General features: G+C 43.1%; 54 protein-coding genes, 1 tRNA gene and 1 riboswitch (1 of these 56 only partly in view). Of the genes, 12 read left to right on the forward strand and 43 right to left on the reverse strand.

Annotated features, from left to right (window positions below; translation table 11 throughout):
* From argS to speE, 4 genes are all read right to left on the reverse strand, one after another.
* Positions 1-1,638: the 5' portion of an arginine--tRNA ligase gene (gene argS, locus ACIQXU_RS15120; protein WP_402870249.1), read on the reverse strand. It extends 33 nt beyond the left edge of the window; 1,638 of the gene's 1,671 nt are visible here — the first part of the coding sequence; its start codon is at positions 1,636-1,638; its stop codon lies beyond the left edge, outside the window.
* A 3-nt stretch (positions 1,639-1,641) separates the two neighbouring features.
* A complete protein-coding gene (locus ACIQXU_RS15125; RefSeq protein ID WP_402954930.1) occupies positions 1,642-2,082 on the reverse strand; it encodes a YwiB family protein in 441 nt (146 codons plus the stop codon).
* 232 nt (positions 2,083-2,314) lie between these two features.
* Positions 2,315-3,193, reverse strand: coding sequence for an agmatinase (speB, locus tag ACIQXU_RS15130; protein WP_402990515.1), 879 nt, complete (start codon positions 3,191-3,193; stop codon positions 2,315-2,317).
* Between the two features lie 12 nt (positions 3,194-3,205).
* Positions 3,206-4,033: a spermidine synthase gene (gene speE, locus ACIQXU_RS15135; protein ID WP_402870241.1), complete on the reverse strand. Its 828-nt coding sequence runs from the start codon at positions 4,031-4,033 to the stop codon at positions 3,206-3,208.
* 202 nt (positions 4,034-4,235) lie between these two features.
* On the opposite strand from speE, the gene ACIQXU_RS15140 reads away from it, so the two are divergent.
* Complete coding sequence (locus ACIQXU_RS15140) at positions 4,236-6,302, forward strand: transglycosylase domain-containing protein (protein ID WP_402954934.1); 2,067 nt, start codon at positions 4,236-4,238, stop codon at positions 6,300-6,302.
* A 148-nt stretch (positions 6,303-6,450) separates the two neighbouring features.
* Here the strand turns inward: ACIQXU_RS15140 and ACIQXU_RS15145 are convergent, their stop codons facing one another.
* On the reverse strand, positions 6,451-6,960 hold the full coding sequence (locus tag ACIQXU_RS15145) for a YwhD family protein (protein WP_402990518.1): 510 nt from the start codon (positions 6,958-6,960) through the stop codon (positions 6,451-6,453).
* Positions 6,961-6,995: 35 nt separating this feature from the next.
* On the reverse strand, positions 6,996-7,664 hold the full coding sequence (locus ACIQXU_RS15150; RefSeq protein WP_402870235.1) for a site-2 protease family protein: 669 nt from the start codon (positions 7,662-7,664) through the stop codon (positions 6,996-6,998).
* Positions 7,665-7,802: 138 nt separating this feature from the next.
* Here ACIQXU_RS15150 and ACIQXU_RS15155 point away from each other — a divergent pair, with 138 nt between their 5' ends.
* Positions 7,803-7,988, forward strand: coding sequence for a 2-hydroxymuconate tautomerase (locus ACIQXU_RS15155; RefSeq protein WP_402870233.1), 186 nt, complete (start codon positions 7,803-7,805; stop codon positions 7,986-7,988).
* 29 nt (positions 7,989-8,017) lie between these two features.
* On the opposite strand, the gene ACIQXU_RS15160 is transcribed toward ACIQXU_RS15155, so the two are convergent.
* The 3 genes from ACIQXU_RS15160 to ACIQXU_RS15170 form a co-directional block, all read right to left on the reverse strand.
* Positions 8,018-8,527: a YwgA family protein gene (locus tag ACIQXU_RS15160; protein ID WP_402870231.1), complete on the reverse strand. Its 510-nt coding sequence runs from the start codon at positions 8,525-8,527 to the stop codon at positions 8,018-8,020.
* A 32-nt stretch (positions 8,528-8,559) separates the two neighbouring features.
* Entirely contained in the window at positions 8,560-9,867 is a 1,308-nt protein-coding gene (locus ACIQXU_RS15165) for an HD domain-containing protein (RefSeq protein WP_402990521.1), read from the reverse strand.
* 228 nt (positions 9,868-10,095) lie between these two features.
* Entirely contained in the window at positions 10,096-10,317 is a 222-nt protein-coding gene (locus ACIQXU_RS15170) for a YuzB family protein (RefSeq protein ID WP_402870227.1), read from the reverse strand.
* 328 nt (positions 10,318-10,645) lie between these two features.
* Between ACIQXU_RS15170 and ACIQXU_RS15175 the strand changes: the two genes are divergently transcribed.
* Positions 10,646-11,404 (forward strand): RsfA family transcriptional regulator, encoded by a 759-nt coding sequence (locus ACIQXU_RS15175; RefSeq protein WP_402990524.1) that lies wholly within the window; start codon positions 10,646-10,648, stop codon positions 11,402-11,404.
* 211 nt (positions 11,405-11,615) lie between these two features.
* On the opposite strand, the gene lipL is transcribed toward ACIQXU_RS15175, so the two are convergent.
* Both lipL and pta read right to left on the reverse strand, forming a co-directional pair.
* On the reverse strand, positions 11,616-12,467 hold the full coding sequence (gene lipL, locus ACIQXU_RS15180) for an octanoyl-[GcvH]:protein N-octanoyltransferase (protein WP_402990527.1): 852 nt from the start codon (positions 12,465-12,467) through the stop codon (positions 11,616-11,618).
* 33 nt (positions 12,468-12,500) lie between these two features.
* A complete protein-coding gene (gene pta, locus ACIQXU_RS15185) occupies positions 12,501-13,487 on the reverse strand; it encodes a phosphate acetyltransferase (RefSeq protein WP_402870221.1) in 987 nt (328 codons plus the stop codon).
* Positions 13,488-13,742: 255 nt separating this feature from the next.
* On the opposite strand from pta, the gene hemQ reads away from it, so the two are divergent.
* Together hemQ and gerQ are read left to right on the forward strand one after the other, a co-directional pair.
* Positions 13,743-14,492, forward strand: coding sequence for a hydrogen peroxide-dependent heme synthase (gene hemQ, locus ACIQXU_RS15190; protein ID WP_402990530.1), 750 nt, complete (start codon positions 13,743-13,745; stop codon positions 14,490-14,492).
* A 337-nt stretch (positions 14,493-14,829) separates the two neighbouring features.
* On the forward strand, positions 14,830-15,336 hold the full coding sequence (gene gerQ / locus ACIQXU_RS15195) for a spore coat protein GerQ (RefSeq protein ID WP_402870216.1): 507 nt from the start codon (positions 14,830-14,832) through the stop codon (positions 15,334-15,336).
* A gap of 104 nt (positions 15,337-15,440) precedes the next feature.
* Here gerQ and ACIQXU_RS15200 read toward each other — a convergent pair whose 3' ends face one another.
* From ACIQXU_RS15200 to ACIQXU_RS15210, 3 genes are all read right to left on the reverse strand, one after another.
* Complete coding sequence (locus tag ACIQXU_RS15200) at positions 15,441-15,809, reverse strand: DUF423 domain-containing protein (RefSeq protein WP_402870213.1); 369 nt, start codon at positions 15,807-15,809, stop codon at positions 15,441-15,443.
* Between the two features lie 27 nt (positions 15,810-15,836).
* On the reverse strand, positions 15,837-16,118 hold the full coding sequence (locus ACIQXU_RS15205) for a YwdI family protein (protein ID WP_402870211.1): 282 nt from the start codon (positions 16,116-16,118) through the stop codon (positions 15,837-15,839).
* A 219-nt stretch (positions 16,119-16,337) separates the two neighbouring features.
* Positions 16,338-17,036, reverse strand: coding sequence for a uracil-DNA glycosylase (locus ACIQXU_RS15210; RefSeq protein ID WP_402990533.1), 699 nt, complete (start codon positions 17,034-17,036; stop codon positions 16,338-16,340).
* A 129-nt stretch (positions 17,037-17,165) separates the two neighbouring features.
* On the opposite strand from ACIQXU_RS15210, the gene ACIQXU_RS15215 reads away from it, so the two are divergent.
* Both ACIQXU_RS15215 and ACIQXU_RS15220 read left to right on the forward strand, forming a co-directional pair.
* A complete protein-coding gene (locus tag ACIQXU_RS15215) occupies positions 17,166-18,599 on the forward strand; it encodes a phospholipase D family protein (RefSeq protein ID WP_402990536.1) in 1,434 nt (477 codons plus the stop codon).
* Positions 18,600-18,734: 135 nt separating this feature from the next.
* Positions 18,735-19,082 (forward strand): YflT domain-containing protein, encoded by a 348-nt coding sequence (locus tag ACIQXU_RS15220; RefSeq protein ID WP_402870203.1) that lies wholly within the window; start codon positions 18,735-18,737, stop codon positions 19,080-19,082.
* Between the two features lie 81 nt (positions 19,083-19,163).
* Here ACIQXU_RS15220 and ACIQXU_RS15225 read toward each other — a convergent pair whose 3' ends face one another.
* From ACIQXU_RS15225 to mobA, 4 genes are read right to left on the reverse strand one after another with little or no spacing between them, the layout of a single operon-like run.
* Entirely contained in the window at positions 19,164-20,183 is a 1,020-nt protein-coding gene (locus tag ACIQXU_RS15225) for a MoeB/ThiF family adenylyltransferase (protein WP_402870201.1), read from the reverse strand.
* Positions 20,184-20,203: 20 nt separating this feature from the next.
* Positions 20,204-20,437, reverse strand: coding sequence for a molybdopterin converting factor subunit 1 (gene moaD, locus ACIQXU_RS15230; protein ID WP_402870199.1), 234 nt, complete (start codon positions 20,435-20,437; stop codon positions 20,204-20,206).
* Positions 20,430-20,894, reverse strand: a complete 465-nt coding sequence (locus ACIQXU_RS15235) for a molybdenum cofactor biosynthesis protein MoaE (protein ID WP_402870194.1) — start codon at positions 20,892-20,894, stop codon at positions 20,430-20,432. The genes moaD and ACIQXU_RS15235 overlap by 8 nt, the downstream gene beginning before the upstream one ends.
* On the reverse strand, positions 20,891-21,520 hold the full coding sequence (gene mobA / locus ACIQXU_RS15240) for a molybdenum cofactor guanylyltransferase (RefSeq protein ID WP_402990539.1): 630 nt from the start codon (positions 21,518-21,520) through the stop codon (positions 20,891-20,893). The genes ACIQXU_RS15235 and mobA overlap by 4 nt, the downstream gene beginning before the upstream one ends.
* 436 nt (positions 21,521-21,956) lie before the next feature.
* Between mobA and pdxK the strand changes: the two genes are divergently transcribed.
* The 3 genes from pdxK to bshB2 all read left to right on the forward strand — a co-directional run bounded on the left by pdxK (position 21,957) and on the right by bshB2 (position 24,017).
* A complete protein-coding gene (gene pdxK / locus ACIQXU_RS15245; RefSeq protein ID WP_402870188.1) occupies positions 21,957-22,775 on the forward strand; it encodes a pyridoxine/pyridoxal/pyridoxamine kinase in 819 nt (272 codons plus the stop codon).
* A 126-nt stretch (positions 22,776-22,901) separates the two neighbouring features.
* Positions 22,902-23,249, forward strand: a complete 348-nt coding sequence (locus ACIQXU_RS15250) for a YojF family protein (RefSeq protein ID WP_402870186.1) — start codon at positions 22,902-22,904, stop codon at positions 23,247-23,249.
* Between the two features lie 102 nt (positions 23,250-23,351).
* Positions 23,352-24,017: a bacillithiol biosynthesis deacetylase BshB2 gene (bshB2, locus tag ACIQXU_RS15255; RefSeq protein WP_402870183.1), complete on the forward strand. Its 666-nt coding sequence runs from the start codon at positions 23,352-23,354 to the stop codon at positions 24,015-24,017.
* Between the two features lie 144 nt (positions 24,018-24,161).
* Here bshB2 and ACIQXU_RS15260 read toward each other — a convergent pair whose 3' ends face one another.
* The 24 genes from ACIQXU_RS15260 to ACIQXU_RS15375 form a co-directional block, all read right to left on the reverse strand.
* Entirely contained in the window at positions 24,162-25,370 is a 1,209-nt protein-coding gene (locus ACIQXU_RS15260) for an MFS transporter (protein ID WP_402870180.1), read from the reverse strand.
* A 15-nt stretch (positions 25,371-25,385) separates the two neighbouring features.
* A complete protein-coding gene (locus ACIQXU_RS15265; RefSeq protein WP_402870177.1) occupies positions 25,386-25,811 on the reverse strand; it encodes a MarR family winged helix-turn-helix transcriptional regulator in 426 nt (141 codons plus the stop codon).
* A 161-nt stretch (positions 25,812-25,972) separates the two neighbouring features.
* Positions 25,973-27,049: a PQQ-dependent sugar dehydrogenase gene (locus ACIQXU_RS15270; RefSeq protein ID WP_402990542.1), complete on the reverse strand. Its 1,077-nt coding sequence runs from the start codon at positions 27,047-27,049 to the stop codon at positions 25,973-25,975.
* Between the two features lie 27 nt (positions 27,050-27,076).
* Positions 27,077-27,946 (reverse strand): Cof-type HAD-IIB family hydrolase, encoded by an 870-nt coding sequence (locus tag ACIQXU_RS15275; protein ID WP_402990545.1) that lies wholly within the window; start codon positions 27,944-27,946, stop codon positions 27,077-27,079.
* A 138-nt stretch (positions 27,947-28,084) separates the two neighbouring features.
* On the reverse strand, positions 28,085-29,203 hold the full coding sequence (locus ACIQXU_RS15280; protein WP_402990548.1) for a PRK06851 family protein: 1,119 nt from the start codon (positions 29,201-29,203) through the stop codon (positions 28,085-28,087).
* Positions 29,204-29,322: 119 nt separating this feature from the next.
* Positions 29,323-29,799 (reverse strand): Cys-tRNA(Pro) deacylase, encoded by a 477-nt coding sequence (gene ybaK, locus ACIQXU_RS15285; RefSeq protein ID WP_402990551.1) that lies wholly within the window; start codon positions 29,797-29,799, stop codon positions 29,323-29,325.
* A 95-nt stretch (positions 29,800-29,894) separates the two neighbouring features.
* Complete coding sequence (gntK, locus tag ACIQXU_RS15290; RefSeq protein ID WP_402990554.1) at positions 29,895-31,439, reverse strand: gluconokinase; 1,545 nt, start codon at positions 31,437-31,439, stop codon at positions 29,895-29,897.
* 487 nt (positions 31,440-31,926) lie between these two features.
* Positions 31,927-32,619, reverse strand: coding sequence for an AIR synthase related protein (locus tag ACIQXU_RS15295; protein ID WP_402954962.1), 693 nt, complete (start codon positions 32,617-32,619; stop codon positions 31,927-31,929).
* On the reverse strand, positions 32,616-33,110 hold the full coding sequence (locus ACIQXU_RS15300; protein WP_402954969.1) for an ECF transporter S component: 495 nt from the start codon (positions 33,108-33,110) through the stop codon (positions 32,616-32,618). The genes ACIQXU_RS15295 and ACIQXU_RS15300 overlap by 4 nt, the downstream gene beginning before the upstream one ends.
* A gap of 2 nt (positions 33,111-33,112) precedes the next feature.
* Positions 33,113-33,697 (reverse strand): cob(I)yrinic acid a,c-diamide adenosyltransferase, encoded by a 585-nt coding sequence (locus ACIQXU_RS15305; protein WP_402954972.1) that lies wholly within the window; start codon positions 33,695-33,697, stop codon positions 33,113-33,115.
* A 13-nt stretch (positions 33,698-33,710) separates the two neighbouring features.
* Positions 33,711-34,139, reverse strand: a complete 429-nt coding sequence (locus ACIQXU_RS15310) for a bifunctional adenosylcobinamide kinase/adenosylcobinamide-phosphate guanylyltransferase (protein ID WP_402954975.1) — start codon at positions 34,137-34,139, stop codon at positions 33,711-33,713.
* Complete coding sequence (locus ACIQXU_RS15315; RefSeq protein WP_402954978.1) at positions 34,073-34,711, reverse strand: histidine phosphatase family protein; 639 nt, start codon at positions 34,709-34,711, stop codon at positions 34,073-34,075. Before ACIQXU_RS15315 ends, ACIQXU_RS15310 begins: the two co-directional genes overlap by 67 nt.
* Positions 34,669-35,460: an adenosylcobinamide-GDP ribazoletransferase gene (gene cobS, locus ACIQXU_RS15320; RefSeq protein WP_402870151.1), complete on the reverse strand. Its 792-nt coding sequence runs from the start codon at positions 35,458-35,460 to the stop codon at positions 34,669-34,671. Before cobS ends, ACIQXU_RS15315 begins: the two co-directional genes overlap by 43 nt.
* Complete coding sequence (locus tag ACIQXU_RS15325; RefSeq protein WP_402954981.1) at positions 35,457-36,032, reverse strand: bifunctional adenosylcobinamide kinase/adenosylcobinamide-phosphate guanylyltransferase; 576 nt, start codon at positions 36,030-36,032, stop codon at positions 35,457-35,459. Before ACIQXU_RS15325 ends, cobS begins: the two co-directional genes overlap by 4 nt.
* Positions 36,005-37,078 carry a threonine-phosphate decarboxylase CobD gene (gene cobD, locus ACIQXU_RS15330; protein ID WP_402990557.1) on the reverse strand — a complete coding sequence of 358 codons (1,074 nt, stop codon included), beginning with the start codon at positions 37,076-37,078 and terminating at the stop codon, positions 36,005-36,007. Before cobD ends, ACIQXU_RS15325 begins: the two co-directional genes overlap by 28 nt.
* Complete coding sequence (gene cbiB / locus ACIQXU_RS15335) at positions 37,053-38,018, reverse strand: adenosylcobinamide-phosphate synthase CbiB (RefSeq protein ID WP_402990560.1); 966 nt, start codon at positions 38,016-38,018, stop codon at positions 37,053-37,055. The genes cobD and cbiB overlap by 26 nt, the downstream gene beginning before the upstream one ends.
* On the reverse strand, positions 38,015-39,487 hold the full coding sequence (locus tag ACIQXU_RS15340; protein ID WP_402990563.1) for a heme ABC transporter ATP-binding protein: 1,473 nt from the start codon (positions 39,485-39,487) through the stop codon (positions 38,015-38,017). Before ACIQXU_RS15340 ends, cbiB begins: the two co-directional genes overlap by 4 nt.
* 6 nt (positions 39,488-39,493) lie before the next feature.
* A complete protein-coding gene (locus ACIQXU_RS15345; protein ID WP_402990566.1) occupies positions 39,494-40,549 on the reverse strand; it encodes a FecCD family ABC transporter permease in 1,056 nt (351 codons plus the stop codon).
* Positions 40,512-41,477, reverse strand: a complete 966-nt coding sequence (locus ACIQXU_RS15350) for a helical backbone metal receptor (protein ID WP_402990569.1) — start codon at positions 41,475-41,477, stop codon at positions 40,512-40,514. Before ACIQXU_RS15350 ends, ACIQXU_RS15345 begins: the two co-directional genes overlap by 38 nt.
* A 166-nt stretch (positions 41,478-41,643) precedes the next feature.
* Positions 41,644-41,821: riboswitch (cobalamin riboswitch) on the reverse strand.
* Between the two features lie 121 nt (positions 41,822-41,942).
* Complete coding sequence (locus tag ACIQXU_RS15355; RefSeq protein ID WP_402955000.1) at positions 41,943-42,791, reverse strand: ABC transporter ATP-binding protein; 849 nt, start codon at positions 42,789-42,791, stop codon at positions 41,943-41,945.
* On the reverse strand, positions 42,788-43,786 hold the full coding sequence (locus tag ACIQXU_RS15360) for a FecCD family ABC transporter permease (RefSeq protein ID WP_402990572.1): 999 nt from the start codon (positions 43,784-43,786) through the stop codon (positions 42,788-42,790). The genes ACIQXU_RS15355 and ACIQXU_RS15360 overlap by 4 nt, the downstream gene beginning before the upstream one ends.
* 14 nt (positions 43,787-43,800) lie before the next feature.
* Positions 43,801-44,931, reverse strand: coding sequence for an ABC transporter substrate-binding protein (locus ACIQXU_RS15365; RefSeq protein ID WP_402990575.1), 1,131 nt, complete (start codon positions 44,929-44,931; stop codon positions 43,801-43,803).
* Between the two features lie 12 nt (positions 44,932-44,943).
* Complete coding sequence (locus ACIQXU_RS15370) at positions 44,944-45,540, reverse strand: hypothetical protein (RefSeq protein WP_402990578.1); 597 nt, start codon at positions 45,538-45,540, stop codon at positions 44,944-44,946.
* On the reverse strand, positions 45,537-46,157 hold the full coding sequence (locus ACIQXU_RS15375) for a hypothetical protein (protein ID WP_402990581.1): 621 nt from the start codon (positions 46,155-46,157) through the stop codon (positions 45,537-45,539). The genes ACIQXU_RS15370 and ACIQXU_RS15375 overlap by 4 nt, the downstream gene beginning before the upstream one ends.
* A gap of 408 nt (positions 46,158-46,565) precedes the next feature.
* On the opposite strand from ACIQXU_RS15375, the gene ACIQXU_RS15380 reads away from it, so the two are divergent.
* Positions 46,566-46,639: transfer RNA gene (locus ACIQXU_RS15380), tRNA-Arg, on the forward strand.
* 143 nt (positions 46,640-46,782) lie between these two features.
* Here the strand turns inward: ACIQXU_RS15380 and ACIQXU_RS15385 are convergent.
* Positions 46,783-47,472, reverse strand: a complete 690-nt coding sequence (locus ACIQXU_RS15385; RefSeq protein ID WP_402990590.1) for a DUF421 domain-containing protein — start codon at positions 47,470-47,472, stop codon at positions 46,783-46,785.
* A 496-nt stretch (positions 47,473-47,968) separates the two neighbouring features.
* Between ACIQXU_RS15385 and ACIQXU_RS15390 the strand changes: the two genes are divergently transcribed.
* A complete protein-coding gene (locus ACIQXU_RS15390) occupies positions 47,969-48,130 on the forward strand; it encodes a hypothetical protein (RefSeq protein WP_402870111.1) in 162 nt (53 codons plus the stop codon).
* Positions 48,131-48,295 lie beyond the last annotated feature (165 nt).

Genomic DNA, 48,295 nt, shown 5'->3' on the forward strand with positions numbered 1-48,295 from the left:
TGCCAGTGCGTTTCTCAACGTAATTTGAACCGATTTCACTAGAGCAAGACGAGCTTTACTTCTATCCATTTTCTCACTATCCAATACTTTATCCGCATTGTAGAAGCTGTGGAATGTAGAAGCAAGGTCGAAAATATAATTCGTCATGCGGTGCGGCATCCGTTTTTCGGCTGCTTCCGCGATTGCCTGTGGGAATTCCCCTAATTTCTTCAATAGCTCGAATTCCTTCTCCGTAGAAAGAGCAGTAAAATCAGTGATGCCTTCATAGCTAATCCCTTGTTCCACACCTTGACGCAAGATGCTTGAAATACGGGCATGAGCATATTGTGAATAATAGACCGGGTTATCATTGGATTGTGATACAGCTAGATCAAGGTCAAAGTCCATATGTGTGTCCGCACTTCTCATGGCAAAGAAATACCGTGTGGCATCCAGGCCGACCATTTCAATCAAGTCACGCATCGTTACCGCTTTACCGGTACGCTTGCTCATTTTCATTTTCTCGCCATCTTTGAATAGATGAACAAGCTGAATGATCTCCACTTCAAGCTGCTCACGATTATAGCCTAACGCTTCGATTGCCGCTTTCATACGTGGAATATAACCATGGTGATCCGCTCCCCAAATATTGATGAGGGTGTCGAATCCACGCTCCAATTTATTGCGGTGGTACGCAATATCCGGTGTCAGGTATGTGTAGGAGCCATCCTTTTTGATAAGAACGCGGTCCTTATCATCGCCAAGTTCTGTTGAACGGAACCAAGTTGCCCCGTCTTCTTCATAAACATGGCCTCTCTCCTTCAGAACGCTTAGTGCTTCGTCGATTTTCCCATTTTGATAAAGGGACGTTTCCGAGAACCACACATCAAAACCGACACGGAAATTTTCCAAGTCCGTTTTCAGCTTAGCCATTTCACATTTCAATCCGTACTCACGGAAAAAGTCATAACGTTCTTTTTCATCGACGTTAACATACTTATCTCCATATTCCTTCGCAAGCGTTTTACCAATCCCGATAATATCTTCGCCGCGGTAACCGTCTTCAGGCATTTCTTTATCAAGGCCAAGTGCTTGGAAGTACCGTGCTTCGATTGAAATTGCCAAGTTATTGATTTGGTTACCTGCATCATTGATATAGTATTCGCGCGAAACGTCATATCCCGCTTTTGATAGAACATTACATAACGTGTCACCAACAGCAGCACCACGCGCATGACCAAGGTGAAGGTCACCAGTCGGGTTTGCGGATACGAACTCCACCTGGATTTTTTCGCCTTTACCATAATCGCTTTCGCCATAGGCTTCATCTGCTTTCAGAATCACTGGAACCAACTCTGTCAGATAAGCATTATCCATGTAAAAGTTTATGAATCCCGGGCCTGCGATTTCAATTTTTTCAATGGATGCCTTGGACTGGTCAAAGTTTTCGATGATCGCTTCAGCAATCATTTTCGGTGCTTTTTTTGCGATTTTCGTTAATTGCATTGCCATATTCGTGGAGTAATCTCCGTGTGTCTTATCTTTTGGAAGTTCCAACACTACTTGGGGAACCTGTTCTTCCGTTGCCAGACCAGCTTTAATAACCGCATTTTTAATTTCCTGTTTCAGTTTTGCCTGTACCTCATTTACTATATTCATGTTCTAAGCTTCCTCCTTGTAGGAAATCGTCATTTCATATTGCCCGGGTTCGCTTCCCTGCATATGTAGTGCATAGCGAAGGATCAGTTTCCCTTCCTTTTTCTTTTCATCCCATTGATGCTGAATTTTCTTTGTGGTCGTCGATAGCCCCAACCTGCCATATATACTTTCATAATGTCCATTTGTCGCTTCCTGCAAGCGAAAAAGCTGTCTCATTTTAACGGCACCGTTCCTAAGCAGAATCGTTTCGTTCGTTTTATGCTTGATGGTTGTCTGCGTTTTGCCGGCTTCATTTTCCTCTGCATATTGCAAATACAAATCGGATCCTTTATACATCCTTGTACCAAAAGTGACGAGCTCATACGTTTCCGTTTCAGAGCCATGCCTGATTTTTGTCTGCAATGTCACTTTAACATTCTGCTTATCTATATCATGAAGAGTCAAAGCTACACTTCCTTCATCATCTCGTTCTTAACTTTATAAGTATAAATATTCTTCAATGAAGTTTCAACTTGGAGCGGAAAATAAAGTTTCATATCTTGTCTTAGTATGCAATTCATTTGAATGTAACGCAAGACAAGCTCTTAATTACGAAGGGAAAGCGATGATATTTCCCGAATACATACAAAAAAAGGCCATTCCCGCTAAAATGCAGGAACAGCCTCCCCTATCATATTTAACCCTTTTGAACCCAACCAAGAATCATTTCACGAATCAGCTTGCTTGCCGTATTCGCCGTTTGTTCAGATGGATCATAAATCGGGGCCAATTCTACTAAATCACAGCCAACCACATTCACTTCTGAACGGGCTATCTCGTGGATCGAAGCTAAAAGCTCTTTGGACGTAATGCCACCGCAGTCGACGGTCCCTGTACCCGGCGCATGCGCAGGGTCAAGCACGTCGATGTCTATCGTCACATAAACCGGACGACCCGCTAATTGCGGCAATACTTCCTTCAGGGGCTCAAGCACTTCAAACTTAGAGATGTGCATGCCATTTTCCCTTGCCCATTGAAATTCTTCCTTTAGCCCGGAACGGATTCCAAATGAATAAACATTACTTGGCCCGATAAGCTCTGCTGATTTTCGGATGATGGAAGCATGGGAAAGTGGCTCTCCTTCATAATCCTCCCGCAAATCTGTATGGGCGTCCATATGGATGATGGCCATATCGGGGTACTTTTTAAACATGGCTTTTATGACAGGCCATGTAACAAGGTGTTCTCCCCCCATGCCCAATGGGAATTTACCGGCATCAAGCACACCGTCTACAAATTCTTCAATCATATCGATACTGCGTTGCGGATTACCGAAAGGCAATGGGATATCCCCAGCATCATAGAATTTCACTTCTTCCAATTCACGGTCTAAGTATGGGCTGTATTCTTCCAAGCCGATTGAAACTTCTCGAATCCTTGTTGGGCCAAAACGGGAACCCGGACGGAAGCTGACTGTCCAGTCCATCGGCATACCATAAAGCACCGCTTCGGATTCCTCGAAGTCCGGATGGCTTTTAATGAATACATTGCCTGAGTACGCTTCATCGAATCGCATGTTCATGCCCCCTTATTTCACTAAATCTTGAACGAATTTAGGCAGGACGAAAGCTGCTTTATGAAGTTCTTTTGTATAGTATTTTGTTTCTATATCGTGGAAACGCTCGTCTGGAACGTCAAGCGGATTATATTTTTTAGAACCGATCGTGAATGCCCACAGCCCACTTGGATACGTCGGGATATTGGCTAAATAAAGGCTTGTGATCGGGAATATTTCTTTCACATCGCGCTGTACATCGCGGATTAAGTCCGATTTAAACCAAGGGTTATCCGATTGGGCAACGAAGATTCCGTCTTCTTTCAAAGCCTTGGAGATGCCGGCATAAAAGCCTTTGGTAAATAGATTTACAGCAGGACCCACTGGTTCGGTGGAGTCCACAAGAATCACATCGAATTCATTTTCACTCTTCGCGATGTGCATAAAGCCATCCCCTACTTGCACATCGACACGTGGATCTTCTAGCATGCCTGCAATTTCAGGTAAATACTTCTTGGAGTATTCGATGACCTTTCCATCAATATCAACCAGTGTAGCTTTTTTTACGCTTGGATGCTTAAGAACTTCACGGATAACTCCGCCGTCTCCTCCTCCTACGACCAAAACATTTTCTGGATTAGGATGTGTAAATAAAGGAACATGGGCTACCATCTCGTGGTAAACGAACTCATCGCGTTGGGATGTCATCACCATGTCATCCAACAAAAGCATATTTCCCCATTCTTCAGTTTCAATCATATCCAACTTTTGAAACTCCGTTTGTTCCGTATGTAAAGTACGATTCACTTTCATCGTAATACCAAAATTCTCTGTTTGTTTCTCAGTAAACCAAATGCTCATTTATTAACGCTTCCTTTCCAAAATCTTATAGTCTTTCAACTAATTGGCCGATATTCGGTATACCCATTAGCTAGAAAAAGTATAGACGAATCTACCAGAAATGCAAGATAAATATTACAATTCCACTTCTTATGTTTAAAAATATCTTTTTTTTCCATAATAGTAATAGATTATTTTTTTAAAAATAAGAGAGGTGAAAGCAATGGAGCTCATTCCAAGCGAACGTTTTAAAAGGACAACTAAATATGTGCGGGCTTTCATCATTTTTGCCACAATAGGTCTCATCATTCTCTTTGTCTTGCTTCTCTCTTTACTGATGTATGCAAAAATACTAGGCCCGCCGCCTTTGGCTGTACCTCAATCGACGCTGTATTATAGCCATGACGGAAATGTGATCGGAGAATCCGATAATGGTCAAAAGCGCTACTGGGTCGGGCTGGAATCGATTTCACCCGAACTAGTCAAGGCAACAGTCGCAGTAGAAGATCGCCAATTTTACACCCATAAGGGCTTTGATATAAAACGGATCGGTGGTGCCATCCTTGCTGATGTCCGTGCCATGTCCAAGGTTCAAGGGGCAAGTACGATCACCCAGCAATATGCCCGGAATCTCTTCCTTGACCATGATAAGACGTGGTCGCGTAAGCTAAATGAAGCGTTCTATACAATACGCCTGGAAATGAATTACTCAAAAAAAGACATTCTAGAAGGCTATTTAAATACGATTTACTATGGCCATGGCGCCTATGGAGCACAAGCTGCAAGCCAATATTACTTCGGTAAGGATGCCAAGGATTTGACGCTCCCGGAGGCAAGCATGCTAGCCGGAATCCCAAAGGGGCCATCCAACTATTCGCCTTTGGACAACCTGGATAAGGCCAAATCAAGGCAAAAGGTCGTCCTGCATGCCATGCAAACCAAAGACTATATTTCAAAAGCTGATACGGATGAAGCCCTCCAGGCATCCCTTTCTTTAAATGGCGAACATGGTACTGTAACCAAGAAAATGGCTCCTTACTTCCAGGATGCCGTCAAACAGGCCCTAAAAACGCAACTTCATTTAGATGACCGGACAATCGAGCTCGGGGGCTTAAAGGTTTATACCACATTGGATGAAAATCAACAGCGCATCGCAGAGGAGTCCCTCTCCACTGTCATACCCGAACAGGCTAGCATCCAAGCATCACTGGTGGCCATGGATCCCAGGACCGGGGAAGTCCGCGCACTCGTCGGGGGCACTGACTACACAGCTTCACCATTCAACCGTGTCACACAGGCCCTACGCCAGCCAGGATCGACAATAAAGCCGCTTCTATACTATTCAGCACTAGAAAACGGGTTTACACCGTCAACCACTTTAAAAAGTGAGGCCACAACCTTTACCTTTGATGATGGCCATACTTCATATAAGCCGCATAACTATAATTATCAGTATGCGAATGATGAAATAACGATGGCACAGGCCATTGCTTTATCCGACAACATTTATGCCGTGAAGACCCATCTATTTCTCGGCGAACAGGCATTGGTTGATGCGGCACGTCGTTTTGGCATCACTTCCAAAATGGATGCGGTTCCTTCCCTTGCACTTGGCACATCCAATGTGAGGCCCATTGAAATGGTCAATGCGTACGGAATCCTGGCTAATGGCGGCAAAAAAGTAGAGCCTACATTCATCACCAAGGTGGAAGACCGAAGAGGTGAAGTCATCTTCGAACGGTCCCAGAAAGGTGAACAGATTCTGGATAAGGATAAGGCATTTGTCATGACCGAAATGCTTACCGGTGTTTTTGACGAAACGCTAAACGGCTACACGAAGGTGACAGGGAGCACGATCAGTTCCCAACTGACGCACCGCGTCGCAGGGAAGTCGGGTTCCACTTCCACCGACAGCTGGATGGTCGGTTATACGCCTCAACTGGTTGCAGGTGTATGGACTGGCTACGATCAAGGGAAAAAGATAGAAATCCCCGCCGAAAAAAGTTATGCGAAAAAAATATGGGCATCCTATATGGAGAAGGGTTTGAAAGGGCAACCTTCGAAACCCTTTAAGGAAACGGGTAATGTAATCGGTGTACATGTCAATCCAGCAAGCGGCAAACTTGCAACAGATGCCTGCCCCGTCTCCAGATTAACTTACTATGTAAAAGGAACCGAACCCGTGGAATACTGTGAAGAGCACTTCAAGCAAAAGAACACCAAAAGTGCTCCGAAGGACGGGAAACATAAAAACCCCTGGTATAAAAAAATCTTAAAACCTTGGGGATAACGAAAAACCCCGAAGCCGGTAGCGGCTTCGGGGTTTTTCTGTCCTAGTTCCACAGTGTCTAAACTGCTGTCTCTAAGTTTACTGATTTTATTCGCTTCGTACAAGTGATTTTTTTACTAAACTTCACATTTCATACAATAATACACATTTAAACCGTCAAAGACTGTTTAAGCTCATCGGATGAACGCTCCCACATTCCTGCATCGTGGTTTTTCAGGAACTCGGCAAGGATGCTTTTTGATTTATCGTCCATATCCTCGACGATGATATGGCGTTTCAAGGATTTATCCATCCGGTTAACATGTTCCGGCAAGGATTTGTACCCACGTCTGATTGAGCGGTCCACCGTCATCTCACAAGCGGTCACCCCGGCATAGTACGGACCATTTTGCAGGGCTTCAATCGTTACCCAAACAAGCCAGTAGGGTTTCCCATTTGGCACTTCCTCTTTTGTCTTTAGAAACTTGATTCCTTTTTCCACAGCACTTCTTGCATGCATCGCGCCGATGTCGACTTCCGCTTCACCAGCATCCACATCAATGATGACCGGTGAAATATTGTCGAGAGTTAAAACACCAGCGCCATATCCGCCATGGCCTTTCATCGGATCATTTTTAATAATATTGAAGCCTATCTTTTTCTTTGGTTGTTCTTCCATGTTAATAACCCCCTTCAGTTTCGTCATTTACTATATTAAAAAAACAAAAGACTTAAAGTGTGTCCGAGATTGTCACGAACGAATGGTACAAGTTCATTCATAATCGGACTGATTGTATATTTACCCAACGGTGTGATGACTAAAATCAGGAAAATCAAGGATCCGTATTGCTCATACTGAGTCATTTTCGCACGCATTTCCACCGAAACCAAATCTTCTACGATCCGATACCCATCAAGAGGTGGCAGTGGTATCAAATTGAATACGAACAGTACGATATTTAAGTGAATCAACATCGTAAAGAAAGGTTCCACGAAGAATGGCATGTCGTAAGGTCCCAACCCTGAAGCGAGTAACCCGTACCAGATTAAATAGCCTATCGTCGCCACAAGAAGATTGCTGAGCGGACCTGCAAAGGAAACCAGTATGCCAGCCAGTCTTGGATTCTTAAAATGAAACCGATTGACAGGGACAGGCCTTGCCCAACCAAATCCTACAATCAAAATCAGGAGCGTACCGATTGGATCCAAATGCTGTATGGGATTCAAGGTGACCCTTCCTTGATTCTTAGCTGTCGGATCCCCAAATTTATAGGCCACATAGGCATGGGAAAATTCATGAACCGTAAACGCGATCAAAAGAACGACAATCACGTAAGGAAGCCTATCCAAACTATAAGCCAAAAACTGTCCTAATTGATCCAATAGCTTCTCCCCCAATGTTTATTACCGTTAGTATACATGAAAATTTCAAGATGTGAAAAAACTCTGATTTCAGTATCTTGCAAATATTTCCCTAATGTGAAACACTACATCTATTAAAAAGAATGGGGGAATATGAAAATGCCATATGTAACAGTCAAGATGCTTGAAGGCCGTACCGAGGAGCAAAAAAAAGCATTGGTAGAAAAAGTAACAGCAGCTGTTTCAGAAACAACCGGTGCACCAGCCGAAGCTGTAACGATTTTCATCGAAGAAATGGCTAAAAACCACTTAGCCGTTGCCGGCGTTCGTAAAAGCGACCAATAAAAGGGTTCATAATCGTAAAAGCTAAGCCATCAATTCGGCTTAGCTTTTCCTTGTAGCTTCTCTATATATTCATATGCATCATCTATTTCTTCAAGCGTATATTTTTGCTTGCTTTTCAGCGTGAAGATTTTTTCAATGACCTCTTCCTTTTCCAACGTATCAAAGTAAAGGACCGTTGAAACAAGTTCCAAAAACCGGGCATTTTGTTCATTCATATCCAATAAGCATGTATCAAGAGAAGGCATATCAACTTCCTGTATCGACAAGAAGTCTTTTCCCGCCTCCGTAATGGAATAGCAGTATTGATAATAGCCCGCCTTTTTCTCCTTCACTTCATTCAGGTACCCCATTGCGCAAAGTTCCTCTATTCGTAAAGTCAATTCCTCCGAGTACGGTCCGTAAAAGTGAAATTGAAATTTTTCATGAAAAGGAAAGGATAACTTCTTCGCTATATAAACAATTTTTTGCAGCTTTTTTCGACCTGAAATTTCACCTGCAGTTGAAATGGCATTGATAATGTTTGCATGATCCTTAAACAAGGCTCGTCACTCCTCACCCAAAATGTACCGCTTTAAATCGACAGCTCCAATAGCTGACGGATTTGTTTTTTTATATCTTTATTCGTTGATTCATCGCGCAGTAAATCTGCCGGGAAGTACAACTTATGATCCGTTCGTCTTTTTCCTGAAATGGCATCCACTATTTCGGATTCACGCGACAATTCCCGAAGTTCGCCATTCGTTTGCAGCAAATGGATTGGCAACCGCTCTTCTTCTTCGCCTGGACGATAAAAATCATAGGGCAGGTCCGAGGAGGAATCGACGACTAAATAATAATCAGGATCGATTCCCGCCTCAATGAATAGCGCCCTTAATTCCATTAGTTTATTCATTTGGCTATTCGAAGGATGAAACTCAACATATTTAAAGAGTTTTCGATTCACGAAACGGATACATAAATCCCTTAAGATTGGATCCTCTTCTTCTTCCCAAGCCTCGAAATAGTAGAGCATCACGGATTCATCCATTTTCAAGTAATCTTCTAACGTGACATTGCCCTTGAACATTGAATAAAAGTGACGGGGTTCTTGGGCAAATTGGTAGTTGGTTTCGAATAAATACTTTGCCCTATGCAAAATTTTCGTTAGGATGACCTCGGCACTCCGTGTAACCGGGTGGAAGTAGACCTGCCAATACATTTGGTATCGACTCATAATATAGTCTTCCACCGCGTGCATCCCACTTTGCTTAATGACAGCATGCTCCTCACGCGGCCGCATCACCCGTAATAGCCGCTCCATATCAAAATGGCCGTAGCTTACTCCAGTGAAATAAGCGTCCCGTTGCAGATAATCCATCCTATCGGCATCAATTTGACTAGAAATCAAGCTGACTACTAATTTGCCTTTATACGTTTTGGCAATGACCTCCGCTACTTTTTTAGGAAAATCGGGTCCAACTTTGAGAAGGATTTCATTCACTTCCGTATGACCGATAATGATCTGTTGAGTGAACTGTTCATGGTCCAAATCAAAAACCTTTTCAAAAGAGTGAGAGAATGGGCCATGTCCTAAATCATGTAGCAAGGCCGCACACAGCGAAAGCAGCCTTTCCTCCGGTTTCCATTCCGGTCTCCCTTCAAAGACATCATCGACAATTCTTCGGACAATCTCATATACCCCAAGCGAATGGCTAAACCTACTATGTTCTGCACCATGAAAGGTAAGATAGGTCGTTCCTAGTTGCTTGATTCTGCGAAGACGCTGGAATTCTTTCGTGCCGATCAAATCCCAAATAACCCGGTCCCGAACGTGTATATACCGGTGTACTGGGTCTTTAAATACTTTTTCTTCTTGTAATTTTTCGCCAGAATATTCCATGGACTACCCTCATTTTCATAATCTCATTGCTTTTATTATAGCTTGTCTTTATAGAATATCCTAACTCGACCCATGATAGAAAGCCTGTTGATTTTATATGAAATCAGGAGTTTTTATGGATTTTGATAGAGAAAATAACGGAATTAAAAAATCACCACAGTTTATTGAATCTGGGTGACGAGTCGCATGTTTCACGTTTCAAAACTGCTGAATTATTTATACATAAAGCTACTTTAGCTTCTTATCTATTTTCTCTAGTAACTCGTCTTCTGTCGGGGCCGCAACTGGGCGGTTATTGACAAAAGCGAAGGATTTTTTCCTGCCCGGACCACAATAGGATTGGCAGCCAATTTCAATTTTCGCGTCAGGATCAAGCTTTTCCAGCCGTGGAATTAATGTTTTGACGTTTACTGCCAGGCAGTCATCACACACTCTGAATTCATTGGACATCCTCGGTAAGCATCCTTTCTATAACAAATGATTTTCGTTCTATTTACGTGACTAAAAGGTATTTTACCGTTTCTATCTATGAATATCAAGAGACGGAATGGAAGGAGAAAAGATGCTTTGTCATAAGTGGATGCCCCAAATAGGGGAAGTACCAAGTCAATTCAACTTATTCTTCCTTCCCTCACAAAAAACTAGTATCCTTTTAACCTTTTTGTATAAAAAATCCATATCTTGTCCAAAATACTAGTAGAACACCTAATCAATCATTGTTACAAGATATTCATATAATGATCATTTTAAAAAGTTACCAGAAAGGGAGTATGTAGAAATGAAGGTTCGTCAAGATGCCTGGACAGAAGAGGATGATTTACTGTTAGCAGAAACGGTATTACGGCATGTACGTGAAGGCAGCACGCAACTGAACGCATTCGAAGAGGTCGGTGACAAATTGAACCGCACATCCGCAGCTTGTGGATTTCGCTGGAATGCAGTTGTCCGCCATAATTATGATAAGGCGCTGTCTCTAGCAAAAAAACAAAGAAAACAGAGACAACGGATTCTCGGAAAAGATCAGGGAGGAAAAAAACGTCTGCTCTATACACCGCCATCCCCAATGATTTCTGATATCATGGCTCCTCTCCTGCAAGAAGAGGACGTGGAATCAGAGACTGATACGGCAGTAATAGAATCTACTAATTATGAAACCGCAGAGGAATTTTCTGATGAAGCGTTCGTTCCGACACAACAAAGGAACACAAACATGCCTACCAGCACGCCGGCAATGGGCCTGGATATGGTTATCGCTTATTTGGAGTCCATGAATGGGCGATTGCTACAAGCCGAAACATTACAAACTGAAAATGAACGCTTGAAGTTAGAAATAAAAGAGTTAAAAGGACGGAATGAAGAACTTCAAAATAAAGTATCCCACCTTGAACAAAATAGCGGCTTGATGCAGGAAGATTACGAAACATTGATGAATATCATGAATCGTGCCAGGAAGCTAGTCCTATTAGAGGAGGAAGAGCGCCCGGCCACAAAATTCAAGATGGACCGAAATGGAAATCTGGAGAAAATGGCTGAATAAAGATAATGCGGGGGCCTTTTATCAGGTCAACCACATGACAAATAGCCATTCCCTATACATTTTCCGAAAAATGAGTCTGGAAAGGGCTCTTTTTTCATATATTAGCCTGGTATCTTCTTACTAAAAGTTTCTTTTTCAGTTTCAGTGAATACTATACTCGGAAGCAACACCGAAAAAGCTGTCCCTTCCTTCAGGAACAGCTTTTTACCATTTATTTATCTTCCAATGCATCGAAGACTTTGTTATTACGTTCTACCACTCTTGTTAAGTACCCTTCATATAAAGGCCACTCTTGTGCCGAAAGGGAATCGGAAAATATCTTCCCACTATGCTCCTTCAATACGTTCAGGAATCTGAGCATAACATCTTGGACAGTTAACTTAACCCCCAATAACTCAGTAAGCGAGGCCATTACGGAAGGAGTGATATCCGGATAAGTGAATTTCGTTTCGACCTGCTTTTTGGCGGTCTGATAGAAACCTTTCACAAGTTCGGCCCTTTGTGCACCACTTCCATTGACGCATATGTATATTTGTACAGCCACACCATTGCGGATCCGGCGTTGCGATATACCGGCAAATTTCCTGCCATCGATACTTAAGTCATAGCTCCCTGGACAATAGGAGCCCACGATTTCTTTTGCTTCGATGCTAACCGGGAAATCGCTGAACATACGTCTAATCAGTTCCCACATGGCATCATATCCACGGTTTATTTCGATTTTCCGTTCGCTTTCAGGGAAAACGAGTGATACATTCAGGACTCCTTCATCTAACACGACGGCCAACCCTCCTGAGTTCCGTACAATCGCCTTGAAATCGTGCTTATCCAAATAATTAATTCCCTCTTTAAGAAAAGGAAGTTTCGTATCCTGAATACCAAGTACGATGGTTTGATGATGCACCCAAGCCCTGGCTACGGCCGTCGAGCGGCCGGAACCTACGGAGGCACATAATGTATCATCCATCGCGAAGGATTCTAGGGCTGGAAACTGGGGACCAACCGATGACTGGTCAATTATCCGCCATTCTTGCTGCCTTAATAATGAATCTGTTTCACTCATAGAAATCTCCCTCTATCAATATCATTCACGTCATTACTGGTATTGCGCAACGAATCCTTGTGCGGCTGTGATGAGTGCCAATTTATATACATCCTCTTCGCTGCAGCCACGGGAAAGATCATTCACTGGACGGTTAAGTCCTTGTAGGATTGGACCCACCGCTTCGAAACCACCCAGACGCTGAACCATCTTATAACTAATATTACCGGCTTCAAGACTCGGAAATATAAAGACATTGGCATCTCCTTGAATGAGAGAATCCGGTGCCTTTTGCCTAGCAACCGAAGGAACGAACGCCGCATCGAATTGAAATTCTCCATCCAGGAGAAGGTGTGGATCCATTTCTTTTGCCAAGGCGACGGCTTGAACGACCTTTTCCGTTTCTGGTGAATGGGCCGATCCCTTCGTAGAAAAACTCAGCATCGCGACTCTTGGTTCGATATCGAATGTCAGGGCCGTCTTGGCACTTTCCAATGCGATTTCAGCCAAATCACGGGAATCCGGGTTAATATTGATGGCACAATCCGCGAATACGTACTTTTCCTCTTCACGGACCATGATAAAGACTCCCGAGGTTTTTTGAACACCTGGCTTTGTTTTAATGATTTGTAATGCCGGTCGGACTGTATCAGCCGTTGAATGGGCTGCCCCACTCACCATTCCATGCGCCTGTTTCATATGAACGAGCATCGTTCCAAAGTAATTCTCATCCAAGAGGATTTCACGGGCTTGCTCAACGGAGGCTTTTCCGTTCCTAACCTCAACAAAAGCTTCAACCATCTCATCCATCATGATGTAGTTTTTCGGATCGTAAATTTCAATGGCATCCAGAGAAATTTTGAGGTCTTTGGCTTTCTCTTGAATTTTGCCGATATCGCCAATTAATACAGGTGTTAATAATTTCGCTTTAGCAAGCCTTCCCGCTGCTCCCAAAACGCGTCCATCCAGCCCTTCTGGAAAAACGATTTTTAGATTATTCCCTGTTATCTTCGATTCTAAAATTTCAAATAAATCGCTCACAAGCTCATCCTCCTTGAATGTATGTACCTTCTATTCATTCCTATATTACCCACTTCGTAAACTTCATGCTCTTCTTCTAAGAATACTCTAGCCGCTATTTAAATTCCAGAATCATTGGTCTTCTTCGTAAAATCGTACATATGAACATTCCTTGAACAAAGAAGAATGACTGCAGACATTTGCGGCCTGATATAAATTTCCTTATACTGAAACTATGTTATATTAAAGTTATATTAAGACATAGGAGTGATCGTAATGAGTGAAGCAGCACAAACTCTTGATGGATGGTATTGTCTACATGATTTCCGCCTGATTGATTGGGCCTCTTGGAAAACGTTGTCAAGTGACGAACGTCAATTAGCCATCTCGGAATTCCAAGGTTTATTGGATAAATGGAATACGACCCAAAGTAACAATGAAGGCAGTCATGCCCTTTATTCCATCGTAGGACAAAAAGCCGACTTCATGCTTATGTTTGCCCGTCCGACAATGGAAGAATTGAATGCCATTGAAAATGAATTCAATAAAACGAAACTTGCCGAATATACGATTCCAGCTTATTCTTACGTTTCTGTAGTGGAATTAAGCAATTATCTAGCAGGTGGAGACGGTGAGGACCCATATCAAAATCCTCATGTACGTTCAAGACTTTATCCAATCCTTCCTCAGGCGAAGCATGTATGTTTCTATCCGATGGACAAGCGCCGTGAAGGAGAAGACAACTGGTATATGCTTTCCATGGAAGAACGTAAAAACTTGATGCGTTCGCATGGCTTGATCGGCCGCAGCTATGCCGGTAAAGTGAAACAAATCATTTCCGGTTCTGTCGGTTTTGACGATTACGAATGGGGCGTTACCCTATTTGCGGATGATGTTCTTCAATTCAAAAAGTTGATTTATGAAATGCGTTTCGATGAAGTCAGCGCCCGTTATGCTGCATTTGGTTCATTCTTCGTCGGCAACATACTTCCAGAAGATAACATACCAACTTTCTTATATGTATAAGACAAAGGCTTCCGGCATCCCGGGAGCTTTTCTTTTTCATCCCCTTTTTATTTCCACTACCATGACATAAAATCCAGAATCGTCCCATACATTTTCTTTAGTGATGCTAATTTTTTTCACAGTCTCATTCAGCTTCAGACTGCCATACATGCAGTAGTTCAATGGCATGTGTAACATTCATTGTGGTTTTTTGGGCCGTGTCCGGGTCTGCCCTAGATTATCCATGTAAACCGTCCCACTCCGGCTGCTATAAATCGCACTGTTTCTTCCAGCCAAGACACTCGGATGTTCAGCTGTTCAAGAACCGAAATAACCTAGAATTTCAGGAGGGAATGCAATGTCACAAAATAATCCTTATGGCAATTATCCTTATGGAGGAAACTCTTATAACCCATATGAAAGTGACCCATCCCAAAGACAGCAGCAGGGTCAATACCAGCAGCAACAAGGCTACCAGCAGCAGCCTGCTTATCAACCACAGATGCCCACTACAGGCGGTACCCAGCAGCAAATCCCTACGCCGATGAACGCTCCCACCACCGGTCCACAAGTACCGGGCATGCTTCCAGTCGAACAATCTTATATAGAGAACATATTACGCTTGAATAAAGGGAAACTGGCCACCGTTTATACCACATTTGAAAACAATAAAGAATGGAATGCAAAAATCTTCAAGGGGATCATCGAAGCGGCCGGACGCGATCATCTAATCATCAGTGACCCACAGACCGGAAAACGTTATTTGATACCAATGGTATTCTTAGATTACATTACCTTTGATGAAGAAATTGAGTATGACTATCCATTCGGAGGAGCTGGACTTACCACATACTCTCCTAGATAGAAAGTGACTATGTGAAAACGAACAGCCTCAGAAATCCTGAGGCTGTTCGTTTTCATCATGCAAAAAACAAGAGCTGACCCCTGAATGCGGCCAGCTGGATTTTTTCATAAATACTTATAGGCAGCAATGATCATCAAGATCCAAGCTGCTAAAAATGAAACGCCACCGATTGGTGTGATGGCACCCAACACTTTGATTTGAGTGACACTCAGAACGAAAAGGCTACCGGAAAATATGATAATGCCGATGAACATCATCCAACCCGACCAATTGATGAGTGGGCTCGTAATTTTCCCCGCCAACAAACCGATAACCAACAAGCCTGCCGCATGGAACATTTGATAATCTACAGCCGTATTCCAGGTTGCTAAATATTTATCAGGTATTTTCCCTTCTAGTCCATGTGCGCCAAATGCTCCTAGTGCCACGGCTATGAATGCATTCAACGCTCCTAAGATGATAAATAATTTCACGATTGCTCCGCCTCTCTTACTTTTTATTTAAAAATCAAATAAGGAATCCCCATTGGCTTCATCCATTTTAACCGGTTCTGCATTCGGTATGTTCGACATAACAGGTTGTGTGAATGTAATGGGCTTCATTATTTTGTTATTTTCCGATTTTTCATCCACCATCACTTCACAAAGTGCCTGAATGGCAACTACATACCCTTGCAACTTAGTCTCTGAATTCGCCAGTTTAGCTTTTGTCACAAGCTCTTCCATTTTATCCAGCATCTGTTTGGATGAGATATCCACATTTACCACCTCGTCTGCATACATTTCCTAACTTCCCTACCTAGCATAGCAAACATTAAGGGGGAAGAAAACTTACTTTTCAATTGGCTTTGGATTCAAACTTCAAACAAGGCTCACCCGAGGAGCGATACACATCAAGGGATGGCAGATTGGATGTTTTAAATTGAAAGGCGCGGCAACCTTTGGGGAATTTAGGATCCCACGTCACATAAAAATGCTTGCAGGCCATGCAATTTACTCGTTTCAATTTATCATGCCCCCTTTGCGGTTCGATATTTGCCAGTTGATAGGAGCCAATCCCATTTCCATAAGAAGTTCATTGGTTTTGGAGAATGGCTTACTGCCAAAGAAACCACGGCTAGCAGACAGCGGACTCGGGTGGACGGAAGTAATGATTGGGTGGCGCTTTTCATCTATCCAACGCAGTTTTGTTTGAGCTGGCTTTCCCCAAAGGATGAAAATCACCGGTGTCTCCCTCTCATTCAACAGCTGGATGATCTGATTCGTGAAGGTCTCCCACCCTTTGCCCCTGTGGGAATGTGCCTCCCCTTCACGTACTGTTAGAACGGTATTGAGGAGAAGCACACCTTGTTCCGCCCATTCGCCTAGGTAACCATTGTCAGGAACCTCACAGCCCATATCACTTTTCAGTTCTTTAAAGATATTTCGTAAAGAAGGCGGGATGCGGACGTCAGGCTTTACCGAGAAGCTAAGACCATGGGCCTGACCCTGTCCATGATAAGGGTCCTGGCCAAGAATGACGACCTTTACCTTTTCATACGGTGTACAGTGAAGCGCATTAAAAATATCTTCCGGACTCGGATGTATGGCATGCTGATTGTATTCTCGTGTGATGAATTCTTTTAAATCCTGATAATATGGCTTTTTAAATTCCTCTTTCAATAGAGGCCACCAGTCATTCGTTAAAATCGGCTTTGTCATCTTTACTAGCCCCTTTCTCGCTTTTCCAATTATTATATCAAACTCATTTTCTGATTCATGTTTCTATATACCCCTAAAAAGGGGAAATAGATAGTTAGCAAGCAATTTAAGTAAGATGGAGGATTTTCTATGAAAAAATGGTATAAACGCAAACGATTTTATTTGCTTGTTAGTATGCTCCTTGTTGTCATCGCGGTCATTGTCTATAACAGCTATAAACCCCTGCCCAAAGGAATATCCTACGAGGGGGAGATACATCATGTCGAGGATATCGATTTCATTTATGATCTCTCTTATCATGATGAACAAGGAAAGGTACAGCATGAACAGCGAATCTTCCAGACCATCTATCATGCAATTGAAGAGGCCGATTCTTTTATCGTAATTGATATGTTCTTGTTTAATAGTTTCTATGATGAGAAAGTAGACTTCCCTAAATTAAGCAAGACTTTAACAGATAAACTGATAGCCCAAAAGAAGAAGAAACCTGAACTTGAGGTTATGTTCATTACCGATGAAGTGAACACCTCCTATAATGCATACGAATTAGACGAGTTAGAAAAGCTGAAACAAAATGACATCGAAGTGGTCGTAACCAACTTGGACCGACTCCGGGATCCCAATCCACTCTATTCCGGACTATATCGAACATTTTTCCAATGGTTTGGGGAAAGCGGGAAAGGCTGGATTGTCAATCCCATGGCTAATAATGCCCCAAAGGTCACGGCACGGTCTTATCTTCGATTAATGAATATCAAAGCCAATCACAGAAAAGTGGTAGCTACTGAAAAGACAGCCATCATCTCATCCGCAAATCCTCACGATGCAAGTGGGTTCCATTCCAATATTGCTTTCCAGATGGATGGCAACATCATCAGTGATTTCGTCAAAGCGGAAGAAGCCGCATCGAGGTTCTCTGACGGTCCGAAGGCATTTCCTGAAGTTAAAGGAACAGCGGAAGAAAATGGCCCCATTTCCGTTCAATTATTGACGGAAGGAAAAATCAACAAACATGTCCTAAAAGCCATTAGGGAAACAAAGAAAGGCGATCGAATCCAGCTCGCCATGTTCTATATCGCTGACCGACACGTCGTCGAGGCATTGACCGATGCGGCCAGGAGAGGTGTCCGGATCCACATGATATTGGACCCGAATCAAAATGCATTTGGCAGTCAAAAAATGGGGCTTCCCAATCTGCCGGTTGCAGCCGAATTCGAAAAGCTAGATGAAGGGAATATCAACATACGTTGGTACAAAACCGATAAAGAACAGTTCCATACGAAACTGATGACGATTCAAAAAGAAGAGGAAACCGTCATAATTGGAGGATCAGCCAATTACACAGCCCGAAACCTAGACGATTATAATCTAGAAGCCAATGTTGAAATCCATGCCCCTAAAGACACCGAAGTCGCACAGGAAGTGGATGACTATTTCCAGCGGCTTTGGAAAAATGAAAAGGGCGAATATACTTCAGACTATATCGAATACCAGGATAAATTACCGTTCTTAAAATATGTTACCTATCGATTGCAAAAGCTGTTCCGTTTCACCACCTATTAATAATTAATAAGGTAAATGTTTAGCAATGGCTAAATAAGGTTATATACTACTATAGCTAATAACAAGCTGAGATATGCAAGATTCCATTTACCCAATTTAAGAAAGTCTTACACTAAAATTGAAGGAGGAGTTTATATGTATCAAGTACATGTTGTAGAAAACGGTTTACAAGCTAAGGAAAAAATCGATGAGTTAGTTACAACCGGCTATACGAAGGATGATGTATATTTATTTGCTCACGATAAGGATCGCTCTAAGCACCTTACCGAAAATACAAATACTGAAGATGTCGGCATGAAGGAACAAGGTTTCCTCGATACAGTTGGAAACCTCTTCAAATCACGTGGGGACGAACTACGTAACCGAATGAGCAATCTTGGACTTACCAAAACAGAAGCGGAACGTTATGAAGAAGTGTTAGATGAAGGAAAAGTCGTCATCATTGCATCCAAACAAGACAACAAAGACGGAGTTACTCATTAATTCCCGTTAACCCATTACCCATTTACCCTATATCACATCCTATATAAAATGAGGCCCCATTCGGGAGCCTCATTTTTTGTGTTATCCAAGAATTCTTTGATACAACGCCTTTGCATGGACCATATCCTTCGTGCCATGAATTAACGCTCGGCCATCCTGAAAAATGACCATACGCTCCCCGTCTTTTTCACAAGAAAGAAGGAAAGGATTAACCTTGACTAAATAGTCACTTCCCTTTAAATCTTTGGCCAGCTTCTCTAGTTGGAGTTTCAATGGCTTTGATGGCCTGACCTGTACCGTATCCCTTCCACAAAGGACAGCGGTTTTGGTCATATTATCCGCATTTAAAAACGGATACGTCCGTTGCTCCCCACATGAAAGACAGTCCGTTCTCTTTGCTTTCGTTAATTTAATCGTTTGATATTGGTTTCGCCATAAATCGAATGTAACAAGCGTTGGTCGAACTGCTTCCCAATCTTCGACTAAAATCTTCAAGGCTTCAGCCGTTTGATGAGCCACTACCATGGTTACGGCTGGAGAGATGATTCCACCGGTATCACAGGTCATCCCTTGTACCGGAATGGTTTTCATCAGGCAGTTCATACACGGTGTTTTATCTGGAAGAATCGTCATGGTCATGCCAACACTGCCTACGCATGCCCCATATATCCAAGGTATTTGAAGCTTTTGTGATAAATCATTGATTATCATCCGAGTCTCGAAGTTATCTGTAGCATCTATTATCAAATCCACATGACCCAATAATGGTTCAAGCGTGCGTGCAGTGGCATCCATGATGACCGCCGCTACATCTACTTCGTGATTAATAGCATGCAAGTGCCGCTTTGCCGCTTCGGCCTTTGGCAGTTTATCCTCGACATCCTGTTCCGTATATAACTGTTGACGTTGTAAATTACTGGACTCGACGTAATCCCGGTCCACAATGGTCAACTTTCCCACACCTGCACGAGTCAAGGCTTCTGCATTAGCGGAACCAAGCGCTCCAGCTCCCAGAAGCAAGACATGCTTTTGACGAATGTGGGCCTGTCCTCCTTCACCGATCGGAGAAAACAAGGTTTGTCTTGAATATCGCTCATTCACTATGATTCCCCCCTATCTAATTAGCCTCCGCTGACAGGTGGTATGAAGGCGATGGTATCTCCATCAGCCACTATCACTTCGTCTCCGGCAAACTCTTCATTGACCGCTGTCATTACCGTATCCAGACCTTCCAAATGGAACTCGGCCCTAATCTTTTCCTTTAGCTGAGCCACGCTCAACCCATTTCCTTCTATAGAAATAGTCTCTTTTCCCATTTCATCTTTTAGTTGAGCAAACAAAAGTACTTTAATCATCGAGATCCCCCTCTTCTGGCTTTCCATTAGGATAAGGTACGGTTTCTAGTTGATTGCCAACCCATGTCTCCCCATCTTCCCAATGTTCCTTTTTCCAAATCGGAACGATTTCCTTTATTCTTTCTATGGCATATCGATTAGCTTCATACGCGTCGTTACGATGTGGTGTACTTACAGCGATGACCACCGCAATATCCGTAATTTCCAATTGACCGACCCGGTGAGTGATCGCCGTTTCTGCGTCAGGCCAGCGCTCCTTAATCTCCATCCCGATTTGTTCTAACTTCTTGACCGCCATCGGTTCATAAGCCTCATATATTAAGAATAGAGTCTTCTTCCCCTTCGTCATTTCCCTAACTGTACCAATGAAGGTCGTGACTGCACCTGCATCCCGCTTAACTACTTTATCTACCACTTCTTGAATGACGATCGGTTCCTTCGAAATTTCAAAATTCATGGGGTACCTTCCTTTCTGACAATTTCAGTTTGGTATATATGTTTTGCTTCTTCATAATCTTCCATTGTATTCATATTAAAAAAGAGAAGACGGAAACGCTCAGGGTCTTCATGATATAACGAAAAGTCGGTTTCCTTGATGACTTTCACCCTGATCTTTTCTAGAAAAAGCTTCATTTTCAATTCCTTCTTCTCCAGACATTCCGTTAACAAGGGTAGGCACCTTTTGTGATAGACCGCAAAGAGCGGCTGAAGTGTTCCATTGATTTCCGGAATGATGGCATCAAAATCCGATTCATAAAATGAAAGCATTTCATTGACCGCCTGATCATTTACAAAAGGCATATCACAGGCACTAAGGACCTGCAGCTCTGTTTCGGAAGAGGACATTCCAGCATGGAGTCCTCCAAGCGGACCTTGACCTATATATATATCAGGAATGAAAGGTAATTCAAGAAAGTGATATTCTTCAGGTGAATTCGTAACAACCAGGATGTTTTCCGTAACCTTTTTAAAGACGTTCGCCACTCTTTGGATGTTCACCGCCTCGCCTATTTTCAGCAAGGCTTTATTCATACCCATTCGGCTTGATTGGCCACCGGCTAAAAGCAAGATCGTACAATTCAACTGAAACACCTCCTATTATTTGATTGAACCCTTTACCATTTGGAAACGTTATAATGAATAAGTCCTTTTTAAACGAATTCGGTCGTACCTCAATAGTTTAAATCAACTTTTAAAATATTAACACTTTCACACCCTTATCAAAAGATTGAATATAGCATATTTCTCCGGTGTTTTACATTTTCAAATGGATTTTACGCATTATATCCCTTTTTCATTGAATAATTCACCATTTCAATACAAAATTTGGCTGTACTCCCATAAAAATTACCAGATGAGATTTGTTCATTCTATGTCATGTCCCGCCCCATTTTAAAGCCTGTATTTCCAGATATCTTCTTAGTTTTACATAATATAAATTTTGGTATATTCTAAAAATAAGATATTACGGTACACTGATAATATCCATATCATTCAATACTCCTGAGGAGGTCACATAATGACCATGAATAGAGCTATGACTGTTGCTGGTTCAGATTCCAGCGGCGGTGCAGGTCTTCAAGCTGATTTAAAGACATTTCAAGAATTCGGGATTTACGGAATGTCCGCTTTAACGACAATTGTCACCATGGATCCTAAAAACGGTTGGTCTCACAATGTTTTCCCTACACCGGTCGAAATTTTAGAAGCCCAATTAGAAACGATTCTTTCTATCGGGATAGATGCCATGAAAACAGGCATGCTTGGTTCTGTTGAAATCATTGAGCTTGTTGCTCGTAAAATAGACGAATTGAAACTGGATAAGGTCGTAATCGACCCGGTTATGGTATGTAAAGGGGAAGATGAAGTTTTACATCCGGAAACTGCTGTCGCACTTCGTGAGTTGCTTGTTCCACGTGCAACAGTCGTTACTCCAAACCTTTTCGAGGCTGCACAATTGGCTGGGACTGCCCCGATCAAAACGATTGATGATATGAAAAAGGCTGCCGAGAAAATCCATGCCCTTGGTGCCAAATATGTTCTGATCAAAGGTGGTAATAAGCTGGATCATGACAAAGCCATCGACCTTTTATACGATGGAAAAGAGTTTGAAATCCTGGAATCCGAAAAAATCGAAACGACCAATACACACGGGGCCGGCTGCTCATCTTCAGCTGCAATTACGGCACAGTTAGCTGAAGGAAAGAGCCCTCGTGAAGCCATTTATGTCGCAAAAGACTTCATTACCGAAGCCGTCCGTCATTCTTGGAAAATGAATGATTATGTAGGTCCGGTCAATCATGGTGCATACCATAAATATGGGACGCCTAAAAAATAAAAAATACTATTAATTAAGAGGGTTGCTCAAATACTCGAGCGGCCCTCTTCGCTTTTTCCGCTTAACTTTAGTAAAATAGAAAGATGGAAAATGCTTATAGTTACCCAGTAAAGGAGGAATTGTCGAATGAAACCTATAGACCGTTCAGAGGTGCAGAAAGCCATCGATTCATTTGCAGGAAAAGATGTATACCTTCACCTTGAAACGACTAACGGTGCCTATGCCACCCATGTGGATGAAGCTTTTTTTTCTGCAGGCGCTTATATTCGTAATGCACAAATTCAATATGAACACGGTAAGATTATTGGGGACGGACCTTTTCGCGTCGGCTTAAAACTCATGATTGGCTGGGTATATGCTGAAGGCGTAAACCACTTCGAGATCGATGATCAAGGAAGATTATTGTTGGCAGGACTTGATTTCACGGGAAAACTTGCCGTTTCCCTTCAGATCAGTTCTACTCCCTTTGAATAACCAAAAGATATTTACACCATTTCTATTCATCCCGCACGTACGTTTCTCTTCGGCGGAACTCTTTTATAATTATTGTAAGTAGAACGAAAGGAGACGAGTATTATGGAAAAAGAACAGCATATTTTAGTGATTTTCCCGCACCCCGATGATGAAGCCTTTTCTGTTTCAGGGATGCTTGCCTTACATAGTGAAGCCGGCACACCGATTACCTACCTCTGCTTGACTCTAGGGGAAATGGGTAGAAATTTAGGAAATCCTCCTTTCGCAACTAGAGAGTCCCTTCCTAAAATTCGCAAAAGAGAATTAATCGATGCAGCGAATGCCATTGGTATCCAAGACTTGCGCATGCTTGGTTTACGAGATAAAACGATTGAGTTTGAAGATGATGAAAAATTGACCTCCCTGTTCACAGAGGCCATCAATGAACTTAATCCTTCATTGGTCATAACGTTTTATCCAGGATACAGTGTCCACCCCGACCATGAAGCGACAGCACGTGCCGTCGTTCGCGCTGTAGAAAGAATCGAAGAAAAAGACCGTCCAAAGCTCCATTGTGTCGCCTTTTCCAATAATTGCATCGATGAATTGGGACAACCCGATATCATCCATGACATCACCGCAGCTGAAGATAAAAAGGTAGCGGCCATAACCGCGCACCGATCGCAAACACAAGCAATGGTGGTTGATTGGAAGGAAAAATTCGAAAACCAAGATGCTGATTTCCTCGACTGGATTCGAAAAGAGCGATTATGGACCTACAAATTTTAAAAACCGCCATTTGGCGGTTTTTTTATTTATTTCCATAAAAAAACGCCTGTTTGTAACAGACGTAGAAAAAGGGGGATTACTTAGAAAAGTAAATCATACAATAAGTATCCCCATTTTCCATATTTTTAAACAAATAAGGGATAATCAAGAAATCATTTGATCGCCCGTATTCTGCCTGGATGCCCTTGCTGATGCCTTTTTACCATGAACAAAATAGTAAATGACTATCAACAAGACTGACAGAACAGCCATGCAGATAAACAACCCTTTAAAACCAGTATAAGGAACGAGGAACCCTAGCATAAACGGTCCTAAACCAATTCCAAAGTCATAAAAGGTAAAGAATGTGGAGGTTGCCAATCCCATACGATTTGATGGAGATTCCTTGATGGATATAGCCTGTGCGCTTGACTGAAACGTACCATATCCTACACCGATGAAAGCACCTGCGATTAAGAGCGTCAAGGCATGTTGCGATTGACTTAGTACGACCATCCCAATTACAAATAAGACAAGGGAAGGGTAAATTACAGCATTTTCACCTTTCACATCGAACATACGCCCTGTAAATGGACGGGTAACTAAAAGGAATATAGCAAACACGACAAAGAAAAAGCTCGCGGCATCCAGTAGGTTTATTTCCTTTGCAAAAGAAGTTAAATAGGACAAGATGCTCGAATAGGCTAAACCTGCAAACATCACAAGTATGGATATCGGTAAAGCACGTTTTTCAAAGTAGTCTTTGATGTTGAAGCCCCGTGGTCGAGGCGCTTGATCTTTTGTTGCCTCAGGTACAAATAAAAATAAAGAAGCCGCTAAAGAGAATGCAGCGAATAGTGATGCGGCATAGAAAATAAAGGAGTAGCTAAAATGCTGGGTAATGAACAATCCGATAAATGGACCAAATGCCATGGCCAGGTTTGTACTCATGGCAAAGTATCCCGTACCTTCACCACGTCTTTCATTCGGTATGATATCAGCAACAATTGTTCCAGTGGCCGTTGTAGCGAGACCAAATGAGATACCATGAACCAACCGATCAATAAATAAAAGCGGCAAACTATCCACTTGCAGATAGAAAACGGAGGCTATAAAAAATAATACCAACGAACCAATAAGCATTTTCTTCCGACCTAATTGATCAATCTTTTTTCCGGCGATTGGTCGTACAAGTACAGCTCCCAAGACAAAAATACTCGACGCCAGTCCGGCTTGAGCTTGAGAAGAATGGAAATTATCCATTGTATAAAGGGTCAAAGTGACCATCAAGACATAAAACGTTAAAAAGAGAAAAAAGTTTGCGGACGAAACAATAATAAAGTCTTTCGTCCACAATTTTGTTTTTTGATTCATTTCAATCCTTCTTCCTTACGATTGTTGTAACTTTTCCTTTAAGAATTTTAAGGTCCGCAATGTTGCTTCCCAGTCCTCTTCAGACAAACCATCTATTAATTGAAGTTCGAATTCATCTACTGCCTTTCTAGCTTTTAGGTATGTTTTTTCACCTAAATCAGTTAACTGAATTCTCCGTTCCCGTTTATCTTTTCCCGGTATTTGTTCGATTAATTTTCGTTCTTCCAATCGATTCACCGTCCGGGTTACTGTCGGTTTCTCGACATCTAAGTAATTGCTGATTTCAACCAACGTGGTACTACCATATTCCTTCAGATAATAGATAATCATCCATTGAGAATGAAAAAGATCGACCTTTGCCAGCTGCTCATTTAACTTCTTGGTGAACGTTCTTGAGAATTGCAGGTTATGGTGAAAAAATAAACCATCACGTAAAAACAAAGGTATTCCCCCTGAAAATTAGTTACCTAGGTAACTATACTACGATTCATCTGAATTGTCCAGCCAATCCCTATTGATTTATCCAGATACTACTCACACATTATCAGTATTCCCACTCCTCCTTGGAAGCATAAAAAAAAATGCCCTTTACAGGACATCTCTTAATGGGACTTAGCTAAGGGCAAACGATAAAGTTTATCATCATTACGATCGGCCTTTCCACGCCCATCTGTATTATTGCTAATAAAATATAGGAATCCCCCGTCTACTAACACATCTCGTATCCGGCCAGAATCGGTAACTAAATCCGTCATTTCCCCACTTTTTATATCATACCTCTTAAGTGCTTCTCCCCTTAAGGCAGCAACAAAAAGCTTGCCATCTGAATAGGCAATCCCAGAAGGTGCCCATGTATCATTTCCGGAATGAATCATAGGAGCTTCCATATTTGATTGTGCCTCACTTCCCTCTATTTCCGGCCAGCCATAATTCTTTCCAGGGAGAATCGCGTTTAATTCATCATGTGCAGATTCACCATGTTCACTTTCGAACAGTTGTCCCGTTTCATCCCAAGCGAGGCCTTGCGGATTGCGATGTCCGTAAGAAAAAATATAGGAATTCTCGAAAGGATTATCGTCGGGGATGGTTCCGTCAAGATTCAAACGCAAAAGCTTGCCACCTAAAGAATCAAGATCCTGGGCAATCATTGATTCCCTTGCATCTCCTGTTGTGGCAAATAGTTTTCCATCGGGGCCAATCTTTAAGCGTCCTCCATGATGATAGTCACCACTTGGAATCTTGTCGATTAGAATTTCCTTCTCTCTCCATGTATCATCCACCTGTTGGAGCGTGATGATCCGATTGGATGGTTTTCCGTTTTCCTCGTAGGTGTAATAGGCAAAAGCTTGATGGTTCTTCGAAAAGTCAGGGTCGAGCACAAATCCAAGCAATCCAGCTTCTGCCTTTGAGGACAACGTCTTTTCAAGCTGAACCTTCTGTCTCTCCATATGCTCATTCTTCCATTGCACGATTGTGCCTGACCGTTCTGAAACATAGAAAGTCTCTCCATCTTTCTGAATCGACCATGGAGAAGCCAGGTTCGTTACCAGTACCTCAGGGCCATCTATCGCCGTTTCTGTAGAGTCTTCCTCAGGCTGTGCTCCGTTATTTCCCTCTCCCCCTGAACAACCCGTCAAGGCCAACGTAATCATGAGGATCAATGAACACCATCTCTTCAAATAAATTCCCTCCCTCGGTTTGCCGAATTATTCGATTGTCTTCTTAAGAACCTTTAAAATGGCCTTCGCTACTCCATGTTCTTCATTTGACCCTGTCACTTCATCACAAAGGTTTTGAATGTCGGTCGGGGCGTTACCCATTGCGACGGATAAACCCACTCTTTCAAACATGGATATATCATTATAATTATCTCCAATGGCCATCGTCTCCTGCATGGAGCCTTCTTTTTCGTTCACATACTTTTCAAGTACGATTCCTTTTTGGGCATGTTTGCTCGTGATTTCCACATTCTCACGACCCGAAGAGGTGACAGCAGTCCCTTCATCCATTTTGAACCGCGAGGCAGCTTGGTCCAATACCTGCAAATCCGTGGAGAAACCAAGGATTTTATATAGTTCCAACTCAGCTTGGTCGAAAAGCTCAGCATAATCCGCAATGGATGTAACATGTCCCAATTGTAGACGAGCCTCTGCATACTTTCTAATTTGGGACGGGTCAATATCCTGATTTGCCGTGACCATTACATCCACAAGGGCATCGATTGCGGTCTCGTAGTTTTTAGAGAAAATTCCTTTGCTCGTATAAATTTCGAAATAGATTCCCCGTTCTTCAAGCCACTCCGTTGCATTCTTTACGGAAGCTATCGGCATTGGATGGGAAGCCGCTACCTTCCCTTCTTGCGTGAAGAGGGCAGCTCCATTCACGCAGATGATCGGACATTCAAGGCCCACTTTATCTAAAGCATATCTGGCTTCCTCAAACGATCTTCCAGTAGCAATGATGACTTCGATCCCTTCTTCTTGAGCCTTATGAATCGCTGATTTATTTTCTTCACTCACCGTTTGCATTTTATTCAGTAATGTTCCGTCCATATCAATCGCAATCGTTTTAATCATTTAACCACTCCCTTTTCTTTTTACCCTTATTTTACCCGAATAAGAAATGATTAACATCCTTGTGCATATAAGATGATCTAAATGATTGTCCCTTCTATGTAAAACTGCACCTCATTTTAAAAAAGGTGCAGTCTCTTTTCAATGTAATATTGTTGGGTTATCCATTGCCTTTACCCGCTCACCAATCTGTTCCTGAATATCTTTCATCATGTCATCGACAGCCGTAAAATCCATGGCCTTCACATAGATTGCTTCAAGTTCGTCATGCTGCTCTTTAGCCTTCGCCAGAGACGCTGTCGCTTCATTCATTTTCTCCCGGTACCTCAAAGAGACAGCCTTGATTTGATCGGCATATATCTCATCGGTTCCCGGAAGGATGGCCGTCTTATAGATATCGATGATTTCATCCCCTTCAAGGCTTGGGAAGTATTCATGAGGGGCGGTGCTATCAAAAATGGCGATGCCCACTTCACGCACGATCACCATATCCAAGCTATCAGGGTCAAATCCACAATGATACATTTCCACATCAAAGCCACGTTGCTCTGCAGATTTGGCAATTTTCTTCAGCATCGTCGATTTACCTGAACCCGGACGTCCTTTCAAAAAGTACCGTTTATGCACACCTTTTGTAATGTTCGGAACATAGTCAACAGCACCTTTTGGAGTGGCTGCACCTAAGAACCTGTGGCGAACATCCGCTTTTTTGTTCAAGAATATATCTCTATAAAAACTCTGAATCAATTTATTCGTCAATCCATTTAATTTGGCGAAATCGATGTTTGCTTTATAGATTTCTTCCCATTCGTCATGTATCTCCAACGCTTTGGCAAAGTGGCCATAAGCCGCCTCATAGCTCTTGCTTCTGGCATTCGTCAATCGAATGATGTTTACCCTTTCAGCCGCCAGCTGCTGGGAATACCAGGCAGCTCCAAGATTAACGTATTCCTCTATAGCTCCTGGCGCTTTCGGTTCAATTACATGCGGTGCCGTCCCATCCACAAGACCTACTTTCAATGCAGGGATGATCACCCCATCAATGGAATCATTATCGGAGGAACAGTGCAAAAACTCTATGTCGTAGCCTTTATCCAGCCATTCCTGGCCAATCTTTTTCATAATCGTTGATTTCCCTGACCCAGGTCCTCCCTTTAGGATGAATAATTTCTCCAATCCCGTAAGGTTTGAATCATATAAGCTATAAAAACCTTTGGCCGTATTACCTCCGGCAAAATAATGCATCGCATTTCCTGACACTTCCACACTCTCCTTTACCAAACAGATGTATCTTCAAGACAGCGTATGCCATGAAGCACAGGTAGGTGAATGCCTAAAAGTTCAAAGTGACTAAAACCTTATATGGGAGCTTTTTAGCTTCACTTTAAAAGGGCCACAGCTTCAGCCTCTGCCCCCATCAAGAATCCCGATGGTTCCAGGACAATTTGTGTACCGATCTTCCCACCGCTCACGATGATTTCGGACAGGTCTAATGCGCTTTCATCAATAAAGGTCGGATAATGCTTTTTCATTCCTATAGGTGAACAGCCTCCGCGGATATACCCGGTGTACTTTTGCAGATCTTTAACGGCAAGCATTTCGATTTTTTTCACACCTGCTGCTTTGGCCGCTTTTTTCAAATCCAGCTCAGCAGCCACAGGGATGACAAACACATAAAGCTGTTGAGGACCATTATGGGTAACAAGCGTTTTAAAGACCGTTTCCGGTGCTTTACCGATTTTATTAGCCACTGTAATCCCGTCAATTTTCCCATCATTCGCATCGTAACTCATCATCTCATACTTTATTTTCATTTTATCGAGAATACGCATGGCATTTGTTTTACTGGCTCCCATCTCTTAAATCCCCTTACCTTTTTCCTCTATCTTACCATTTTTGAAAATAAGCCAAAAGAAAAGCACAAGCTTTTAACAGCTGTGCTTTTGTCGCATCACTCTAAATGTCGACGTTGGAAGTCGGCAATTCGCTTGTAATCTCCTTCTAATTTTCGGCAAACGGACAGGTAAATCGACATGAGTTCTTGGTATATTTCCACATTTGCCTCAATGGGCTCGAGCTCATGGGTGTTACCGACCATATCCTCCACCGCATCCAAACTTTCGATTTCCCCTAAAGCGTAGAGACCAAGAATGGCAGCCCCTAGACTCGAACTTTCAAAGCTTTCAGGAATCTTCACATGCTGGTTAAATATATCAGCCATAATTTGACGCCAAAGCTTGGAACGGACAAAGCCGCCACTCGCATGGATTTTTTTTGGGGCCCCGGTCAATTCCCCTACAGTGAGCAGCACACTATATAAGTTATACATCACGCCTTCAAGTACAGATCGAACCATATGATCACGGGTATGATGAAGAGCCAATCCAAAGAAGGAGCCTCTCGCATCAGCGCTCCATAACGGTGCCCTTTCCCCAGCCATATATGGATGGAAAATCAACCCGTCAGAACCAGGGGCGATATGCGTTGCCATTTCGGTCAGGATTTCGTAAGGGTCCTGGCCCAATACTTTCGCTCTCGCAATTTCCTCCCGACCAAGTTGGTCCTTGGCCCATCGGAAGGTAATCCCGCCATTATTGACCGGTCCGCCAATGACCCAATGCCTTTCAGTAAGGGCGTAACAAAACGTTCTCCCTTTTGGATCCGTAAGCGGATGGTCACTGACGGTACGGACCGCTCCACTTGTGCCAATCGTTACCGCAAATATACCCGGTTTGATGGCATTTTGCCCCAAGTTAGCTAGTACCCCGTCACTGGCACCAATGACCATTGGTGTATCAGGGGAAATATTCATGTTCGCAGCCAATCCCTCACTCAAGTTGGAAAGGATATGGGTCGTCGGCACAAGCCTTGGTAGTTTGTCCGAACCGATTCCGGCAATCACCAATGCTTCCTCATCCCACTCCATCGTTTTCAAGTTGAACAGGCCTGTTGCTGAAGCCATAGAATAGTCCATCACATATTCATTGAAAAATTTATAAATGATATATTCTTTAATTCCTAGAAATTTATCCGTTTTGTTAAAAATTACTGGGTGTTCATTTCTAAGCCACATGATTTTCGTGATGGGTGACATCGGATGAATCGGTGTCCCCGTCCTATGGTATAATGCCTCTCCCTGACTTGATGCCTTCAGTTCCTCGGCATAGGCAGCACTTCGATTATCAGCCCATGTAATGCTGTTGGTTAGTGGGTTTCCGCCTGTATCCATGGCAATCAAACTATGCATGGCCGAGCTAAACGAAATAAACCCCAATTCTTCTTTTTCAATCCCACTTGCAATCATGACCTCACCGACTGTCAGCAAGACCGCCTTATAGATTTCTTCAGGGTCCTGTTCTGCAACGGACGGTGTGGGACTGTTCAATGGATATCCCTTAGAACATGTTTGCACTACCTTACCGTCTTTCGTAAAAAGAACCACTTTTGTACTTGTTGTCCCAATATCGATTCCCATCATATAATTAGAATGTTTCATGCTATTACATCGTGCTCCTTTCTCTTAAACAATTGTATCCAATAGTAAGATTAGGATAAGCGAAACGACTGAAATGCCGTCCCCATTTTCGATTCATACATGTATCATCAATTACTAGATACAGGTCGGGCCAAATAGAATACGCTGCTATGTTCTTCTTTATTAAAACCCTTTGCGTAGACCCATGTAAAGGAAGAAACAAAGCCTAATCCGGTAAAAAGCGGGTTTCGTAAAATCAGGTCCCCCAATAGAGTCATAGGGTGCAGGGATGTAAAATGGCCTTAGAATTAGAATCACTCAACCATTCCAGTAGCTTAGCCATATGAACGGATCTTTAACAAACAGCTCCGTAATATTATGAGTGTTTCCCTAATTACTCCAACTCATAAGATGAATTATAGGATCATCAAGGGCGCTTACTAGACGAAAAAGGGAGGGACCCTACTCGGCGCAAATCAGGTCTCTCCCTTTATATACATATGTACCATCACACGAGAATAAGCGGACCGCAACGTTGGAAAATGTCCGCTTCTAGGCTTTCAGGATAGGTGATCAAAAAACTGGTAGATGGACCCGATGATTTCTCGATATCTACACGACTCTTTATCCGTTCGGGTATTCCCCCACCTTGAGGATCCAGCTGCTCCCATTCATAGGCAATGCCTTTCGAACCTACAGGAAGGAGGCGGACCCCTTCAAGTTCGGAGCACCATTTAAAGAGGGATAAAGGTGCAACCCACTGCTGTTGTTCCATAACCTCGTCGCCAACCAACGGCCTGCCGACAATGGCCATTTTCCGATTGGAAGTTTCCTTCGAACCCAACCCTTTTTCCCGTTTTCCAATGACCATCAACCCTAATGCGGATTGTTGGAGGGGCATGTTACTCTCTGTACTGCCAGTAATGGACAGGTCTAACCCTATTTCATCCATTCCCTTCCTCACACCCTTCGTCAAACTTCCCCAGGCCTCATCGCCACAGAAGTTTTGAAGGACGACAGCGATTGGGCTCCCACCGGAGGCCAAACATTCCATGACCGCTACCCGAAAAGAGTAATAGCCGACCACCTCATATGGGACATGAACAAGATCTTTTTCCTTCAGCCCGATTCCACCACTATTATCTGTTGAGATAACCAAGGACTGGGAATCATTGAACGGCAAGATCAGTGAATCCATCATCCAATCATTCCTTCTCGTATGAACACCTTTTTCAAGACTGGCACGAGACGAGGAATCAAAAGAATGCTCAAGAATACATTCAATGCTGTAGCCGCCGTTAAGGAAGGTACCAACATCATGTAAAACTCAGTGCTAACCAAGAATGCGAAAGGTAATCCTACGATGAAGGCATTACCTAAAAAGAAAAAGGAAAAAGCGCTTATTTTCTTATCGTGGTCATATAGGACACCAAACATCCAAGCAAGGACTGCCATTTCCAACATGATTAAGAAATGAAACGGACCAAGTGGCGTGCCGCCAATCAAGGCAGATAAGATATGGCCTAAACCAGCCACGATTCCTCCCGTAATCGGGCCTAATGCAACAGCCGCCAATAGTGCCGGAAAGCTATCGAAAGCTATACTTCCAATTGGGGAAGGAATCTTGATCATCGCCCCGACCAACGATAAGGCGATGAACATGGAACTCATGGTGATTTTTCTTGCGTTCATGTTTATTCCTTTTCCTTTCTTTTTCCTCCGCGGAATACGTTAGCACTACGGGCATATTCGACATCCTTCACACCAAGGCGGAAGTTGATCACTCGTGCGACCGCAAAGAAATAATCCGATAACCGATTTAAATATTGCAGGGAAAGAGGAGACACCGCTGCACCCGATTTGATCAAGGAAACCACCAATCGTTCAGCCCTTCTTGTAACGGTACGTGCTATATGGATTGTTGCAGCCGCTTTTGTGCCACCTGGCAATATGAACTTTTCCAATTCAGGGGCTTCGACGATGAAGGCATCGATTCGTTCTTCTAAGTATGTAATCGCCTCATCCGTCAACTTTTGAGGGGCTTTATCAGAAACGGTCGCCAAATCACCACCGCAGTCAAATAGCTCATGTTGGATCTTTTCCAAATCTACTAGTATATCTTCAAAAACCGCCGAATCCAATTCAGTTACGGCAAGCCCAATATAGCTATTCACTTCATCCACAGTCCCGTAAGATTCAACACGGATATCATCCTTATCCAAACGGCCCCCGATTACGCTTGTTTGCCCTTTATCACCTGTACGTGTATATATTTTCATCTCTATTCCTCCTCTATTTAATTCGTTGATTGATTCCATACCAAATGATATCCACGCGTGTAGAAATGGAGGCCACATCTTGAAAGATCCATCCGCATGCATCACGCCATTGACGGTTCTTTTTTTCGATTGGAACGATGCCTTTTGATAGATCCGAACCGATGACAACACATGTGCGACCACTTTCTTCTTTCTCCCATATTCGCCAGCCGTCCAGGATTTCCTTCCACTTCTTCCGGATTGACTCCACATCCATGATATTCACATCCTGCCCAATCCACGCATCGATTCCCTGTAGCACGACGATATCCTTTTGAAAATCTCTGAAATCCGGTTGGTCGTTTTGATAGCCTGATAGCCATAGACCCTCAGTATTCAACCCGTAAAATTGCTTGACCCATTTAGTTTTCCCATTATAGGCACCGCCTGTAACAAAGTGCAACGTTCACCCCTCCTCAACCTTTCCTTGTTTTCCCAAATCAGCTCATACCCCTTCGCATGGGGTATCGACCAATCCCAAAAGGGCTTTTCCACCGGTGCATAACGGGCAAGAAGCTCACGTATCACACCTCCATGAGTCATCACCGCATACGTGGAGCTATCCTCATCCGCGATCAACCGGGCCCAGCCATTATGAACCCGCCTGGAAAACTCAGGATAACTCTCCCCTTTAGGAACAGCTGCCACCATGGGATCCTCCAGCCATTTTTGATAATCAGCATTCGTCTTCAGTTCTTCATAAGTTCGGCCTTCCCACCTGCCGAAATTCATTTCACGGAAAGCAGGCCATCCCACTGGATCAACCTCCGGGAACAGATGCCTTGATGTTTCCATGCACCTAAGTAAGTCGCTTGAATGAATCCTTTCATATCTTGGATAGTATCGCTTCCATTCTTCGATATCCCTTTTTCCTTTTATGCTTAAGGGAGAATCCGTCCACCCTAAATAGGCTTTTCGCTCATTGGCTTCCGTCAACCCATGGCGAAGTAGTGTAATAGCCACAGAATCAGCCATAACCACACCTCCACTCCTTCAACTGACGCGCCCAGCACATCACCCGTTATTCCACCGAACCAACGGATGATTTTCCGTTTTATATAAAGGAGAAAGAGTAGTGCGGCGATCCCCATGATCGCGAATAAAGCCATGAGGTTGATATCGATTAAATAAGCTATCGCAAAACTTAAAAGCAGGTAAATCCAATATATGTGCAAGCTGTTTTTCCTGACTGCACTTTGGAAAAAGGCGCCCAGTCCCTCTTTTTTAGCCAACTGCATCCGGCTAAGTAAATAGCCCATCACGCATTTACTTAGAAAGGGAACCATGATAATCAAAAAATAAGTCCATTCATTGATCCGTTCGATGATTTCATACATCCATATAAAGCGGGCAGCTAACAGCACAATGACAGAAATGACACCAAATGCACCGGTCCTGGAGTCCTTCATGATCTCCAGTCGTCGTTCTTTATCTTGGTACGAAAAGAAGGCGTCACTTGCATCAATCCAACCATCAAGGTGCAACCCACCTGTTAGGGCAATCGTTAATACCCATAGCACAAACGCAATGGCTAGGGGGGAAAATGGTGTCCATTCCACAAGCCCGTATAGCACTCCCCCTAATATCAGACCTAGAAACAATCCGACCAAAGGAAACGTTTGGATCGCCCGGTGAATATACTTCTTATCCATTGGAAGTTGTTTCTTTATGGGAAACACCGTAAAAAATTGCAAGTTAATTAAGAATCCAATCCAGCTATTCATTCAGGGATACCCGCTTTCATCCTTAGAGGGACACCTGATTCGACAAGATAGGCCTCATCTGCCCTTTCAACGATCGCTTGATGAAGCAATCCGAGCACTTTTCCGTATGTATGTAGAAATTCATCTTGAAAAATGGGCTCCTGTAACACTTCATTGCTTACGATAATCAGGCTTTGAGCTTCCTTCCTGATTTCACCGATGCCCTTGATTATTTTGGTGAATACTTTATGTAGAAAATCCTCTGTAAGGGGCACATTAGGCAGAAATAATTCATTATCGAGCAACGTCGTCAGGCAATCAAGCAAGACGATTGATTTTGCATCCAGGTCCTTCCCTATTCGGCTAACATCCGTCGGATATTCCGATGTCCTCCATGCAAGCGGACTTCTATGCCTGTCCTGACGGTGCCTATTAATCCGCTCTTCCATTTCGGCATCAGAACTCCGGCCACAAGCAAGATAATGTAGGTTGCCGCCCGATTGAATGGCAAGCTCCACCGCCTTTTTTTCTGCAAAGCTGCTTTTACCACTTCGAACGCCCCCCGTTATAAAATAGAGCCTAGAGTTTTCCACTGTTTTACCGCCTCCATCAATGCCTTATTATCCTGCTCACTTTTCACTGCAAACCGGAGCCACCTGCCATCCAAACCAGGAAAATTATAAGTATGGCGCGGCACGATGCCCCTTTTCAGTAAAAAGGGAAACAGGGAAAGAGACTCGTCCCTCACTAAGTAAAAATTCACCGTACTTTCAGAGACCTCGATATCCAGTTCCTTATAAAAGCGGAATAAATCCCTTTTTTGCCTTTGAATATATGCTCTTGTTCTACTCATATATGCTTCTTCTGCCAAACAGAGTTTGCCTACCTCCAGGGCGATATGGTTGACGCTCCAATGTGGTTTGAAGGTCTTGGCCCGTGTAATAATGGTCGGGTCAGCCAATAGGTAACCCAGCCTTAATCCAGGTATCGCGAAAATTTTCGTCATTGATCGTAAAATGAGCAAATGAGGAAACTCTTTAATAAGAGGTGCATAGGAAAAGGCATTATCCGTAAAATCATAAAAGGCCTCATCCAGCACCATCATGCATTGGGCTTTTTGGCATGCTTCGATTAGTTCCCGTACTGTCTCCTCCTTATAAGAAATGCCAGTCGGATTATTGGGCGTACATAAAAAGATGGCAGCATACTTTGGCAAAAGCGGACGTAATCGATGCAAGTCCAGTTCCCACCTGGGCGCTTCCAGTTGAAAAAAGTCGACCTCGCAACCTGCTGCCAAACAAGATTCGGCATATTCGGCAAAGGCTGGTTGTATGATTAACACTCGTTTATTCGCCAGTTCTTTCGCCACAAGCGTTATGATTTCCGCTCCTCCGTTTCCAACAAGTACAGAATCTTCAGGAAGTGCTTCTTTTTTTGCTATCATATGTGTCAGCTCTACGGCATGTGGATCTGGGTAGTCGAGGATACCCTCAAAAAACCCCGACCATCTCTGTTTTATACTAGAGGGTGGACCCAATGGGTTGATATTGGCACTGAAGTCCACATACGATTGTGGCATTTCGATTCCCAGTGCTTTGTAAAGATAATGCGGATTAGAGCCATGAGTTGGTAATTGCAAATAAAAGTCCTCCTAACCAAAGCATCAACAGGAATAAAAAAGAAGTCCGATGCATGATGGTAATCGTTTTTTTTATATGAATCGCTTCTAGCGGAACAATTGGAAGGCCCATTCTAGCTCGATTGGACACCACACCTTTGTACATATTCCTTCCGCCCAGTTGAACGCCCAGGATGGCTGCAACACCCGCTTCGCACCACCCACTGTTCGGACTTGGGTGCTTATGGGCATCCTTGAATAATATAGCCCACCGCCCCTTCCAGCCGTTATGGACTGACTTTGATCCAATCAGCATCAAAAAACCGGTTAAACGGCTCGGAATCCAGTTCACTAGATCGTCAAGCTTGGCAGAAGCCCATCCGAAGTCAGCATATTTATCATTTTGGTATCCGACTATGGAGTCGCATGTATTGATTGCCCTATACATCATGGCAAGTGGCGCGCCTCCGATGGCAGCCCAAAACAGGGGAGCCGTAATACCGTCACTCGTGTTTTCCGCTACCGTTTCAACGGTACCCCGAACAATTTCCGGTTCTTCTAGATCTGCCGTATCACGGCCCACAATATAAGAAAGCTTCCGCCTCGCCTTGGCCATATCCCGTGTATTCAATGGTCGATAAACATCCATTCCCGCCCGTCTTAAACTCTTTTGAGCGATCGTGGTGGAAATGAGTAGCGCTTCCCAGATGATACCGGCAGCAGGATGGATTCTATACGCTAAATAGACGGTGATGCCTGTGGCCGCCAACACGAGCAGCAAGATGAGCAGTAGCATGAACAGTCCATTCCGCTTCTTTCTTGTCCCTTTGTTGAGAGCTTCATCAAGTTTATTGATAAGCGATCCTATCCATTTAACCGGGTGTGGCCAATCAGGAGGGTCGCCAATGACCAAATCTAGGATAAATGCCAATGCGATTGCATAAAGATGGTGAAAAATCATAAGCTTTCAATCCGTTTCCTACTATTTTCAATCGCTTCCACCGTACAGTCATAAACGCCACGGCTAATCAACTTCCCGAGGGGTGTGATGGTACCCGCATAACGGAGGGTGGTTCCTCTTTGTGTGGCTGCAATCAAGATGCTATCCGTCGATGTTCCAGTCGCCCATGTGTTTGTCACCTGATCTAAGACATGTAGGTCATGAAGCGCTTTAACCTTCGCCTCGGTAGCTGTCACGATACAGTGAATGAACGCTTCTTCCGCCAAATGGCCATTCACGAAAACCCAGGTATTGATCGTACCCGGCGATGAAGTCCATGAATGCCTGTCTGCCAAAGAGGCATCGATGGCATTCCCTACCCCCGCTGTTACCATGATGAATATCGAAAAACCCTCATCTCTTAGAAGTCGATAAGACACTGTATCCAAAAACACGGCCGTCATCATTCCGACGGTTTCCTGCGGTTCAAATCCGTATGACTTCAAATAGTCAGCCATTTCAGCAATATGGTCATCACAATTGTAATCGTAGTGGACATGTCGATTAACAAAGTGCTGATGCCACCCCGTTCCCGAACCAGTTACGCCGGATGACATGGTTCTAAGCGGAATGGGTGAACTTAAATGAAGGAACTCCGGAGCCTGGTTCAGATAACTTTCATTGATCTCCAAAGGGTCCAGCTCTCCTGTATGCTTCTCGGGTACAATGAACATTTGCGGCTTAGGTAAGGTAGGATGAGGATGTTTTTCGATCTTTGTCCTATATACCTCCTGAATCCGCTCCTGCTGAAGCACTTCATTCGGCACGTCAATCACTTGGACTCGCCCTTTTTCAAGCAACATCAGGCGATCGCAATATAAGCCAGCCAAGTTCAAGTCGTGAAAAATTGAAATGACCGTCAATTGTTGTTCCTTAGCCATTTTCCTCATCAAATCAAGAAGTTCTTTTTGATAAGACAGATCCAGGTGGTTCGTCGGTTCGTCGAGAAAAAGGATTTCCGGTTCTTGTGCAAGAGCTTGTGCCAACAAAACACGTTGTCTTTCCCCGCCTGACAAACGTTCAAAATGCATTTCCTGAAAGACTGCCACTCCCGTTTGCATCATCACGCGTTGAACGATTTCTTCGTCTTCAGACGTCCAACTATGAAACCACCCTGTTTGATGCGCATATCGCCCAAGGGCAACGGTCTCTTTTACTGTATAGGAAAAAGCCAATGAGGAATGCTGCGGCAAAACGGCGATGACCTGTGCCAGTTGTTTGGACGAATATCCCTGTAGGTCTTTCCCCTTAATATCGATGGTTCCTGCCTGATACGGCAGGATACCGCTAAGCATCCCCAATAGCGTCGTTTTCCCACTTCCGTTCGGACCAAGAATACCGAATAATTCTCCTTTTTTCACATCAAACGAGACGGAGTCCAAAACCGTTTTATTATCATATCCTCCTGTTAACCCTTTAACTTCAAGCATACACTTCTACCCTTCTCTCCGTCTCTTTAATAAAATAAATGCGAATGCCGGCGCACCGATAAGCGAAGTAATAACACCTATCGGCAATTCTGTCGGTGCGATAATCGTTCGTGCCACCAGATCAGCCAATATTAAAAATCCGCTTCCCACAATCAATGATAATGGCAACAGATGCGTATGGTCTGGCCCCCAAATCCTGCGGACCAAATGGGGGATGACCAGCCCTACAAAGCCAATCGTCCCTGATACGGCAACGGCAGCCCCTGTCAGTATCGAGCCGGCGATCAGAATCAGCATCTTCCTCCGCTGAACATTCACGCCTAGGTGCCTCGCACGGTCTTCCCCAAATGTCATGGCATTCAATTCGTGGGTGTTCATCATCAATACGAGAGAACCAACGAGGAAAAATGGCAAAATGATCGTGACATGACTCCAACCACGCATCGAGACACTTCCCATCAGCCAGCTGATGATTTGCCTTAACTCCTCACCCGTCAATGCAATCATCAATGAGATGAAAGCACTTAAAAACGAGCTGAAAATGATGCCGGTTAAAATAATCGTTTCTACCTTCATGGAACGATCCATTTTTCTTGCAAAGGTCAATACGCAAAAAATCGTCAACAATGAAAAAAGAACGCTTAATGTAGGCAGTGTATATAGGCCAAAAAACGGCAGTGACAAATTCAAAAACAACGTTAATACTGCACCAAGCGAAGCCCCTGAGGATATTCCCAGGGTATAGGGGTCAGCTAGGGGATTCCTGAGCAATCCCTGAAATGCTGCCCCTGCTATTGCAAGGGATGCCCCAACCAAACCTGCAAGCACGACCCTCGGCAGGCGGATGTTCATCACGATATTCGTCAGTGTCCCATCCGGTTCCATGGCCAGGGGCAAATGAAGGACTTCCTTGCCAATGATTTGCAAAAGCACTGGTATCGGAACGGAAACCGATCCTAAGGAAACACCGATCAATATCGAAATAACCAAAAATGATAGGGCAAATACATAGGCCAATGCCCGTTTAGTTTTTAAATACGTTCGGATAGACTGATTTGGCAAGTTCCTCTACTCCCTCTATAAGCCTAGGACCGGAACGAGTGACAATATCTGAATGGACATCGAAAACCTCATCATTCTTAACTGCCTGAATGTCGGCCCATCCATTTCTTCCCGTTACCTCTTTGACTGGATCTCCTGTGTAATAACCATAGGTTGTAATGATGACATCCGGGTTGGCCGCTATCATCGACTCTTCATCGAGTTTTACCCAGCCATCCAATTCACCTGCGACATTATCCGCTGAAATGATGTCCAGCATTTCATCCATGAAAGTATTTTTTCCCGTTGTATAGATTTCAGGTGACGGTGAAACCTCTACAAAAACACTTTTTCTATCCTCACTCTTGATTGCCTTAGCCTTTTCTTTGATCTTTTCCAGCTTGTTCTGCATCGTCTTGACGATTTCCTTCGCCTTATCCAGTTCCCCTATTGCCGTTCCAATCATCTCAATAGACGTATACACTTCTTTAAAGCTTTTGGCATCATTCACGATTAGAACTGGAATACCCGCATCCTTAAGCTGTTGGATTCCTTCTTTGGAATTATGGGCACTCTCATGAGCAAGAACGATATCAGGCTGCAAAGCTAAAATCATCTCTGTATCTATTTCCATTCCACCTATCTTCTGAATATCTTTCGTTTCTTCCGGGTAATTGTCATTTTCAGACACTCCAATCACTTTCTCACCCGAACCTAGCGCAAAGACCGCTTCTGTATTACTTGGGATTAATGAAACAATTTTTTCTGGTTTCTGCTCGATGGTGACTTTGTTACCCACTGCATCTTGTAACGAAAGCGGGAAGCCCTGGTTAACAGCTTGTTTTGTCGACTGGTTTTCTCCTGTTCCATCCTGGGAGGCATCGCTACAGCCAACCAATATACCGACCATCAATCCCATCACAAGCATGAAACTATATATCTTCCTCATCTTAAAACCTCCATCATTTTTGTGTTCATTTCTGGACCTTCACACATGTGTTGCGAATATCAAAAGACATACAAAAAAGCATCCCCCATCAAAACGGAGGATGCTTGTATGGCAACGGAACAAAAAAGGGACATAGCTCTGCCACACACCTCCCCATCCGCGTGGTTACCGGTGTACAATTTTGGCAGGTCTCCTGGCTCATGGTCATTGCTAACGGCACCTTCCCATATTATTCATACAGTGGTATACATCCGTTAACTCCCATTTACAGTGGCGCGACCGCGTTGGCATTTCACCAACTTCCCTTTCAAGTCCTTACAGACACCAAATTGTTCATATGTATATAATTTCACTGCCTTTCATTATACACCATTTAGGAAATCGTATTATATGATATTTCAGATTACTTTAAATTAAGATTTGGAACGCAAAAAGGCAACCATCACATGGCTGCCTTCTATAGCTTTAGATGTCACTATTAAAACGGCATGTACTTTGATCACGTAAAAGACCTAGATCTTTCGGCACCATCGTTTCAATCAAAAAGTCATCCTCTTCCTCATAAATGATTTTCTTCATTTCGATTCCGAAGTACTCTTTCATCCGGGCTTCCGTCATCACTTCGCGGACTTCGCCATACACCACACGCTTTTCCTTGGCAGTCATTAAAACATGGTCAGCCAAGTAGAAGGCGTGGTTCGGATAATGCGTGTTTATGATACAAGAAATGTTCTTCTCTTTCGATAACCGCTTAAGTGTCTGTAAAATCACGATTTGCTTTTGAATATCAAGATGCGACTCCGGCTCATCAAGAATCAATACATCCGGATCCGATACAAGCGTCCGGGCAATCAAGGCCAGCTGCAATTCCCCACCACTAACGGAATTACAGGACTTTTTGGCAAGGTGAGCAATGCCAACCATTTCAAGAGCAGCGATGGCAGCCTCCCGATCCTTTGCAGAAGGCTGGGACAGCGTACTGATATAAGGCGCCCTTCCCATAATGACAAGCTCTTCCAAAGTAAATCCGAAAACCATTTTATGTGCCTGAGGAACATAACCGATTCGTTTCCAGATCGTTTTGCGTGATAGCGCAGTAAGCGGCTTTCCGTCGATGAGCGTTTGACCTTTTTTCCAATCAAGAAGGCCGGTGATGCACTTCAGCATCGTGGTTTTACCGGCACCGTTCGGGCCAAGGATCGCCATGATCTCTCCGTCATTCAACGAAAAGTCAATGTCGGTCTGGTAAAGAAAAGGAGCTTTCTCTCTTTTTTTAGCATAGAAAAAATTCCCTCCCTGCACCTCGATTTTCATGACCACCCACCTCCTGTCTTTCTAAGTAGAATCGCAAAGAATGGTGCGCCGATAATGGCTGTCAATATCGATAGCGGAATTTCCGTCGCCGTTACAGAACGAGCCAGGTTATCTATCAGGAGTAAATAGGCGCCACCAACCGATAGGGATACCGGTAAGACAAGTTGATTGTTGTTCCCGACAAGCATTCTTGCCACATGAGGGATAATCAATCCAACCCAGCCAATGATACCGGCTATCGCTACAGAAGAAGCCGTAATTAACGTCGCACCAAGAATGACCGTCCACTTCAATCTAGTGACCGGGATACCTAGCGATTTTGCTTCATCCTCAGGTAAGGTCAGTAAATTGATTCTCCAGCGTAGTGAATACAAAATCAAGATGCCGACAAGGATGATTGGTCCACCCACATATAAATCCTTGTATGTGGCCGTTCCAAGGCTTCCCATTAACCAGTATGTGATGGCTGGCAGCTTTTCCTCAGGGTCGGCGACAAACTTAATTAACGAGATCAACGCTTGGAAAAGGGCGGAGGTGACAACCCCAGCCAAAACAAGCATGAAGACCGGTGAATCTTTTTTGCCGCTGATTATGAACGTGAAAACGATGGCGGCTAAACCACAGCCAAGTGCCAAGACTTGAGATGCAAAACCATGTCCCAATAATAAAATCCCAAGGGAAGCACCGAACCCAGCACCTGCAGACACTCCTAGGATATCGGGACTGACCAAGGGATTGCCGAACATCCCTTGGAAAGAGGCGCCTGCAATCGATAGGCCCGCACCGATTAACAAGGCCAGTAAAATTCGTGGCAGACGTATTTGAAGGACCACTGTTTCTTCCATCTGTGTCCATGTTGGCTCGATTGGAAACACGGTTGAAAGCAATATTTTAATTTGAGTCCCTAAGTCCATTCCAAAGCGTCCGATGCTCAATGATAGGAGAACCATCGCAATGGGCAATATCCAGAAGAGGACCGTTTTCCATTTTTTCATTTTCATTCCCTACTTTACTGTTTTGCGGCTTCGGAAGATGGGTGAAGAATGTTCTCTACTTGTTCTTCCGTTACATCATAATCATAGAACTCTGAGTAGTAATCCGTGATTTCATCCTTCATATCATAATCAAATAGCTCGGGATGATTTTTCTGAGCCATCCATTTTAACATAAGAGGTGCATCACCGCTTGGTGGGAACCATCTATAGATGCCCAGCGGAATTTTATATACATTTCCTTCTTGTACAGCACTGACCTGACTCCAATCTTGTCCCTTCACTGTATTGTTCGTTAGGTCTTCAGGCTGAGTTGTCGAAAAGTTTGTAATGTAGATGATATCCGGGTTCCATTTGTAGATTTGTTCCATATTGACTTCTTTTGTGCCTGTAACTTCTTCTGCTGCTATATCATAGGCCCCTGTAGCATTTAACCATTGGTTACTAAAGAAGTTCTTCCCACCGACCATGATGCTTTTATCACTGTGCTGATAGAGGATCAATGCTCTAGGCTTGTCTTTATCCTTAATGCCATCTAATTTCTTATCCAATTCGGCTTGAACGGCTTGGCCTTTTTCCAAGAACTTGTCCGTTCTTTCGGTAGTGCCCGTAATTTCCCCAGTCAGTTCCAACCAACTGTTGAAGGTAGCCAATGGCTCCGCAGCTGCTGCATCCATAGGGTTGAGTGCCACAACCGAAACACCTGCATCTTCTAATTTGTTTATGGACTTTTGGTCCTGTGCTTTTTCAAAGTAAAGTTGCGGATTGACTTTCATCAATTCTTCCACGTTCACTTCGCCATTTTTAATGAATGATGTATCTGCCTTTAAAATATCGGGTGATATTTCAGAAAGAATCGAGTTTTCCGCGGCATTATACGCATTAGGATGCAAGCCGACAACTTCCTTCGTCGAATTCGTCGCTACATACCAAGTCGAGAAGTACGGAAGAATGCCACCGACCGCAATACGTTCCACTTTACCTGGTACCGTTACATCACGGCCAAGTTGATCTTGAATCACTTTTTCCTCTGCAGTCGTCTGTTTTTCTGAAGTATTGCCTTTCGAATCATCCCCAGAGCTTCCACAGCCCGTAATCAAAGCGGCCATCGCAGTGGTTGCCGCTAACATTGTCCATTTCTTCTTCATAAAACTTCCTCCTTATCCTTCTCTAAGCCACTTAGCCATCCCATGTAAGAATGGTTTAGATTGGTCGATGAATCCAAGTCCAATGTGGAATATTGGATCAAGTGTGGTAATGATCAATTCGCCTTTATAAGACACATCATCGGTGTAGATGATCGAGCGACCGTCGGGAGTATTCACAAGTGATTTTGCCCCTTCCGGAACTTTGAACGTCCCGTGGTAATGCCACTTCATATCTGATAGGGATACATGCAGATATAAAGGATGATCTGTATTTTCAGCCATTAAAGGTAAATCTCCATGCTCCTTCACCCACCAACTGAAATTCACTTCAGATTCCTCCCAGTCTATACCAGGAAGCCAATTATCCAGCACTTCACCGAAAACGACTAGACGTTTTCCCTCTTGAAGGAACTTCACGAAAAGCGATTGGTACCGTTTTAAAAGCATTAGGGACATCCGATCATTAACAATTAGCGTGTCATATTGACTTAAATCATATGTATGGAGCTGACGAAGTTGAAGCACATCATCATACATATAAGCAAACTCATCCATTTGAAAGAAACGATGATGGAAACTATAACCGTTATCTAAGATTGCCACTTTCATTGCTTTGTTTCCCCCTTGTTTGCTTCATACTCTTCGCGTATCCAGTCCAAAATTTGTTGACGTAGCACACGCGAACTATTTTCTTGGATTCCAAAGCGGTACAGATCCGTTCCTGCACCCGCGACAATCGTGCCACCGGTCGTTTTTCGGTCAATGTAAATGATTGCTTTTCCTTCTTGGTCTTCAACGATTACTTCCGAATGTTCTGGAGCCTCAAGATATCCTCTTGAGAAAAAGCCACGAACCCCTTTTTTATAATTCAAATCATAAGGGTCAATTCCTGCGAACATAGGATGTACAGGCTCAGTCAAGCGGATTTCACGGTCCTTCAAAGAAATCGGAGAACGCAACCAATTTCCGCAACCAGGTAACCAAGGTAGGAAATTTTCGGTTTGGGAAAGAATGACGCCGCCATCATTCAAATAATTTTCGATGATTTCTTTATGTTCAAGTAAAAAGGCCTCTTCCACGAAATTTGTCACGATGACCCCAGCATATGCCGAGAAATCAGCAAATGGAATATCATACAATTGCAAAGAAACCAAACCATTTTCATGATCGATGTCTTTAAGTCTTGTGAATTGAATATCAGTACTTATATAGGCTATAGGTTTCATAATCAACCATCTTTCTTATATTGATATAATATTATTTCGATTGTAAATATTGTCAAATGTTGATTTAACGGGATAGAACCACTTTTATTTATTACTTCAAGATAGAATATTTATGTTTATCAGTATAAGTGATAATGATTATCATCGTCAACAAAAACTTTTATCCAGTTCGTTTTATCAAAAAACTAGTGGAGTAACTGATGGACTCCGCCGTAATTAGCCTTTCTCTGTCGAACGAAAAAGCATGGCACGAAGGGCATTTGTCGCCTTCTTCACACTCCCATTCAGACACTACAAGGCATTCAATAAATAGATAATTGCCCATGAATATTTTCGCAACTAGAGGCTATAACCTTGAAATGTTTACTAATAACCAATATAATAAGAAAGTCGTCGTTACCTTTATATGTCCCAGTAGCTCAGTAGGATAGAGCGACAGCCTCCTAAGCTGTAGGTCGTAGGTTCGATTCCTATCTGGGACGCTAAATTGAAAACAGCCAAAACCTTGTAATATGGAGGTTTTGGCTGTTTTTTTATTGGAACAATGATAAAAGTAGAAATATTGATGTATGTTGTTTATTAAAAAAGGGATATGACATCCAGCCTGTCCAATTATTCATACCATTTAATGAAGGCTTCCTTCCTTTATGTCCATATAAAGTGTTCGGTCTGATTGAACTTCAGCATAAAAGACATCAGAGATTGATGTAATACCAGCTTTAGCTAATTGACCATTCAGCCACTTCATATCAAGGTTTAACTGATCCAGGTTATCCATGTTGACTACCCCATCCGAAATAACGCCTGTTATGATGGGCGAAGGGTTCTTTTGAAGATTTCCAATATTCATGTCGCCTCTTACGATAGGCTGTTTATGTTCTTTCTTCATAACGGAAAGCTTACCCGTAATTTCAAAAATGGCATACTCCACTTCAGTGATTGAGAATATACTTTTTTGCCTAAGCAATGCCATTAACGTATCTGCATCCAAGTTAACCTTGCGAAGTGGTTTTTCCATCATTTTACCGTTTTTGATAATGATAAGGGGTTCCCCATCAATTACTCTTCGTGCTTTTTTAGACTTAATGACAATTCGTCCAGATAAGATCGTAAGTAAACTCCATATCATTAAGGCGACTATACCATTTTGAATGCTTAAACGATGGTTGAAAGAAAGATTTCCCGCTATTGAACCGATGGAAATGGCAGAAGCAAAGTTGAAGAATGTCATCTCTGAGATTTCTTTTCTTTCCATCACCCTTGTTAGAGTCAAAAGAATAACAAAGGACAATGATGATCTAATGATTATTTCGATAACCCCAAATCAATTCCCCCTTTTCTACAATATTATTTCCACAATTGATAAAAATATCGTAAAAAGGTTATTTTTCTCGAAGGCGAAATAATACAAGACTCTAAATAATAATTACTCGTATATTTTTTACTTTTTTTGAAAAAATTGTTTAAGCTTGTCCCAATCGGGTAGATAAATAGTGTAAGACATTCTCACCAAAGGAGATGATGTGCAAGATGAGTACTATCAGAAGCCAATGGAACAAAGAGAATGACGCAGCGGTGTTTAGTCCCGGTGATCAGCGTTAGAAGCTAGTGAAGCTTTCATGAAAACCACGAGGAAAATACAAATCTTCTCATCCAAAGGAGGATACCAACATGAGTATTTACAGTCAATGGAATCCAGAGAATGACGAAGCAATTTTCAGTCCAGGTGATCAGTGTTAGAAACTAGTAAAGCATTCGATGAAAACCATGAAGGAAAATGACAAATCTTCTCACCAAAGGAGGATACCAACATGAGTATTCACAGCCAATGGAATCCAGAGAATGATGAAGCAATTTTCAGTCCAGGTGATCAGTTGCCCTTCAGTGCGCTCACACCATTAGAAACGGTCAAACAGACGACCGATAAAACACCTGAATTTGATTTACAAGGTACCGTACTGAATAAAATCTAATTGATATTGATGAATGATAGAAAAAGGGGCTGTCTAATAAGTCCCTAAAATAAAACAGGTGGAGAAAAACGAGTTGTTTTTCTCCACCTGTTTTTCTATTTCTATAATAATTTACTGAAAGTAGCTGACGTAACCCAGCTATCTTCAGTAAATTATGTGCCATGG

The organism is Peribacillus sp. NPDC097284, assembly GCF_044761765.1.
Lineage (GTDB): Bacteria > Bacillota > Bacilli > Bacillales > DSM-1321 > Peribacillus.

Excerpts from the sequence above, each read along its gene's own strand:
- speB (WP_402990515.1), bottom strand. The coding sequence starts at position 3,193 with ATGCGATTCGATGAAGCGTACTCAGGCAATGTATTCATTAAAAGCCAT.
- hemQ (WP_402990530.1), top strand. The coding sequence starts at position 13,743 with ATGAGTGAAGCAGCACAAACTCTTGATGGATGGTATTGTCTACATGAT.
- ACIQXU_RS15210 (WP_402990533.1), bottom strand. The coding sequence starts at position 17,036 with ATGACAAAGCCGATTTTAACGAATGACTGGTGGCCTCTATTGAAAGAG.
- bshB2 (WP_402870183.1), top strand. The coding sequence starts at position 23,352 with ATGGAAAAAGAACAGCATATTTTAGTGATTTTCCCGCACCCCGATGAT.
- ACIQXU_RS15355 (WP_402955000.1), bottom strand. The coding sequence starts at position 42,791 with ATGAAAATCGAGGTGCAGGGAGGGAATTTTTTCTATGCTAAAAAAAGA.
- ACIQXU_RS15390 (WP_402870111.1), top strand. The coding sequence starts at position 47,969 with ATGAGTATTCACAGCCAATGGAATCCAGAGAATGATGAAGCAATTTTC.
- pdxK (WP_402870188.1), top strand. The coding sequence starts at position 21,957 with ATGACCATGAATAGAGCTATGACTGTTGCTGGTTCAGATTCCAGCGGC.
- gerQ (WP_402870216.1), top strand. The coding sequence starts at position 14,830 with ATGTCACAAAATAATCCTTATGGCAATTATCCTTATGGAGGAAACTCT.
- cbiB (WP_402990560.1), bottom strand. The coding sequence starts at position 38,018 with ATGATTTTTCACCATCTTTATGCAATCGCATTGGCATTTATCCTAGAT.
- cobS (WP_402870151.1), bottom strand. The coding sequence starts at position 35,460 with ATGAATAGCTGGATTGGATTCTTAATTAACTTGCAATTTTTTACGGTG.
- ACIQXU_RS15260 (WP_402870180.1), bottom strand. The coding sequence starts at position 25,370 with ATGAATCAAAAAACAAAATTGTGGACGAAAGACTTTATTATTGTTTCG.
- ACIQXU_RS15340 (WP_402990563.1), bottom strand. The coding sequence starts at position 39,487 with ATGCTTGAAGTTAAAGGGTTAACAGGAGGATATGATAATAAAACGGTT.
- ACIQXU_RS15300 (WP_402954969.1), bottom strand. The coding sequence starts at position 33,110 with ATGAACGCAAGAAAAATCACCATGAGTTCCATGTTCATCGCCTTATCG.
- ACIQXU_RS15165 (WP_402990521.1), bottom strand. The coding sequence starts at position 9,867 with ATGGAATATTCTGGCGAAAAATTACAAGAAGAAAAAGTATTTAAAGAC.
- ACIQXU_RS15235 (WP_402870194.1), bottom strand. The coding sequence starts at position 20,894 with ATGAATTTTGAAATTTCGAAGGAACCGATCGTCATTCAAGAAGTGGTA.
- ACIQXU_RS15365 (WP_402990575.1), bottom strand. The coding sequence starts at position 44,931 with ATGAAGAAGAAATGGACAATGTTAGCGGCAACCACTGCGATGGCCGCT.
- ACIQXU_RS15315 (WP_402954978.1), bottom strand. The coding sequence starts at position 34,711 with ATGGCTGATTCTGTGGCTATTACACTACTTCGCCATGGGTTGACGGAA.
- lipL (WP_402990527.1), bottom strand. The coding sequence starts at position 12,467 with ATGAGTGAAACAGATTCATTATTAAGGCAGCAAGAATGGCGGATAATT.
- gntK (WP_402990554.1), bottom strand. The coding sequence starts at position 31,439 with ATGAAACATTCTAATTATATGATGGGAATCGATATTGGGACAACAAGT.
- ACIQXU_RS15250 (WP_402870186.1), top strand. The coding sequence starts at position 22,902 with ATGAAACCTATAGACCGTTCAGAGGTGCAGAAAGCCATCGATTCATTT.
- ACIQXU_RS15305 (WP_402954972.1), bottom strand. The coding sequence starts at position 33,697 with ATGAAAATATATACACGTACAGGTGATAAAGGGCAAACAAGCGTAATC.
- ACIQXU_RS15360 (WP_402990572.1), bottom strand. The coding sequence starts at position 43,786 with ATGAAAAAATGGAAAACGGTCCTCTTCTGGATATTGCCCATTGCGATG.
- ybaK (WP_402990551.1), bottom strand. The coding sequence starts at position 29,799 with ATGGGAGCCAGTAAAACAAATGCCATGCGTATTCTCGATAAAATGAAA.
- ACIQXU_RS15350 (WP_402990569.1), bottom strand. The coding sequence starts at position 41,477 with ATGAGGAAGATATATAGTTTCATGCTTGTGATGGGATTGATGGTCGGT.
- moaD (WP_402870199.1), bottom strand. The coding sequence starts at position 20,437 with ATGATTAAAGTACTTTTGTTTGCTCAACTAAAAGATGAAATGGGAAAA.
- ACIQXU_RS15175 (WP_402990524.1), top strand. The coding sequence starts at position 10,646 with ATGAAGGTTCGTCAAGATGCCTGGACAGAAGAGGATGATTTACTGTTA.
- ACIQXU_RS15205 (WP_402870211.1), bottom strand. The coding sequence starts at position 16,118 with ATGTATGCAGACGAGGTGGTAAATGTGGATATCTCATCCAAACAGATG.
- ACIQXU_RS15220 (WP_402870203.1), top strand. The coding sequence starts at position 18,735 with ATGTATCAAGTACATGTTGTAGAAAACGGTTTACAAGCTAAGGAAAAA.
- ACIQXU_RS15145 (WP_402990518.1), bottom strand. The coding sequence starts at position 6,960 with ATGGAAGAACAACCAAAGAAAAAGATAGGCTTCAATATTATTAAAAAT.
- ACIQXU_RS15140 (WP_402954934.1), top strand. The coding sequence starts at position 4,236 with ATGGAGCTCATTCCAAGCGAACGTTTTAAAAGGACAACTAAATATGTG.
- ACIQXU_RS15170 (WP_402870227.1), bottom strand. The coding sequence starts at position 10,317 with ATGTCCAATGAATTCAGAGTGTGTGATGACTGCCTGGCAGTAAACGTC.
- ACIQXU_RS15155 (WP_402870233.1), top strand. The coding sequence starts at position 7,803 with ATGCCATATGTAACAGTCAAGATGCTTGAAGGCCGTACCGAGGAGCAA.
- ACIQXU_RS15295 (WP_402954962.1), bottom strand. The coding sequence starts at position 32,619 with ATGATGGATTCACTGATCTTGCCGTTCAATGATTCCCAGTCCTTGGTT.
- speE (WP_402870241.1), bottom strand. The coding sequence starts at position 4,033 with ATGAGCATTTGGTTTACTGAGAAACAAACAGAGAATTTTGGTATTACG.
- ACIQXU_RS15370 (WP_402990578.1), bottom strand. The coding sequence starts at position 45,540 with ATGAAAGTGGCAATCTTAGATAACGGTTATAGTTTCCATCATCGTTTC.
- ACIQXU_RS15275 (WP_402990545.1), bottom strand. The coding sequence starts at position 27,946 with ATGATTAAAACGATTGCGATTGATATGGACGGAACATTACTGAATAAA.
- ACIQXU_RS15375 (WP_402990581.1), bottom strand. The coding sequence starts at position 46,157 with ATGAAACCTATAGCCTATATAAGTACTGATATTCAATTCACAAGACTT.
- ACIQXU_RS15215 (WP_402990536.1), top strand. The coding sequence starts at position 17,166 with ATGAAAAAATGGTATAAACGCAAACGATTTTATTTGCTTGTTAGTATG.